Origin of the sequence: Paraburkholderia sp. J8-2 (genome assembly GCF_905220195.1) — a bacterium.
Lineage (GTDB): Bacteria > Pseudomonadota > Gammaproteobacteria > Burkholderiales > Burkholderiaceae > Paraburkholderia.
On sequence record NZ_CAJMZA010000040.1, the window covers coordinates 1 to 54,032 of the forward strand.

Genomic DNA, 54,032 nt, shown 5'->3' on the forward strand with positions numbered 1-54,032 from the left:
CGGTCGACTGCGGAGAAGACTGGGTCATGAGTGCTTTACTCTTTGCTCGTCAGAAAGTGGGGCCGGGCAGCAAGGCCGCCGCGGCGCATCTTACGAAATGCTTATATGGGCGCAACAGGCTGCGCTGCAAGCGCTCTCGCAACGCGCGCCGGAGTCGTGCGCGCTGCGGCGCCTTAGCTGCGCGCGAGCACGAACACGCCGATCAGGATGATGCCGATGCCGACGAGCCGCTGCACGCTCATCACCTCGCCGAACAGATACCACGCCGCGAACGCGTTGACCACGTAGCCGAGCGAGAGCATCGGGTAGGCAATCGAGACATCCACGCGCGAGAGCCCGACGATCCACACGACCACGCTGAACACGTAGCACGTGAGGCCGCCGAGAATCGGCACTTGCGTCGCGAGCTTCAGGCCAATGGGCAAGATGTTCGCACGGCTGAATTCGAAGTGTCCAACGGCATTGACACCCGCTTTCAGCAACAGTTGCGCACAGGCGTTCAGGCCGACGCCGGCGAGGATGCAGATCAGGGAAATCGGATTCATCGAGAAGGGTGATTCAACGGGTTATCGGGTTGCGACGGGAAGGCCGGCGTGAGCTGGCCGCCGCCGCGCGGCCAGCCCGATTATCGCGCATGCGTCAATCGGGGCCAGCAAGGTGCCAGGGAGGTGCCAGAAAGCGCTCAGGATTGCGGCTTCTCGACGATCACGCGCCGCGCGTCGCGGGCGATCACCTGCATCGGCAGGCCCTGCGCAGCCAGTTCCTCGTAGCGCTTCACCGGAATCAGCGCGAGCGCGTAGCGGTCGGCTTTCCAGCGCGCTTCCCAGTCGGCGATGGTCGGCACCCATTTTTGCGGTTCCTCGGAGATGCCGAAGGCAAGCTCGTCGGTGACTTCGACCATCGTCATCGTGTGGCGCACGTAGAAGGGCATGGTGTGGTCGAGTACGCCCACGGAGTAAAAGGGCGTATCGGGCGGCAGCTTCGCAATGGCAGCGCGCACCGCGGGTGCGAGCGGCGCGCCGGAACTCAGCGTGCCGAACACATCGTGGCCCGTGCCCGCGATGGTCGCGAGCAGCAGCCAGGCCGTGCCGAGCGCGAGCGCCGGCGCGCGCGCGCCGGTTTCGGGCGTCCGCTTCGCGCGGTTCAGGCGCAGGCCGACCATCGTGACGACGAAGGCCACCGCCGCAGCGGCGAACACCCACACCTGGAACTCGCGGTAGAGCGCGTTGGGGTTGCGCGCGTCGCCAAGATGCGTGAGCACGAACGAGCCCCCCATCAGCACGACGGCGAGAAGCGCGTAGCCCGCAAGGTGCTTGTTCCACTGCGCGCGCGTCATGACCGGCAGATACATGCCGATGATGAGCGCAACCGGCGGCGCGATCGGCAGGACGTAGGAAACGAGCTTCGAGTGCGAAGCGCTGAAGAACAGAAAAATGAACACCGTCCACACGAGCATTAGCACGACGGGCGAGAAACCGTTGGGCTGGCGCGGCGCGCGCAGCGCATGGCGCACACTCTGCACGCTCACCGAAAGCCACGGCAGGAAGCCCACCAGCATGACCGGCACAAAGTAGTAAAACGGGCCGGGACGGTTCTGCGCGGGCGTGAGGTAGCGCTGGAACTGCTGGACGATGAAGAAGAAGTTGAAGAACTCGGGATTGCGCTGCTGCACGAGGATGAACCACGGCGCAACGATCGCGAAGAACACGATCAGGCCGCTCACGAGATACAGACGCTTCCAGAGCGCCCAGTCGCGCGAAATCGCGGTATAGAGCACGAGCACCGCGCCCGGGAGGATCAGGCCGACCAGGCCCTTGGAGAGCACCGCCATCGCCATGGCCGCCCAGCACACCCACATCCACAGGCGTGCGTGGTTTTTGGGCAGGGTCGGGCGCTGGGCGAGCAGCAGCGCGCACAACGTGAGCTGCATCCAGAACGACAGGCCCATGTCGAGCGTGTTGAAGTGGCCCATCAGGTTCCAGTACGGCGCGCAGGCGAGCACGACCGCGGCGAAGAAACCTGTGGCGGCATTGAACACGCGCGCGCCGGTGAAGCCGATCAGCAGCACGCCGGCGAAGCCGGTGAGCGCCGTGTAGAGGCGCGCCTGCCATTCGCCGATGCCGAACCACGCGAACGTGAGCGCGTTCATCCAGGTTTGCAGCGGCGGCTTCTCGAAGTACTTGTAGTCGTTGTAGCGCGGCGTGATCCAGTCGCCGGTCGCGAGCATTTCGCGCGCCATTTCGGCGTAACGGCCTTCGTCGCTCGGCAGCAGGTGGCGCCAGCCGAGCGGCAGGAACCAGATCACGGCGAAGGCGAGGATCAGGAGCAGGATCGCGCTGCGGTTGAGCGGTAGCCTCGATGGCGTATCGTTCATGGGTTTCAGCCTGTTCTTGTTGCAGTCGTTGCGGTCGGGATGCGGGCGTGTGCGCCAGGCACGCGCGGCGCCTGTGCCACGCCCGGCGCGCGCGCTTCGCACGCGGCGCGCAAGTGTACTACGCCGCCGTTCGGCGACCTGAAGGCAAGCTTAAGGCGCGTCAGCTTTCGATCAGAAGCGCGGCCGCCACGCGGCGGCCTTCGGCCATGAGGATGTTGTAGGTGCGGCAAGCTGCCTTGAAATCCATCGCCTCGACGCCAATGCGTTTCGCGGCGAGCGCCGCGGTCAGGCGCGGGTGCGGAAAACGCAGCCGCTCGCCGCTGCCGAACACCACCACCTCGGGGTTCAGCGGCAGAAGCATCTCGAAGAGTTCGGGCGTGAGGGCGTCGAACGCGTGCACCGGCCAGGGCGTGACCGGCGATTCGGGCATCACGATGATGCTGCCCGCGTGGCGTTCGAGGTTCACTTCGACGTAGTCGGCGCCGTAACCGGTCACGGTGTTCAGCGCGGCACTGGAGTCCTGGTGTAGTTTCAAAACGGGGTTCCGGGATAAGGGCAGGCCGGGTGCGCGAGCGAGGGGGCGCCTATCCTGTGCCGGCGCCGGTCTCGGCGCGAACCGCCTTGTCGCCCGCGCCGTATAGCCCGCCGTCACCCGTTTCGCGACCCGCCTCCTGGCCGATTGCGCATTGCGGAAGTTGGTCAAAATCCGCTAAATTATAACTTTTTAGCCGCCGCTGCGGCGGTGAGCGGGGGAGCCCGCGCCGGCAACCGCTACGCGCGCCATCCGCGCATCGGGCAAGGGCAGCCACAAGCTGCCGGGGCGGTCTGAGGTGATCTCAACGGACGCTTGGCGTGGCGTTGTGAGTGCGCCTGGCGCTTCCTCGCAATCGTGCACGGCTTTTGTCTCGCCGGGGGCGCGCCTCCGGCTCCCTTGTATGTCTTGTCCGCCAGGGCGCCATCCGCCGGCCGGTCGACGGCATTTCAGCCTGTTCCAGCCCTTTTACCGCGTCTGACTCGTCTCCGACGCCCTGACTGATTCTTTGACCGATTTTCTGACCGACAGCCCGCCGTGAAACCGATTCTCAAATCCAACAAGCTGCAGAACGTTTGCTACGACATCCGCGGGCCGGTGCTCGAGCACGCGAAGCGCCTCGAAGAAGAAGGCCATCGCATCATCAAGCTGAACATCGGCAACCTCGCGCCGTTCGGTTTCGACGCGCCCGACGAGGTCATTCAGGACATGATCCTGAACCTGCCGGGCTCCTCGGGGTATTCGGATTCGAAGGGCGTCTTCGCCGCGCGCAAGGCGATCATGCATTACGCGCAGCAAAAGGGCATCAAGGGCGTCGAGCTCGACGACATCTACATCGGCAATGGCGCGTCCGAACTGATCGTGATGGCCATGCAGGCGCTGCTGAACGACGGCGACGAAGTGCTGCTGCCCGCGCCCGACTATCCGCTCTGGACGGCGGCGGTGAGCCTGTCGGGCGGCACGCCCGTGCACTATATCTGCGACGAGTCGAACGCGTGGATGCCCGACCTCGACGACATTCGCGCGAAGATCACGCCGAACACGCGCGCGCTCGTCGTGATCAACCCGAACAACCCTACCGGCGCGCTCTATTCGGACGACCTGCTGCGCGGGCTTGTGACGATTGCGCGCGAGTACGGCCTGATCCTGTTCGCCGACGAGGTCTACGACAAGATCATCTACGACGGCAAGACGCACACGGCGCTCGGGTCGCTCTCGGAAGACGTGATCACGGTCACGCTCAACAGCCTCTCCAAAAGCTATCGCGCGTGCGGCTACCGCGCGGGCTGGATGTTCCTCTCGGGCATGACGGGCGAAAACCGCCGCCGCTCGAAGGACTACACGGAAGGCCTCGGCATTCTCGCTTCGATGCGCCTGTGCGCGAACGTGCCGGGCCAATACGCGATCCAGACGGCGCTGGGCGGCTATCAGAGCATCAACGAGCTGATCCAGCCGGGCGGGCGCCTCTATCGTCAGCGCGAGCTGGCGTACAACATGCTCACGGCCATTCCGGGCGTGACCTGCGTGAAACCCGAGGCGGCGCTCTACATGTTCCCGCGCCTCGACCCGAAGCTCTATCCGATCGAGAACGACCAGCAGTTCATCCTCGATCTGCTGTTGCAGGAGCGCGTGCTGCTCGTGCAGGGCACGGGTTTCAACTGGAAGCAGCCGGACCACTTCCGCGTGGTGTTCCTGCCGAACGTCGACGACCTGACCGATTCGATCAACCGCATTGCGCGCTTCCTCGACGGTTATCGTCAGCGGCACGGCACCTGAGTCGCACCTGACTCGCGCCAAACGTATTCCCTTTACAAACACTTAGACGAACACACGCTGCATGGAACCGATCAAAGTAGGTCTCTTGGGCTTCGGCACGGTGGGCAGCGGCACCTTCACGGTACTGCGCCGCAACCAGGAAGAAATCAAACGCCGCGCGGGCCGCGGCATCGAGGTGGCGCGCATTGCCGTGCGCAACCCGGCCAAGGCCACGGCGGCGCTCGGCACTGAGGCCGGCAGCGTCGACCTGACGACCGACTTCAACGCCGTGGTCGACGACCCCTCGATTTCGATCATCGCCGAAATGATCGGCGGCACGACGCTCGCCAAGGATCTCGTGCTGCGCGCGATCGCCAGCGGCAAGCACGTGGTCACGGCGAACAAGGCGCTGCTGGCGGTGCATGGCACCGAAATCTTCGAAGCGGCGCGCGCCAAGGGCGTGATGGTCGCATTCGAGGCGGCGGTGGCGGGCGGCATCCCCATCATCAAGGCGCTGCGCGAAGGCCTCACGGCCAACCGCATCCAGTACATCGCCGGCATCATCAACGGCACGACGAACTACATCCTCTCGGAAATGCGCGAGCGCGGGCTCGACTTCGCGACCGCACTGAAGGCCGCGCAGGAACTGGGCTACGCCGAAGCCGATCCGACCTTCGACATCGAAGGCGTGGACGCCGCGCACAAGGCCACCATCATGAGCGCGATCGCGTTCGGCGTGCCGGTGCAGTTCGACAAGGCTTACGTGGAAGGCATCAGCAAGCTCGACGCCATCGACATCAAGTACGCGGAAGAACTGGGCTATCGCATCAAGCTGCTCGGCATTGCGCGCCGCACCGAGCGCGGCATCGAGCTGCGCACGCATCCCACGCTGATTCCGGCCAAGCGCCTGCTCGCGAACGTGGAAGGCGCAATGAACGCCGTGGTCGTGCATGGCGACGCCGTGGGTACGACGCTCTACTACGGCAAGGGTGCGGGCGCTGAGCCGACGGCCTCGGCCGTGGTCGCCGACCTCGTGGACGTCACGCGTCTGCACACGGCCGACCCCGAGCACCGCGTGCCGCATCTGGCATTCCAGCCGGACAGCCTTTCGAACACGCCGATCCTGCCGATCGACGAAGTCACGAGCGGCTATTACCTGCGCCTGCGCGTGGCCGACCAGACCGGCGTGATGGCCGCCATCACGCGTATCCTGGCCGACAGCGGCATCTCGATCGACGCGCTGCTGCAGAAGGAAGCGGAGCAGGTCGACGCGCAGGGCAAGGCGGAAACCGACATCATCCTGATCACGCACGAGACGGTCGAGAAGAACGTCAACGCGGCGATCGCGCAGATCGAAACGCTTGCGACGGTGAAGTCGCCGGTCACGAAGCTGCGTATGGAAGGACTGAACTAAGGCAAGGGCTATGAATTACGTATCCACGCGCGGCGCGGGCGCCGGCGAGCATCACTCGTTTTCCGACATCCTGCTGGGCGGTCTCGCGCGCGACGGCGGCCTGTACCTGCCGGCCGAGTATCCGCAAATCGGCAAGGAAGAACTCGCGCGCTGGCGCGGCCTCTCGTACGCGGATCTCGCGTTCGAGATCCTCTCGAAGTTCGCCGGCGACATTCCTGCCGACGACCTGCGCGACATCACGCGCCGCACCTACACGGGCGAGACGTACCGCAACGTGCGCCACGGCGAAGACGCGAGCAAGATCACGCCGCTCACCACGCTCGGCGAGGAGAACGGCGCGAAACTGTCGCTGCTCGAACTCTCGAACGGTCCGACGCTTGCGTTCAAGGACATGGCGATGCAGCTGCTCGGCAACCTGTTCGAGTACGCGCTCGCGAAGGCCGGCCAGGAGCTGAACATTCTCGGCGCGACGTCGGGCGACACCGGCAGCGCCGCTGAATACGCCATGCGCGGCAAGAAGGGCGTGCGCGTGTTCATGCTCTCGCCGCACAAGAAGATGAGCGCGTTCCAGACCGCGCAGATGTTCAGCCTGCAAGACCCGAACATCTTCAACCTCGCCGTGGAAGGCGTGTTCGACGACTGCCAGGACATCGTCAAGGCCGTTTCGAACGATCACGCGTTCAAGGCGCAGCAGAAGATCGGCACGGTCAACTCGATCAACTGGGCGCGCGTCGTGGCCCAGGTCGTGTACTACTTCGCCGGTTACTTCGCGGCGACGCAGTCGAATGACGAACGTGTTTCGTTCACGGTGCCTTCGGGCAACTTCGGCAATGTGTGCGCGGGTCATATCGCGCGCATGATGGGTCTGCCGATCGAAAAGCTCGTGGTCGCGACCAACGAGAACGACGTGCTCGACGAGTTCTTCCGCACTGGCATCTACCGCGTGCGCGGCTCGGCGGAGACGTATCACACGACGAGCCCGAGCATGGATATCTCGAAGGCGTCGAACTTCGAGCGCTTCGTGTACGACCTGCTGGGCCGCGATCCGGCGCGCGTGACGCAACTGTTCCGCGACGTGGAGGAGAAGGGCGGTTTCGATCTCGTGGCGAGCGGCGACTTCGTGCGCGTGCAGCAGTTCGGTTTCGTGTCGGGCCGCAGCACCCACGACGACCGCATCGCGACGATCCGCGACGTCTACTCGCGCTACAAGACGATGATCGACACCCATACCGCCGACGGCGTGAAGGTCGCCCGCGAGCATCTGCAGCCGGGTGTGCCGATGATCGTGCTCGAAACCGCACAGCCGGTGAAGTTCGGCGAGACGATTCGCGAGGCGCTCGACCGCGAGCCGGAGCGTCCGGCCGCATTCGACGGGCTGGAGGCGCTGCCGCAGCGCTTCGAAGTCGTGCCCGCCGATGCAAAGCGCGTGAAGGACTATATCGCCGCTCATACGGCAGACTGATCGGCGCGGCCGGGGCCGGATCCGCCTCCGGTCCTGGCGCGTCGACATCGCATCAGCATCTATGCGGCGGCGGGTTGCTCGAACCCGCCCGCTGCAACACGCCAGCCGACCTGCGCATTCGCCTGCATGGCGCGCCAGGGATATCCACGGCATAAGGCGCAGCGCGCCCATCGCGCCGCTACAATAAGGGCAGACCAACCGCTGCTGGCGGCCCGCCCGCCAAGTCCGAGACGACCTCGATGTCCACGCCTACGTCCCCGTCTTCCGCTGCGCCGGCGCCCGCGCCGCGCGCGCCGATGCTCTCCACCGCCGACGCCCTTGCCACGCTGCTCGCGGCGGCGACGTCGCTTGCCGGCACCGAAACGATTTCGACGTTCGACGCGCTGAACCGCGTGCTTGCCGCGGACGTCGTCTCGCCGCTCGACGTGCCGCCGATGAATACGAGCGCAATGGACGGCTATGCGGTGCGCGTGGCCGATCTCGCGCAAGGCAGCCGCCATCTGCCGGTTTCGCAGCGCATTCCCGCGGGCCACGCGCCACAGCCGCTCGCGGCGGGCACGGCGGCGCGCATTTTCACGGGCGCGACGGTGCCGCCGGGCGCCGACGCCGTGGTCATGCAGGAGCAGACCGAGGCGGCGGAAGGCGCCGTCACCTTCCTGCACGCGCCGAAGGCGGGCGAATGGATCACGGCGCAGGGCGCGGACATCCGCAAGGACACGGTCATCCTGCCGGCGGGCACGCGCCTCACGCCTGCGGCGCTCGGGCTCGCGGCATCGGTGGGCTGTGCGGCGCTGACCGTCGTGCGCCGCGTGAAGGTCGCCGTGTTCTTCACCGGCGACGAGCTGACGATGCCTGGCGAGCCGCTCAAGCCCGGTGCCATTTACAACTCGAACCGCTTCACGCTCACGGGCCTCTTGCGCAACCTCGGCTGCGAGGTCACCGACTACGGCATCGTGCCGGACCAACTCGACGTCACGCGCGCGACGCTGCGCGAGGCGGCCGCCGCTCACGATCTCATCCTCACGTCGGGCGGCGTGTCGGTGGGCGAGGAGGATCACGTGCGGCCCGCCGTGGAGGCCGAAGGCCGCATCAACCTGTGGCAGATCGCCATGAAGCCGGGCAAACCGCTTGCGTTCGGTGCGGTGCGTCGTGCGCAAGGGGCAACGAATGCGCAAGCGGGCGAGGCGTTCTTCATCGGGCTGCCGGGCAACCCGGTTTCGAGTTTCGTCACCTTCCTGCTGTTCGTGCGTCCGTTCCTGCTGCGTCTCGCGGGTGCGACGCACGTCAGCCCCCGCGCGCTCTCGCTGCGCGCCGACTTCACCCAGACGAAGGGCGACCGCCGCAACGAATTCCTGCGCGCGCGCGTGAACCCGGCTGGCGGTCTCGACCTGTTCTCGAACCAGAGTTCGGCCGTGCTGACCTCCACGGTCTGGGGCGACGGCCTCATCGACAATCCGCCCAACCATGCGATCAGCGCGGGCGAGACCGTGCGCTTCATTCCGTTCACCGAATTGCTGTACTGAAAGCCTTAACCGATGAAGATCCAGCTGAAGTTTTTTGCGAGTGTGCGCGAGGCGTTGGGCGTCGCGGACGAAACGGTCACGCTGCCTGAAGGCATCGTCACGGTCGGCGACGTGCGCGGCTGGCTGCGCGCGCGCGGCGGCGTGTGGGCCGAGACGCTGGCGGAAGGCCGCGCGCTGCGCATGGCGTGCAATCACGTGATGACCGACCCGCGCACGCGCATTACCGAGGGCTGCGAAGTCGCGTTTTTCCCGCCGGTGACGGGCGGCTGAGCGCGGCAGGAGATTTACGATGCCCGTACGCGTACAAACGGAAGATTTCGACCTCAGCACCGAGGTTGCGCAACTGCGCGCGCGCAATCCGGCGATCGGCGCGGTGGCGTGCTTCGTTGGCACCGTGCGCGACCTGAACGACGGCAGCACGATCGCCTCGCTCGAACTCGAGCACTATCCAGGCATGACCGAGAAGGCGCTGGAGGCGATCGTCGAGGCGGCGCAGCGGCGCTGGGCGGGCATCGAGGTGCTGATCGTGCACCGGGTGGGCAAGCTCGCGCCGCTCGACCAGATCGTGCTGGTCGCGACGACCTCGAAGCATCGCGGCGACGCCTTCGCGTCCTGCGAGTTCGTGATGGACTACCTCAAGACCGAGGCGCCGTTCTGGAAGAAGGAAGAAACAGAGCAGGGCGCGCGCTGGGTCGACGCACGCGAGAGTGACGATGCGGCGCTGGCGCGCTGGGGCGTGGCGTCGGGGAATGTTTCGCGGGAATCCAGCTAGGCGGTTGTTCGCCGGGCGCAGGCGGGCCGATCTTATCCGGCCACCTTGCCCGCCTAACGCAACTAACTGCCTAACTCACCCTCTCGCTAGAAGCAGACAGGCTTACTCCGCCGCCGTGTTCTCGTCGACATCCATCTGGCGGCCAACGAAACGGGCTGGAAACGGCTCGCCGCTTGGGCGCGTAGGCAAGTCATGGCCGTGCCCGGCGGGCCGCCTGCGCGGCGCTACGCGATCGAGGATCGCCTGTTGCTCGGGCGGAATCGTGTAGTCCCAGCCGAAGCGGCTCAGTTGCAGGCTTTGCGCAATGCGCAGTGCGGGCTCCATGAACTGCACCGCCGCAGCGGGCTCGTAGCGTGCCTGTACGGTATCGAGGAAGAGATAGAGCCAGCGGCTGAAATGCTGCGGCTCGACGCCCGGCACAGGATCGTGTGCCTGCTGCACATTGCCGCGGTAGGTCTTGGTGCCGAGCACGAGGCTCGACCAGAAGCGGCACATCTTCGGCAAATGTTCGTCCCAACGCCCGGCCAGCACGCCGTCGAACACCGGGCCGAGCATGGCGTCGTCGCGTACGCGGTCGTAGAACGCGTAGACCAGTTCGCGGATGTTTTCTTCGGTTGGCTCGGCGTGCGGAGTGCCGGGAGTGCGGATTTCGGGGTGAGTCATTTGGGGCCTGGGCGATACCTGGAGTGCATGGAGTGTAGCGGGCGGCGGTGCGCCGGTACGTCAGCACACTGCGGCCGTGAGCCGCAGGTACGCTGCCAGGCACTGCGAAGTGACCATTGAAGTGCCCATGATACCCAGTCCGGGCAAAACCTGCATGCTAACTGCATGTTATTGTATGGGTTCTGTCACCCGCATCAGCGCCGTCATTGCCCCCGCCATGAGACTGACCGACTACACCGACTACTCGTTACGCGTGATGTTGTATCTCGCGCTGCGTCGCGACAGCCTGGCCACGATCCAGGAGATTTCGGACGCCTACGGCGTGTCGAAGAATCATCTGATGAAAGTGGTGCAACGCCTTGGAGAACTCGGCTGGGTCGATACCATTCGCGGGCGCAACGGCGGCTTGCGGCTCGCGCCGGCCTCGCTCGATCTGACCGTCGGCGCGGTCGTTCGTCAGACCGAGAGCGACTTCTCGCTGGTCGGCTGCTTTCCGGACGAACACGGCGAGCGGCGTAGCTGCATCATCGAGCCGCAGTGCAGGCTCAAGCACGCGTTGGCGGCGGCGCGCGATGCGTTCCTCGCGGAACTCGACCGTCACACGATCGGCGAACTCGCGCAGCCGGCAGACGCATTGACCGGCCTGCTCGGCCTCGCACCGATCCAGTTCATGCCGCGCGTGCAGACGGCTCGGCCCGCGTCTTCGCGCGAGCATTGAGGGGCGCGTTGGCGCCTCGTTCTCACACACCTGTTCTTCGCCTCGCAGCGGCGCTTTGCCTCGCACGGCCCCGGCCGCCTCTCAGTCATCCCCCGTTTTCTCACGCCTCGGCAACGTTGCTGGCGGCCGCTGCGCGCGCTCGAATGCCGAAAATCGGAAAAAATGACGCCAGAGCGCTTGAAACCGGCGTGTCCCCCCTCAAATTTGGTGACAGTCTAGAAATCTGGAGGTCTCGCATCAAATGAGAATCGACAAACTCACCACCAAGTTCCAGGAAGCCATCGCCGACGCGCAAAGCTTGGCGGTTGGCCACGATAACCAGTACATCGAACCCGTCCACCTGCTGGCTGCGCTCGTCGCGCAGCAGGACGGCTCCGCGCGCTCGCTCATGTCGCGCGCCGGCGTGCAGGTACAGGCGCTGCAGAACGCACTGAACGACGCGATCAACCGTTTGCCGCAGGTGCAGGGCACCGACGGCAACGTGCAGATCGGCCGTGAACTCACGGGTCTGCTCAATCAGGCCGACAAGGAAGCGCAAAAGCTCAACGACACGTATATCGCGAGCGAGATGTTCCTGCTCGCCGTTTCCGAGGACAAGGGCGAAGCCGGTCGTCTAGCGCGCCAGCATGGGTTGACGCGCAAGTCGCTCGAAGCCGCGATCGTCGCGGTGCGCGGCGGCGCGCAGGTGCACAGCCAGGACGCCGAGAGCCAGCGTGAGGCGCTCAAGAAGTACACCGTCGACCTGACCGAGCGCGCGCGTTCGGGCAAGCTCGACCCCGTGATCGGCCGCGACGACGAAATCCGCCGCTCGATCCAGATCCTGCAACGCCGCACCAAGAACAACCCGGTGCTGATCGGCGAGCCGGGCGTGGGCAAGACGGCCATCGTCGAAGGCCTCGCGCAGCGCATCGTCAACGGCGAAGTGCCCGAGACGCTCAAGGGCAAGCGCGTGCTCTCGCTTGACATGGCCGCGCTGCTCGCGGGCGCGAAGTATCGCGGCGAGTTCGAGGAGCGCCTGAAGGCCGTGCTCAACGACATCGCGAAGGACGAAGGTCAAACCATCGTCTTCATCGACGAAATCCACACGATGGTGGGCGCGGGCAAGGCCGAAGGCGCCATGGACGCGGGCAACATGCTCAAGCCGGCGCTGTCGCGCGGCGAGCTGCATTGCATTGGCGCGACCACGCTCGACGAATATCGCAAGTACATCGAAAAGGATGCCGCGCTCGAGCGCCGCTTCCAGAAGGTGCTCGTGGATGAACCGTCGGTCGAGGCGACCATTGCGATCCTGCGTGGCCTGAAGGAGAAGTACGAGCTGCACCACGGCGTGGAAATCACCGACCCGGCGATCGTCGCGGCGGCGGAGCTGTCGCATCGCTACATTACCGACCGCTTCCTGCCGGACAAGGCCATCGACCTGATCGACGAAGCCGCTTCGAAGATCAAGATGGAAATCGATTCGAAGCCCGAAGCGATGGACAAGCTCGATCGTCGCCTGATTCAGCTGAAGATCGAGCGCGAGGCCGTCAAGAAGGAAAAGGACGAAGCGTCGCAAAAGCGTTTGCAGCTGATCGAGGAAGAGATCGACCGGCTGAGCCTCGAATATAAGGACCTCGAAGAGATCTGGACTACCGAGAAAGCCGCAGTGCAGGGCGGCGCCCAGATCAAGGAAGAGATCGACCGCGTGCGCGCGGAAATCAATCGCTTCCAGCGCGAAGGCAAGCTCGAGAAGGTCGCGGAACTGCAGTACGGCAAGCTGCCGGAACTCGAAGCGCAGCTCAAGCAGGTCACGCTCGCCGAGGCGAACGAGCAGAACAACCCCACGCGTTTGCGGCTGTTGCGCACGCTGGTGGGCGCCGAGGAAATCGCAGAAGTCGTGTCGCGTTCGACCGGCATTCCCGTGTCGCGCATGATGCAGGGCGAACGCGAAAAGCTGTTGCAGATCGAGGAAAAGCTGCACGAGCGCGTGGTGGGCCAGGACGAGGCCATTACCGCCGTTGCCGATGCGATCCGCCGCTCGCGCGCCGGTCTTTCGGACCCGAACCGGCCGTATGGCTCGTTCCTGTTCCTCGGGCCGACGGGTGTGGGCAAGACCGAGTTGTGCAAGGCGCTGGCGGGCTTCCTGTTCGATTCGGAGGATCACCTCATCCGCATCGACATGAGCGAGTTCATGGAGAAGCACAGCGTGGCACGTCTGATCGGCGCGCCGCCGGGATACGTGGGCTACGAAGAGGGCGGTTATCTGACCGAGGCCGTGCGTCGCAAGCCGTATAGCGTGATCCTGCTCGACGAAGTCGAGAAGGCGCACCCGGACGTGTTCAACGTGCTGCTGCAGGTGCTCGACGACGGCCGCATGACCGACGGCCAGGGCCGCACCGTGGACTTCAAGAACACGGTGATCGTGATGACGTCGAACCTCGGTTCGCACCTCATCCAGGCGATGGCCGGCGAGCCGCAGGAGGCGGTGAAGGACGCCGTGTGGAATGAAGTGAAGCAGCAGTTCCGCCCCGAGTTCCTGAACCGGATCGACGAGGTCGTGGTGTTCCATGCACTCGATCGCACGAATATCGAGTCGATTGCGAAGATCCAGTTGCAGCGTCTGCGCGAGCGTCTGGAGAAGCTCGACATGGAACTCATGGTGTCGGACGACGCGCTCGGTCAGATCGCCAAGGTCGGTTACGACCCGCTGTTTGGGGCACGGCCGCTCAAGCGGGCGATTCAGCAGGAGATCGAGAACCCGGTCGCCAAGCTGATACTCGCGGGCAAGTTTGGACCGAAGGATGTGATTCCGGTCGGCGTGCACGACGGGAAGTTCGTGTTCGAGCGCGTGGTGCACTGAGACGCGTAGCGAAACCCGGGCCAGGCGTGTGCCGTGAGGCGCGCGCCGAGCCGAAACAAGAAGGGCAGCGGAGTGATCCGCTGCCCTTTTTTATGCCTGCAATTTATGGCGCTTAAGCGTCGCTCAGGCCTGCTTGTTGCCGCCGCCAAACAGCGACGCAAGCCCGCCCAGCGTGCCGAGCACGCTTTCGGTGTTGATCTGGCCGCCTTGGGGCACTTCGCCGTTCGGCGTGCCCGCGTTGACCACGTGCGGCAGCACCTGGGCGAGGAGCCCGCTCACCTGGTCGGGCTGCATGCCGACCTTCTGTGCAAGGCCGGAGACGACGTCCGAGCCGAGCACGTTGTGAAGTTGGTCGGCCGAAACAGGCTGGTTCTCGCCGTTGCCGACCCACGACTGCACGACGTCGCCGAGGCCGCCTTGCTGGAACTTCTCGATGAGGCCGTTCAGGCCGCCGGGCTGGTTGTTGACGAACTCCATCGCCGTGGCGATGAGCTGGGCCTGGCCGCCGCCTTGCTGTTGCGATTGCGAACCGAGCAGGGAACCGAGGGTATCTAGCAGACTCATGACGATCTCTCTGAGTGATGGCCGCGACGGGGGACGCGGCCGGTAAGTCGGACGGCGCGCGCGTTGGCGGCGCCGCGATTCGAAGTCCGGCACATGGTGTGCGTGCACCGGTTGATGGCAGCGATCACGCGCCGGAAGCGGCCGCTGCGGACGCGGCCTTGTCCTTCTTCGACTTCTTGGTCTTTTTCGCCTTCGTATCGGATGCCGAGGCAGGTGCTGCCGCAGCGGAGCCCGCTTCCGGCGCACTCGCAGCCGCGGCTGCCGTGTCCTTCTTGCTCTTGTGCTTCGACTTGCCCGCCGCGTCCGAGGCGGCTTGCGCGGTGGTCGCGGCCGCCGGCGTCTGCGCCGTCATCGGATTGGCCGTGGTGGCAGCGGGTGCGGCGGTCGTTGCAGCGGCGCTCTTGCCGCTCTTCGTGCTAGCCGTCTTGCCCGCCGGCGGCGCGGACGAGCCGTTGATCGTGAGCCCTGCCGCCTCGAGGTTCTGCACCGACTTCGGGCCAATGCCCTTGACGCGGTTCGCGAGGTCGTCGGCGTCCTTGAACGGGCCGTTCTTCGTGCGTTCGTCGATGATCGCCTTGGCGTGCACAGGGCCGATGCCCTTGACCGATTCGAGCGCGGTTTCGTCGGCGGTGTTCACTTCCACGGCTGCGGCGAGCGCGGCGGACAGCGACAGGCCGATGGCGAGGAACAGCATCAGCAGCTTCTTGAGCATGGCAATCACTCCATTGAGGGCATTTCAGTTAGCCGGGAACGGACGACGCATCCAGCGGAGGGGCTGCGGTACAAGAATAGGCCAGATGGCCTATTCGTGGATCGCGAGCGCTCGATTTATACCGGTCGAGGTGTGGCAAGTAAATCGCACCGCACAATATTTAATACTTCTGTGCATTTTGGCGACGCCAAATGCCAGGCTGTCAGTGCAATCCGGTTCAAGCGCGGTGCGGCCCGACGATGCCGAGCTTCGCAATGCGCCGATACAGCGTCGCGCGCGAGATGCCTAGCGCCTGCGCGGCGGCGTTCGGACGCCAACGGTGCGCCGTGAGCGCTACGACGATGCGTGCGCGCTCATCTTCGTCGGAGAGCGGCGAGGCTGGCGGCATGCCGGCTGCGGAGCCGGGCGCGGCGGCCGGTGCAAGCTGAGGCAGGCTCGCCGCGAGGTCGGCGCTCAGGTGCTGCGCTTCGACCAGCACGGTGTCGCATACGGCGCATGCGTAGCGCATCGCATTGCGCAGCTGCCGCAGGTTCCCTGGCCACGCGAAGGCCGCGAGCCGCGCGGCGAGCGTGGCGTCGAGCGCGAGCGGACGGCCGGCGGCCTGCGCTTCTTCCGCGAATACCGTGTCGATGAGCATGGCGATGTCGCGCCGCTCACGCAGCGGCGGCAGCGTGAGCACCGCACCGCTCAGCCGGTAGTAGAGATCGTCGCGGAACGTCCCGGCGCTGGCCATTTGCGCGAGGTCCCGGTGCGTGGCGCACACCACGTCGATATCGACGCGCACCGCTGTTTCGCTACCGAGCGGCAAGACTTCGCCCTCGGCGAGCACGCGCAAAAGGCGCGTTTGCAGCGCGAGCGGCATGTCGCCGATTTCGTCGAGAAAGAGCGTGCCGCCGTCGGCCATCGCGATCTTGCCGCGCGCCCCATGGCGGCGCGCGCCCGTGAATGCGCCCGGCGCATAGCCGAACAGCTCGCTCTCGATCAGCGATTCGGGCAGCGCGCCGCAGTTCACGGCGATGAAGGGCCGATTGCGTCGCGCGCTGGCGTCGTGAATCGCGCGTGCGAACACTTCCTTGCCCGCGCCCGTTTCGCCGAGCAGCAGGATCGGCAGGCGCTTGCCCGCCACGCGTTGCGCGATGCGCGCGTTTTCGGCCACGCGTGCATCTGCGCTGCGCAGGAAGGGGCCGAGCGCGCTGCGATCGTATTCGTGCGCGTCGGCGGCGTCGCGCCGCAGCGGCATCGCGCCATGCGCCGCGCTGGCGCCGCCGCTGTGGCCGCTACGTGCGCTGTGTCCGCCGTAACCGCTAGCCCCGAGCGGCGCGCGAATGCGCGCATACAGCATCGAGCCGTTCGCGCGCAGGCGCAGCGCCGCGATGGTTTCGATGCGCCCGATATCGCGCAACTGCACGTGCGACGAATCGAAAATCTCGTCGATATGACGCGGGCCGTCGAGGCACGGCATGCACTCGCGTGCGCGCCGGTTCGCGGCGACCACGTTGCCGTTTTCGTCGAAAGCGATCAGCAGTTCGGGCTGCGCCTCGACGTAGTTGCGATTCTGGTGACCGAAGAGGATCCAGCACGACGCGAGGCGATGCAGGAAATAGCCGTCTTCGATGAGCGTGGCGCTCTGGCGCACGAGCTGGTTGACGATGCGCTGGCTCTCGCGATTGTCGGGCGACTGCACGGCCGAAGCGTCGAGCACGCCAATCAGCTCGCCGCCCGGCGCGAAGATCGGCGCGGCGCTGCACGTGAGCGTGGTGAACGCGGCGCGGAAATGATCGGTCTTGTGCACCGTGATGGGTGCGAGATCGGTGAGCACGTTCGCGATGCCGCAGGTGCCTTCCTCGCTCTCCGACCAGCACGAGCCGATATAGAGCCCGGCGTGCTTGAAGTCGTTGCGGCGCTCGCGGTCGAGTCGATAGTCGATGGTCACGCCATGGGCGTCGGTCAGCATCACGCAGTAATCGGCTTCGCGCACCATATCGTGCAGGCGCGTGAGGCATTGGCCCGAGGCGCGCAGGAAGGACTCCTCGCGATCGCGGATCTCGCGCAGCTCGGCGGCGCTCAGCACGCGCGGACCGATCACGGAGCCGGGGTCCAGCTGATAGCGCTCGAACGAGCGCTGCCACGACGAGACGAGACGCGGCGAATCGGACGGCGCAGGCAGGCGGCCTTCTACGGCGCCGCGCACGCGCTCGGCGTGCCGGGTAGACGCAAGGGCGTAGGGCATGAGCGGTTCCAGACGGTGGCTCGCAATGAGCGTCGGGGTACGTCGGCAAAACGTCGGATTACGTCGGACCGGAAAGCGTTCGGCGGGAGTCTTTTGTAGCACATCCTTTGCGCGCGATCACACCGCAGCGCAGCATGCGAGACGGTTGAGACGATTGTCTCAGCGGCTGCTGTGCCGCATTCCGGCGCGTGACGCCGGGTGTCTCAGCCGCGGCACAGGCAGACCGCGCGGGCGTGTGCGCGTTTTCGTCCGCGCGGGTGGCCGGTTGTGCGCGTGGACGCATTGCGCGTGCGAGACGGCGGCTGAGACGCCACACGCGACGCAAACGGCGCTCGCCCCACGCCATGCCATTGCCGCCGAGCCCCGTCGCGCGGCCTTCTACGCGGATGCAGCGTGTCCTCGCCGTCATTGGCATGACGCTTGCAGAGTTTGCGGGCAAAAGCGGCGCGCAGCAGCTCACAGTGCGACGCCAACAGGAGACAAGACCCGTGACGACGCCCGTGACCGTAGGCGTGATCGCGAACCCCGCATCGGGCCGCGACATCCGCCGTCTCACTTCGCATGCATCTGTCTTTCCCACGGCCGAGAAGGCGAATATGGTCGTGCGCCTGCTCGCGGGCCTGGGCGCGCTCGGCGTCGCTCGGGTGCTCACGCTGCGCGATAACACCGGCGTAGCCGCGCTGTTGCTGCGGGCGATCGGGACGCACGCGGCCATTGCCGCGCACGAGCCCTGGCCCGAGGTTGTATTCGTCGATCTGCCGGTGAGCGAAAGCGTCGCCGATACGCACGCGGGCGTCGATCACATGGTGCGTGAAGAAGTCGCGCTGATCGCGGTGCTGGGTGGCGACGGCACCCATCGCGCCGTCGCCGCGCATTGCGGCGCCACGCCGCTGCTCGCGCTCTCGACCGGCACCAACAACGCCTTTCCCGAACTACGCGAGGCCACCGTCGCGGGCCTCGCGGGCGCGCTCGTCGCGACCGGCGCGGTGCCCGCGGAAGCGGCGCTCTCGCGCAACAAGCGGCTCGTCGCGCGCTGCGTGGAAGGGCCGTCGCGCGGGCGCGACGAAATTGCGCTCGTCGATATTTGCGTGGCGCGTCAGCCTTTCATCGGCGCGCGCGCGATTTCAGAAAGTTCGGATATCGAATCACTTTTCTTGACCTTTGCGCCGCCCGACGGCATCGGCCTTTCGTCGATCGGTGGAGCATGGGCGCCGGTCGGGCGCGATGCCGCGCACGGTCTGCATATGACTTTCGCTGAGCCAGGCGCGCCCGAGGGCGGCGCAGCAGGGGTGCCATTGCTCGCACCGATCGCGCCGGGGCGCGTCGAGCGCCTGACGATGCGCACGTGCCAGCGCCTCGAAGTGGGCGTGGCGCTGCCGCTCGAAGCGGGCCACGGCACGCTCGCGTTCGACGGCGAGCGCGAAATCGAACCGGCGCGCGGCGACCGCTATGAAGTGACGCTCGACTGGCACGGCCCGCTGACCGTCGATGTTGCTCGCACGCTGCGTTACGCGGCGTCGCATCAGTTGTTGCGCGAGGCCGCCGCGCGCGTATAGCGGCCTGGCTTGCTTGCTCCACTCATAACCGAAACAAGGAGACATCGGCATGGACACACCCTTGAAAGGCCAGGTCGCGATCGTGACCGGCGGTGCACGCGGCATCGGCCGCGGCATTGCGCTCACGCTCGCGCAGGCCGGTGCGGACGTATTGCTCGCGGATCTGCTTGAAGAGCCGCTGGCTGCGACGGTCGAAGAGATACGCGCGCTCGGCAGGCGCGCGGCATTCGCCAAGGTCGACGTCACCCAGGCGGCCCAGCTCGAAGGGATGGTCTCGCAGGCGATCTCCGAACTCGGTGGCCTCGATATTCTCGTGAACTGCGCCGGCGTGATTTCGATTAATCCGGTATCCGAATTAACGGAGCGGGACTGGGACTTCGTCATGAACGTCAATGCAAAGGGGGTGTTTCTCGGCTGCAAGGCTGCGTTGACGCATTTCCTCACGCAAAAGCGTGGGCGGATCATCAACGTCGCTTCGATCGCCGGCAAGGAAGGATTTCCGAATCTCGCGCACTACAGCGCCTCGAAATTCGCCGTGGTCGGCTTCACCAACGCGCTCGCCAAGGAGGTTGCGCGCGAAGGCATCACCGTGAATGCGATTTGTCCCGGCATCGTGCGCACATATATGTGGGACCGGCTCTCCGACGAATGGAAGACGCAGGGCGAGAGCGTCGAAGAATCCTGGCAGCGCCATCAGCTCACGCTGATCCCGCAAGGCCGCGCGCAAACACCGGAGGACATGGGGCGGCTCGCGCTGTTCTTCGCAACCATGGACAACATCACGGGCCAGTCGGTGAACATCGACGGCGGTTTCACTTTTCACTAGGAGCAGTGGCATTTCCCGCAGCAGGCGAATCCAGAGCGATACAGCGTAGTCCACCCAGGAGACAACCATGTCACTTCAGTTGAACAAGGAGCAGTTGCTCACCGCGTACCGGTCGATGCGCACGATCCGTGAGTTCGAGGAACGGCTGCACGTCGAATTCGCGACCGGCGAGATTCCAGGCTTCGTGCACCTGTACGCAGGCGAGGAGGCGTCCGCGGTCGGTACGATGAGCCACTTGAACGACACCGATTACGTCGCCACCACGCACCGCGGCCACGGCCACTGCATCGCCAAGGGCGTGGACGTGCACGAAATGATGGCCGAGATCTATGGCCGGACCACGGGCTCGTGCCGCGGCAAGGGCGGCTCGATGCATATCGCCGACTTGTCGAAGGGCATGCTGGGCGCGAACGGCATCGTGGGCGCGGGCGGTCCGCTCACGTGCGGCGCGGCGCTCGCCGCGAAGCAGAAGAAGACGGGCGGCGTGGGCGTGTGCTTCTTTGGCGATGGCGCGTCGAATCAGGGGGTGATCTTCGAGTCGATGAATCTCGCCTCCGTGTGGCGCCTGCCGGTGATCTTCGTCGCGGAAAACAACGGCTACGCCGAGGCGACGTCGTCCACGTGGTCGGTCGCGGCCGACAATATCGCCGACCGCGCGAACGGCTTCGGCATGCCGGGCGTGATCGTCGACGGTTTCGACTTTTTCGCCGTGTACGAGGCTTTGGGCGAAGCCATTGCGCGAGCGCGCAACGGCGGCGGCCCGACGCTCGTGGAAATGAAACTCTCGCGCTATTTCGGCCACTTCGAGGGCGACGCGCAAACCTATCGCGCGCCTGGCGAAGTGCAAAAGCTGCGCGAGGAAAAGGACTGTCTGAAGCGCTTCGAGGAGCGTGTGGTGCGTGCCGAACTCGCAAGCAGCGACGATCTGCGCAAGGTGGACGCCGAAGTGAAGCAACTGATCGACGACGCGGTCACGCAGGCCAAGGCCGCGCCGTTGCCGCCGGCCGAAGCGCTGCTCACCGACGTGTACGTGTCGTATCCCTGAGCGCTGTGCGCTCGGGTCATCAGGATTCCAGATCAAGGAGACGAAAATGGCACGGAAAATTACCTATTCGCAGGCCATCAACGAAGCGCTGGCCCAGGAGATGGGGCGCGACGAGAGCGTGATCGTCATGGGCGAGGACAATGCGGGCGGCGCGGGCGCGCCCGGCGAGCAGGACGCGTGGGGCGGCGTGCTCGGCGTGACGAAGGGCCTTTACGGCAAGTTCCCGGGGCGCGTGCTCGATACGCCGCTCTCGGAAGGCGGCTTCATTGGTACGGCCGTGGGCGCGGCGGCGTGCGGCATGCGGCCGGTGGCGGAGTTGATGTTCATCGACTTCATGGGCGTGTGCTTCGACCAGATATTCAACCAGGCCGCGAAGTTTCGCTACATGTTCGGCGGCAAGGCGGTCACGCCGGTCGTGATCCGCACCATGTATGGCGCAGGCTTGCGCGCGGCGGCGCAGCACTCGCAGATGCTCACCTCGCTCTTCACGCATATTCCGGGGCTGAAAGTCGTATGCCCGGCGACACCTTATGACGCCAAGGGCCTCATGATCGAAGCGATTCGCGACAACGACCCCGTGATCTTCTGCGAGCACAAACTGCTCTACACGATGGAAGGCGATGTTCCGGAGGAATCCTATTCGATTCCGTTCGGCGAGGCCAATATCGCGCGCGACGGCGACGACGTCACGATCGTCACGTATGGGCGCATGGTGCACTACGCGCTCGACGCCGCGCAGAAGCTCGCGAAAGACGGCATCGAAGCAGATGTGATCGACCTGCGCACCACGTCGCCGCTCGACGAGGAAACGATCCTCGAAAGCGCGCGCCGCACGGGCCGCGTCGTGGTCGTGGACGAAGCGAACCCGCGCTGCTCGATCGCAACCGACATTGCCGCGCTCGTCGGTCAGAAAGCGTTCAAGGAGCTGAAGGCCCCGGTCGGCATGGTGACCGCGCCGCATACGCCGGTGCCGTTCGCGGCGTCGCTGGAAGACCTCTACATCCCCTCGGCGGACAAGATTGCCGAAGCCGCGCGCGCAGCAAGGAGCTGAAGTCATGCCGATTCACATGATCACGATGCCCAAATGGGGCCTGTCGATGGAGCAGGGCCAGGTGAACGGCTGGCTCAAATCGCTCGGCGACAAGGTCACCAAGGGAGATGAATTGCTCGATGTCGAATCCGACAAGATCGCGTCGGGGGTGGAGTGCGCGTTCGAGGGCGTGTTGCGGCGGCAGATCGCTCAGGAGGGCGACACGCTGCCCGTGGGCGCGCTGCTAGGCGTAGTAGCCGATGCCGAAGCCGCAGACGCGGATATCGACGCCGCCGTAGCCGAATTCCAGCGCGACTTCGTGCCTGCGCAAGCGGGCGAAGCTGACGCAGGGCCGCAGCCGGAAAAGGCGCAAATCGGCGGCAGGACCATGCGCTACCTGAAGCAGGGTGAAGGCGAGGGCGTGCCGGTCGTGCTGATCCACGGCTTTGGCGGCGATCTCAACAACTGGCTCTTCAACCACACGGATCTGGCGGCGGAGCGTACCGTCTGGGCGCTCGATCTGCCGGGGCACGGCGAGTCGGGTAAGGCGCTCGAGAGCGGCAGCCTCGACGAGCTTGCGCAGAGCGTGATCGCATTCCTCGACGCGCAGAACATCGGCCGGGCGCATCTCGTCGGGCACTCGCTGGGCGGTGCGGTGGCGATGGCGGTGGCCGAGCAGGCGACCGGGCGCGTGGCTTCCCTTGCGCTGATTTCGAGTGCGGGCCTGGGGAGCGAGATCGACAGCGCGTATATCGAGGGCTTCGTCGCGGCGGCGAACCGCAACGCGCTCAAGCCGCACGTGACGAAGCTATTCGCCGATCCCGCATTGGTCACGCGTCAACTCGTCGAAGACCTCGTGAAGTACAAGCGGCTCGAAGGCGTGCAGGCCGCGCTCGGCAAGATCGCCGGGCAGGCGTTCGAGGGCGGCGCGCAGCGGCGCGTGTTCCGCGAGCGCGTTGCCTCGCTCGCGCCGCGCGCGCTCGTGATCTGGGGCGAGGCCGACCAGATCATTCCGGCGCGCCATGCGCAGGGGTTGCCCTCGCAGGTGCGCGTGGAAGTGATCGCGGGCAAGGGGCATATGGTGCAGATGGAGGCCGCGCAGGAAGTCAATCGCCTGCTCAACGCCTTTCTCGACGAAGGAGCCTGAGCATGGAGGCCGCTACGTCCCGTACGTCTCATGCGCCTCACGTGTCGAGCACGGCGCTCGGTCAGGAGGGGCTGCGCAGCCGCGAGAAGCTTGCGCGGATTCCGGTGAAGATCGTACCTCCCACCGGTAGCGACTCGGTCTTGCCGAAGCCGTCGTGGCTGCGCGCACGGCCGCTCATGAGCGAGACCGTCGCGGGCGTGGCGGCCGTATTGCGCGAACACCGGCTTCATTCGGTGTGCGAAGAGGCGATGTGCCCGAACATCGGCGAGTGCTTCGCGCAGCGCACCGCGACTTTCATGATCATGGGCGGCCTTTGCACGCGGCGCTGCCCGTTCTGCGACGTCGCTCACGGGCGGCCCGCGCCGCTCGACGAGGATGAACCCGCGCATCTGGCGGCGGCGGTCGCGGCGCTGGGCTTGCGTCACGTCGTCATCACGTCGGTCGATCGCGACGACTTGCGCGACGGCGGGGCGGCGCACTTCGCGCGCTGCATTGCACAAGTGCGCGAGCGTGTGCCGGGGATCGGCGTCGAAGTGCTGACGCCGGATTTTCGCGGCCGGATCGCCCGCGCGCTAGACGCGTTTTCGCTCGCGTGGCCCGACGTGTTCAATCACAACATCGAGACCGTGCCCTCGCTTTATCGCGCGGCGCGGCCAGGTGCGGACTATCGCGGCTCGCTCGATCTGCTGGCGCGCGCCAAAGCGGCAAACGGTGCGCTCGTCACGAAATCAGGGCTGATGGTGGGGCTGGGCGAAACCGACGCGGAGCTGCTCGCGACCCTGCGCGATCTACGCGAGCATCGCGTAGAAGTGCTGACGATCGGGCAGTATCTCGCGCCGTCGAAGTTTCATTTACCGGTGAAGCGCTATGTGCATCCTGATGAATTTGCCGGGTTACGCGCGGCAGGCCTCGCGATGGGGTTTAGCGAGGTCGTGGCCGGCCCGCTTGTCCGTTCCTCGTATCACGCGGCGCAGACGGTGGAGTCGGCGCGACGAGCCGAGGCGGGGTGAGCTGTCTTTGCAACTAACCGCCAAACGCATTTTGCGACAGCAGGCTACGCGCCTGCTCGCAAAAATCGCGTACTCACCCGAGAGAGATAGAACAGAAGTCCAGCACCGGCAATCAACAGGCTCGCCATGTTGGCGAGCCAGAAGCCGCGCGCGCCCGTTGCCCAGGCGGGCATCGTGCCGGTCACGTCAAAGCCCAGCGCGTAGCCGCCGCCAAGCCCCACGCCCCAGAGCGCGATCGCATAGATGATGGTCGGCACGACCGCGACCTTGTAGGCGCGCAAAGCGAAGGCCGTCGTGATCTGCAGCGCGTCGAACACGTGATAGCAGGTGACGATGGCGACGAGCGGCATGGCCGCGACCGCCACGGCGGGGTCCGGCGTGTAGCCGCCGATGATGAGCGGGCGCAGCACGAACACGATCGCGCCGTAGCAGCAGGCAATCGCCACGGCAGTGACCACGCCGTGCCGCGCGAGCGTGCGCGCCTCGGCCGGGCGATTGCCGCCCAGCGCCTGCGCAACGAGCGTCGAGGTTGCCACGCCGATCGACAGCGGCGTCATGTAGAGCACTGCGCCGATGTTGCCGGCGATCTGATGACCGGCGAGCGTGGTCGTGCCCATGCGCGCGATGAAGATCGCCATGAACGTGTACGACGTCACTTCGATGAGGTAGGAAAGCCCCATCGGAATGCCGAGCTTAAGCAGTTCGGCCTGGCGCTTCCACTCGGGCCAGCAGAAGTGCTTGAAGATTTCGAACGGCGCGAATACGTCGACACGCGTGAACGCGACGGCCGCGCACAACGCAAGCGCCCAGTTGATCGACGTGCTCGCGAGCGCGCAACCCGGGCCGCCGAGCGCCGGCACCCCAAGACCGCCGAAGATGAGCCACGTGTTGAGCGGCACCTTTAGCACGAGCGCGCCGACTTGCAGGAACATCACGAGGCGCGGCCGCCCCACGGCATTGGCGAGCGAGCTGTAGATGCGAAAGGCCAGCGCCGCGGGCAGCCCGAACGAGAGCAGCCGCAGATAGCCGACGGTGCGCTCGCGCAGCGCTTCGGGCGCCCGCGCGAGGTCGAGCAGCGGACCGGGAAAGTAGAGGATCGTGAAGCCGATCGCCATCAACACGAGCGCGAGCCAGAACGCCTGGCGCACTTCGAGACCGATTTCGGTGTCCTTGCGCGCGCCGTAGAGCTGCGCCGCAACCGGCTGCAGCGCGCTGAGAATGCCTGTGAGGGCAATGTAGACCGAGACGTAAATCGACGATCCGAGGCCGAGCGCTGCGAGGTCGAGCGCCGAGTAGCGGCCGACCATCGCGGTGTCGATCACGCCGAACGCGATGATCGCGAGCTGGCCGACCAGCACCGGCCACGCCAGCGCGGCAATGCGCCGGACGTCACCGACGAGCGTCGTCGTCACCGCAGCCTCAGTCCGGACGCTTGCGCCAGACATGCTTCTTGAGCGGCGGCGTCGGGCGGTCGGTGCGCACGTACAGGCGGAAGCGTTCGTCGCGGTCGGCCGCGCGGCGGCCTTCCCACACGAGCTTCCACACGTAGTCCGGCATCGGGCTCGGCTCGCTGTAGTCCTGCGTGTCCTGGCGCAGGATCACGTCGCAGTCCTCGTTGAACGAGAAGTGCATCTTGCCGAAGTACGCGAAGGTGGCGATCTGCGCGTCGCCGAGGCGCACGGGCGAAATGCACTGATAGTCGGCGGGCAGGTGCGCGGCGATCTGCTCGGCCACATCCTTGTAGGTCCGGCTGTAGTTGACGACCGGCAGCCAGAGCGTCATGAGCAGCACCCACATGAGCGTGGTGCCGCCGCTCGAGAGCACGACGCTGCGCCACAGCACCTTCGGATGACGCGCCACGCGCCACTGCACGAGCGCCATCCAGCACACGGTGACAGCCACCGCGCACACGAACGAGAGAATCTTGAACTGCGGCACGAAGCCCGGCGCGAGGCGCGCGAGATTTCGTGCGAGCGGCGCAGGGAAGCCGGTCATGCCCGCGAGCCACACGAGCCACACGAAGGTGCCGAGAATCGTGAAGCTCAGCACCGCGAACCAGTCGATCGCGTTGATCGCGCCGCGCTTGAGCGTGGGCAGCGCGAAGGTCGCGAGCACCGAAAGCGCGGGCAGCACGAGCATGAAGAGCCGGTTCGATTCGTGGCTCTGCACGACCACGAGGATGAGCAGCGGCACGATCACCGACAGCGGAATCGCGATGTGCGGCTTGCGGCGCAGTCCCGCCCAGCTCACGAAGGCCCAGATCGCCAGCGGCCACGCGGGCCAGGTGAAGAGCGGCAGGTTCTTGGCGGCGTAGCGCAGCACGTAGCCCGGCGGTCCCGCAAAGGCATTGACGTTGGTGTGCGCCCACTGGTTGAGAAACCAGACGGCGTCGTCGGGGTAGAAGTGCAGCGCCAGCAGCGGCCATGATGCGGAGATCACGAGTGCGACGGGCAGGCCCGCCACGAGGAGCCAGCGCGAGCGCGTTTCGGGCGCGATGGCGAGCATGGCGAGCGTGCCGATCAGGAGTGCGCCCACCAGCACGGGGCCGCTCGAAAGCATCACGATGCCGAGCGCGAGGCCCCACCAGAGGGCGCCCTGAACCGGCTTGTCGATGGCGCGCACGATGCCGTACACGACCATGGCGATGCCGACGAACTGCATGAGTTGCGGCGTGGTTTCGTGACCGCGCTCGGCGAGACCGAAGCAGGCGAGCAGAATGAGCAGGGCGCCGTCACCGAGGGTGCGGCCGTAGTCGCGCGGCTCGGGCTCGCCGCCGAATGCGTACTTGAACGGCTGGACTTCGGGGCGTCGGCCCAGCAGATACGCGCTGTACCAGACGAACGCGCACGCGAGACAGAACAGCACGCCCGTGGCGATACGCGAGGCGTTGCTGGCGTCGACCCACGGTGCGAACAGGCGAATACAGGCGGCGCCCAGCCAGTAACCGAGCGGACCGTTCTCGGTCACGTACTTGCCGACGAGGTTCGGCAGCAGCCAGTCGTGCGAGGTGCCGCCCGCCATCGTCCACATTACGCCGAAGCCCGCCGCATCCTCGTTCTTCCACGGGTCGCGGCCAAAGAGGCCGAACGCCGCGAAGACGATACAAATGGTCAGCAGCAGCCAGCGCGGCAGGGCGCTGGTGGCGGAGGCGGTCAGTCGAATGGCTGGCTTCATGCAGTACGAAGGGAGACGGATAAACCGGGCGTGCTCGAGCGGGCGGCTCACACGCGAGGATCAAGCAGGCATGCGCGGCAGACGGTACACCCGGCCGTGCGCCGCGGAGCAATCCGGCATTCTAGCCGGGCCGGTGACCGCGCGTCACGGCGTTAGCCGCGTATTAATCCAACGAAATATCTGAAAAGGGACGGTAAGTCGCATCCGCCTGGCCCGCTGGACTGCACAACGGTGGCGCAGACAACAAAAAAGGGCAGCGTATGCTGCCCTTTTTGTGCACGTTCAATGCGGGACCGGCGAGAAGCCGGTGCGGCGAAGTGCTTACTTGCCGGCCTTGCCCGAGGCGCGTGCGCCGAACTTCTTGTTGAACTTCTCGACACGGCCTGCCGTATCCATGATCTTTTGCGTGCCCGTGTAGAACGGATGCGATTCCGACGACACTTCGATCTTGGCGAGCGGGTAGGTCTTGCCGTTGAATTCGGCGGTTTCGCGCGTCTGGATCGTCGAGCGGGTCACGAACTTGAAGTCGTTCGAAACGTCGATGAACAGGACTTCGCGGTAATCCGGGTGAATGCCTTCTTTCATGATTATTCCTTAAATCTGGCGGTAGCCAACCCGCGTGCCTGCAACACCATGCTGCCGACTTTGCTCGCGCGAGCCACTTACCCAAGGGTCGAAAAACGGCGATTATGCCAGATAATCAGCCGGTTGGCGAATTTTTGAGGGCTCCGCGCGACAGGTTTCAGGCGGGCCGGCCGTCCAATGCGCCCACGCGCGCCGGGTCCTGGCGGTAATACCGCGCAAGCAGCCGGTAAAGCTCGGGATATTCCGCTTCGAAGGCCTTCGGCTTGACGAAAAGCGCCTCGCTGCACACTGCAAAGAACTCCGACGGATGGTCGGCGGCATAGGGGTCGATCAGCGAATCGCGCTCGAAGCGCGCCCAGCGGCGCTCCGGCACCGCGTCCACCTTGTCGCAGAACTGATCAAAGGCGTTGTCGAACACGTCGGCCCACGCCTGCGCGTCGAGCGGCGCGTGCCAGCGTCGAAAAAGGGGCGGATGACCGTCGGCCTCTCCGTTGAGCATGTCGATCTTGTGCGCGAACTCGTGGATCACGACGTTGTACGCGTCGCTGCCATCGGTCATCTGCGCGTCTTCCCACGAGAGGATCACGGGGCCGCCTTCCCAGGCTTCGCCGCTCGCATCGTGCTCGACCTCGTGGACCACGCCATCCTCGTCCTCGACGGTTTTGCGGATCACGAATTCGCCCGGATAGACGACGACGCCCACCCAGCCCTTGTAGAGATCGAGCGAAAGATTGAGCACGGGCAGCGACGCTTGCGCGGCGATTGCCACAGTCATCGGGTCGGTCAGTTCGAGATCGTGCGCCGTCGAGAATTCCTTTTGCGCGATGAAGAGGCTTGTCAGCTCGCGCAGGCGCACGAGGTCGGCGGCGTCGAGGTGCTTGAGGAACGGCAGCCCATTGACCGTAGCCCGCCAGAGCGCGTCGTCGATCGCGTAGGCGCGCAGCGCTTTTTCGCGGCGGCGCGCGTCGAACCAGTGAGAGAGTTTCGAAAGCATCGCTGGGTGTGTTTTCCCGTGCGTCTGAGTGTCGTTCAGTCAATCTGCTTTTGCCACGCGGCGAAGATCCCGCCGCACACCGCCACGCCAATCAGGAAGTAGAACCCGTCGAGCGAACTCAGAAAGCTCGCCTGCTGCGCGACCATGCGGCTCACCTGCGCGAGCGCGAGTCCATGCGCTTCGCTTGCGGACCGGCCCATGAGCTCGAACGAATGCGTGAGCGCGGCGTACGTGCTCTGAAACGCCGGGTTGAACGGATTCACGAATTCGGCGAGCCGCGTCTGGTGCAGCGCGAGCCGGTGCTGCTCGACGATGATAACCGTGGCGGTGGCGAACGATATCGTCAACTGCCGGACGACGTTTTTCAAGCGGTAACCGTGCGTGAATTCTTCGATTGCGAAGATGCGAAACGTGAGATTCGCGACGGGCAGCACGATGAAGAGCAGCAGCAGGCCGCGCAGCAGCAGCGGCGGGATGAGCCAGGCTTCGCTCGCCTCTGGCGTGAGCTGCGTCATCCAGAACGAGATGAACGCCGAGAGCACGAAGCCTGGCACGATGATCCATTTCTTGTGCGTGATGAACTTCGCGTAGCGGAAATAGAAAAAGAGCGCGCCGGCCGAGATGAGCGATGTGACGCCGGTGAGGCGGCCGGCATTTTCGACAGGGTAGTTGAATCCGCCTTCGAGCAGCCGCGAGACCAGATAGCTGAGTGCCGTGCTCAGGTAGTAATAGGCCATGTAGAGCAACAGGCCCACCTGGAACGGTTTCTCGCGTAGCGCGTGCAAGCGCATGAGCGGCTTCGGATGATGCCACTGGTGCCAGCCGAACCAGGCGAGCGCGGTGACGCCGACGAGCGTGAGCAGGATGATTTCCGGCGACGCGCTGAAGAGTTCGAAGCGCACCTGCTGCATGGCGATTTGCAGCGCGCCCTGCGCAAACGCGAAGAGGATGTACGGCCAAAAGTGCGCTTCGCCGCGCTCCTCGGGCAGCAAGTGACCCGTATCGGGCAATGCGAACAGGGCTAGCACGGCATAGAGCACGCCTGCGGGCGCGCAAAAGGCAAACAGCGCGCGCCAGTCGAAATGCGCGACGAGCTGACCACCCACGAGTGGCGCGAGCGCGCTGGAGAGCACGATGAGAATGAGGAACGCGCGCGTTGCGACCGGGCGTTGCTGCGGCGTGAAGCTGATCTGGATGAGGATGCGGCAGGTGCCCATCATCGGGCCGATGAAATAGCCCTGAAATCCGCGCGCGAAGGCGAGTTCGATCGACGATTCGCACAGAGCGGCCGCGATTGCGCCGGCGGAATAGAGCAGCAGGCAGCTAGCCACGTAACGCCGGTAGCCCATGCGCTCCACCCACCATTGCTGCTGCAGGATGCCCAGAACGGCGCATACGGCGTAGGCGCTCGACGACCAGACGAGCTCGTCGGGCGAAGCGTTGATGCCGCCCGCGATATAGCTCGTGAAGAACGAAAAGATCGCGTTGTCGTAGTAGTCGAGACCGGTCGCGAGGGCGAGTACCCATGGGAAAAAGTCGCCGCGCAGGCGCGCCGCGCTGAGGATCGGCTCGCGGGGCTGGGTCGTGCTCATGCCGAATCGTTGTCGTCGCGTGCTTGGCCTGAAGGCTCTGTGGCCTTGCCGCTCGCGGCCGCCTTGCGGCGCCGCGTGGCGGCGAGGCGTTGCTCGATCAATTGATCGGAAGGCTCGCCGGCCAGCCGCCGCTGCAGGTAATCGAGATCGTCGGCAAGCTCCGCGCGCACCGTCTGCGCTTCCTTCAACTCACGGCGCACGTCCGCAATGCGCGTGTCCAGCGTTGCGATCTGCTGCGCAAGCGCGTTAGCGATTTGCTGCAGCGACTCCTGCGAATAGCGCCGGCGGCCTTCGCCCGCCTGCTCGAGCGGCCGCTTGAGCATTTCGGTGATGCCGTGCAGCGAAAAGCCGAGTGCGCGCAGCCGCAGGATGCGCGAGAACTGCTCGAGGTCGTGCTCGTCGTAGAGCCGGTAGCGGCCTTCGCTGCGCGAGGGGCTGACGAGCCCACGCTCTTCGTAATATTTGAGCGTGCGCGGCGTGACATTGAGCCGCTCGGCGGCGTCGCGCACCGTGAGTAGCGCAGGGGAATCCTTGGGCATGGGGCACTCTTTTTTCGCCGTGGGGCGATCGAGACATGCCGCGCATTATAGTTCAACGTGAACGTTCACGTACAGGTTGTGAGATCGCACGATGTGCTGCCGGAAAAGAAAAACGCCCGCGAATTCGCGGGCGTTTTGCGCTGACTCGAGCGGGCGAGGGCGTTAGCCGCCGCGGCGCATCATGTCGAAGAACTCGGAGTTGTTCTTCGTTTGACGGATTTTGTCGAGCAGGAATTCCATGGCCTCGACTTCGTCCATGTCGTGGATAAACTTGCGCAGCACCCAGATCTTCTGGAGGATGTCCGGCTTGATCAGCAACTCTTCGCGGCGCGTGCCCGACTTGTTCAGGTTGATCGACGGGTAGACGCGCTTTTCCGCGAGGCGGCGCTCGAGGTGCACTTCCATGTTGCCGGTGCCCTTGAACTCTTCGTAGATCACGTCGTCCATGCGGCTGCCGGTTTCGATCAGCGCCGTACCGATGATGGTGAGCGAGCCGCCTTCTTCGATGTTACGTGCCGCGCCGAAGAAGCGCTTCGGACGTTGCAGTGCGTTGGCGTCCACACCACCCGTCAGCACCTTGCCTGATGCGGGCACAACGGTGTTGTAGGCGCGGGCGAGACGCGTGATCGAGTCGAGCAGAATCACGACGTCGTGCTTCATTTCGACGAGGCGCTTGGCCTTTTCGATCACCATTTCGGCGACCTGCACGTGACGCGCAGCCGGTTCGTCGAAGGTCGAGGCGATCACTTCGCCTGCCACCGAACGCTGCATTTCGGTCACTTCTTCCGGACGCTCGTCGATCAGCAGCACGAACAGGACCACGTCGGGGTGGTTCTGCTTGATGGCGTGCGCGATGTGCTGGAGCATCACGGTTTTACCGGACTTCGGCGACGCGACCAGCAGGCCGCGCTGACCCTTGCCGATAGGCGCGATCATGTCGATGATGCGGCCCGTCACGTTCTCCTCACCGCGCATTTCGCGCTCGAGCAGCAGCACCTTGTTTGGGTGCAGCGGCGTGAGATTCTCGAACATGATCTTGTGCTTCGAGGCCTCGGGCGGCTGGCCGTTGACCTTGTCCACCTTCACGAGCGCGAAGTAGCGTTCGCCGTCCTTCGGCGTGCGCACTTCACCTTCGATCGTGTCGCCGGTGTGCAGGTTGAAGCGGCGGATCTGCGACGGGCTGATATAGATATCGTCCGTGCTGGCGAGATACGAGGTTTCCGGCGAGCGCAGGAAGCCGAAGCCGTCGGGGAGCACTTCGAGCGTGCCGTCACCGAAGATCGTTTCGCCCGTCTTGGCGCGCTTTTTGAGAATCGCGAACATGAGTTCCTGCTTGCGCAGGCGGTTCGCATTTTCGATCTCGAGGCCATTGGCCATCTCGATCAATTCGGACACGTGCAGAGACTTGAGCTCGGAAAGATGCATACGGAGAACCCGTCGGGGAGGATGCGACGAAAAGAAGTCAGGGGGAACAGAAGCGAGCGGAACCGCTCAAGGACTTTTGCTTGAAACTTTGCTTGAAACTTTTATAAGGGCGCCGGATAGACGCTTTATGAATTCTAGCATAGCACACGCCAGAAACCGTCAGTGAAGACCGACAGCAAGTTTTGACGTGTTTTTATGGTGCGTGTTGTCGCATGACAACACGCACCATTGCGTGGCTCGTTCCCTTGCTGGCCGGACAATGCGCCCGGCAGGGCGGGGCGGCCGACGAAGAAGTTACAGGTGGCTGTCCAGGAACGCGGTGAGCTGCGACTTCGACAGCGCGCCGACCTTCTGCGCCGCCACGGCGCCGTTCTTGAAGAGGATCAGCGTGGGGATGCCGCGCACGCCGAACTTCACCGGCGTCGACTGGTGCTCGTCGACGTTGATCTTTGCGACCTGAAGGCGATCGCCATAATCCTTCGCGACTTCATCGAGAATCGGCGCGATCATCTTGCACGGACCACACCACTCGGCCCAGAAGTCCAGCAGCACGGGCTTGTCCGATTTCACGACGTCCTGTTCGAACGATGCGTCGCTGATATGCTTGATTTGTTCGCTCATTGTATGAATACCTCTTTCGATTCGAGGCTGAGTAAATTGCTCGCCACGATACACCAAAACTGAAAATTCATCCGGGGCCGCCGGGGCGGCCAGACCGAACCCGAGTCACACGTCCGAATCACACGCCATTCGCACGAAAACCACGTGGCCCAGCCAATTGCCGACGCCAGTGTAGCCTAAATCCCTATGCGTTGCCGACGGTGATAGTACTCATGCCGCAAACAGGGTTTCCGTCCTGCAGACCACATTCGGCGGGATATTCCGGCAGCGGCGTGAGTATTTTCGCGGGGCGTTTTCGTGCGACACCTTGTGTTCCTGAACGCTATCTGGAGGCGGCGCGGGCCGTTGCAAGAGGGGGCGCTTCATGGTGCGCAAGGACGTCCGGAGCGGCTTGGCACGTTTTTTCGCACTGCAGCAGTCGCATTGCTGCGCGAGCGATGTTAGAATGCGCCGTGACGGGCCTCCTCGCATGGAGGGGCGGTCAACCTGGTCAGGTCGGGAACGAAGCAGCCACAGCCGTTTTCCGCCAGTGCCGAGGGTCAGGCTCGTCACCTTCCTCTTTTTTCTTCCGGTTTTTCCCCCCGATACGACATTCACGCCGCGCAATTGACTGCGCGACGCAGTGCTTCGTTCGTCGTGTTTTTCAAGCCTTCATCGCCGCTGTTTCGGCGCTCCGCAATCGCCCGCTGGTGCCGCCGCGCGGCCGCGGGGCAGTAAGCATTGGCCGCCTTTCGATTCATCTGGACGCGCGGGCGTTGCTGATACAATTTCCGGATGACCTATCAAGTTCTCGCACGCAAATGGCGACCGAAGGATTTCGCTTCGCTCGTCGGACAGGAGCACGTGGTGCGCGCGCTCACGCATGCACTCGACGGCGGCCGCCTGCACCACGCGTATCTCTTCACAGGCACGCGCGGCGTGGGCAAGACGACGCTGTCGCGGATCTTCGCCAAGGCGCTCAACTGTGAGACCGGCGTGACGTCGAAGCCGTGCGGCGTGTGCCGTGCGTGCCGGGAAATCGACGAGGGGCGCTTTGTCGATTACGTCGAGATGGATGCGGCGAGCAATCGCGGCGTGGACGAAATGGCTGCGCTGCTCGAGCGTGCGGTCTATGCGCCGGTCGATGCGCGCTTCAAGGTCTACATGATCGACGAAGTGCACATGCTCACGAACCACGCCTTCAATGCGATGTTGAAGACGCTGGAAGAGCCGCCACCCCATGTGAAGTTCATCCTTGCGACGACCGATCCGCAGAAGATTCCGGTCACGGTGCTGTCGCGCTGTCTGCAGTTCAATTTGAAGCAGATGCCCGCGGGCAACATCGTCGAGCATCTCACGCACATTCTCGGTGAGGAGAAGGTCGAGTTCGAGCAGCAGGCGCTGCGCCTGCTCGCACGCGCGGCCGACGGCTCGATGCGCGACGCGCTTTCGCTCACCGACCAGGCCATCGCGTATTCGGCCAACCAGGTCACCGAAGAAGCGGTGCGCGGCATGCTCGGCGCGCTCGATCAAAGCTATCTCATCCGCCTGATCGACGCGCTCGTGGCCGGCGACGGCGCGAACGTGCTCGCCATCGCCGACGAAATGGCGCTGCGCAGCCTGTCGTTCTCCACGGCGCTGCAGGATCTCGCGAGTTTGTTCCACCGCGTTGGCTGGGCGCAATTCGCGCCTTCGTCGGTGCTCGACGAGTGGCCCGAAGCCGACGACATCCGCCGTTTTGCGCAGTCGTTGAGCCCGGAGCAGGTCCAACTTTTCTATCAGATCGCGACCCTCGGCCGCAGCGAGCTAGGCCTCGCGCCCGACGAATACGCGGGCTTCACGATGACGCTGCTGCGCATGCTCGCGTTCGAGCCTTCCGTGGGCGCGGGCAGCGTGGGCAGTGCGCCGGCTTCGAAGCCCGCTGTGGCGGGTCCGGGCGCGCGTGCGGCGGCTCCGGTTGCGGCGTCGGCGCGCGGCGCGGAGCCTGCCGTTGCGCAGCCGTTCGCGCCGAAGCCGGCAGCACCCGTGCCGCCGCAAGCCGAAATCCTGGCGAGTGTGCCGCCGGCGGTGGAAGCCGCTCCGGCGAATACGCCCGTTGTCGAGCCGCAAGCGAGTGCGCCTGCACCGCTCGCCAAGCCAGCGGCCGAAGCGCGCGTCGTGCCGCCCTGGGAGGACGAGGGCGCGTCTGCACCGAACGTGAGCACGGTGCCGGATGCTGCTGCCGCCGAGGTCGAACCGGCCACAGCTGCACCCGCTCCAGCCGAAGGGACGCAAACCGTTCAAAGCGCCGCAGCCGTTGCGCCCGCACCGCAAGTCGAGACGCGTGAAGAGCCTGCAACTGCGGCGTCCACGCGCGGTGGCGCAAGCGCTGCGCTCGACGTGCTGCGCAGCAAGGGCATGCGCGTTGCCACGGGCCGCGCTCCCGCAGCCGCTGCCAGCGGGGCCGCCCCGGCGCCCGCGCCGAAGGCTGCGCCGCGCATGGAAGTGAAGGTGCCGACGCCCGATCCGGCCCGCCGCGCCGCCGCCGCGCAGGAAGCGCAGGCGCGCCAGCCGGCGCGCAACGCCAACGCGCAGCAAGATGCCTCGGGCGCGCCGCCGTGGGACGATATCCCGCCCGACGACTATGTGCCGCTCGGCGCCGACGACGCGTATTTCGCGCCGCCCGACGATGGTTTCGTGTCGGCCTACGACAGCGAGCCGTCCGCGCCGCGCGCCGGCGCTTCGGCGCCGACGCCGTCGCCGGCCGTGGTCGATGTGAGCAAGCTGCCGCCGGGCATCCCGCTCGATCCGATCGGCTTCACCGGCGACTGGCCCGCGCTTGCCGCCACGCTAACGCTGAAGGGCATCTCGTACCAGCTCGCCTTCAACAGCGAACTGATGGCGCTCGAAGGCACGCTGCTCAAACTGAGCGTGCCGGTGCCGCAGTACGCCGAAGCCTCGCAGGTGGCGAAGCTGAAGACGGCGCTCGCCGAGCGTCTTGGCAAGGCCGTTGAAGTGAGCGTGGAAGTCGGGCCTGCACGCCGTACGGCGGCCGCGCTCGACGCCGCAGACCGCGCCCAGCGTCAACGCGAAGCCGAGCGCGAGATCGGCGCCGATCCCTTCGTGCAGCAACTGATTCGCGACTTCGGCGCGAGCATCGTGCCGGGCTCGATCCGGCCGGTCGCGCCGGACGCCGCATCGGGCGGCAGCCAGGCCGCCCACTGATTTGCGCCGCGCGGCGCGGCAAGCGTCGCGCGCTTTTGAGCGCATCGATTCGAACGACTACGATCCAGAAGGAGCAGTGACTATGTTGAAAGGCCAACTCGCAGGGCTCATGAAGCAAGCCCAGCAGATGCAGGAAAACATGAAGAAGATGCAGGAGCAGCTTGCCCAGATCGAAGTCGAGGGTCAGGCGGGCGCCGGTCTCGTCAAGGTCACGATGACCTGCCGCAACGACGTGCGCCGCGTGTCGATCGATCCGAGCCTGCTCGCAGACGACAAGGACATGCTCGAAGACCTCGTGGCCGCGGCGTTCAACGACGCGGTGCGCAAGGCCGAAGCCACGTCGCAGGAAAAGATGGGCGGCATGACCGCCGGTCTGCCGCTGCCGCCGGGCTTCAAGATGCCGTTCTAAGGAACGTTGCGAGCGCCGCGTCTGCTTTCGGCAGGCCGGCGCCCGCGCGTCTCGCGTGCCTTCTCGTGGCCGGTACGGCTGCGCAGGCGCTGGCATCGAGGCGCCAAAGCTACCAGGCAGCAGCCAGTCGTCGCAAGAAGCTACATCCGCTTCAACCCCCGTCGCGCATCTCGCGCTGAATCCGCATGAAACAACCTTCCGCTCTCGCCGCTCTCGTCGAGGCGCTGCGCGTGTTGCCCGGCGTCGGGCCGAAGTCGGCGCAACGCATGGCGTATCACCTGATGCAACACGACCGCGACGGTGCCGAAAAGCTCGGCAAGGCGCTCCTGTTCGCGACCGAGAATCTGAAGCATTGCGAGAAGTGCAACACCTTCACCGAAGCTCAGGTCTGCGAAACGTGCCTCGACGAGGAGCGTGACCCGACGCTCCTGTGCGTGGTCGAAACGCCGGCCGACCAGATCATGCTCGAACAGACCATGACGTACCGCGGTTTGTATTTTGTGCTGATGGGGCATCTGAGTCCGCTCGATGGCATCGGTCCGAAAGAGATCCATTTCGACCGCCTCGTGAAGCGCGCCTCGGACGGCGTTGTCAAGGAAGTGGTGCTCGCAACCAATTTCACGAACGAGGGCGAGGCAACGGCCCACTACCTCGGCCAGACGCTCAAGGCGCGCGGGCTCGCCGTCACGCGCCTCGCACGCGGCGTGCCGGTGGGCGGCGAGCTCGAATACGTCGACGCGGGCACCATTGCGCGAGCCATGCTCGACCGGCGCTCGATGTAGCGTTTCGCCATGCCTTGGCGCCGTTAGCCGAACAGAACGACAGGAGACACCATGAGCGCAGCCGCTGCTTCCCCCAATTCCGCCGATTCACAATCGAACGCATCCGCAGCCAAAGGTACGGGACCGCTTGCGGGCGTGAAAGTCCTCGAACTCGGCACGCTGATCGCCGGCCCCTTCGCCGCGCGCTTTCTCGGCGAGTTCGGCGCCGAAGTGATCAAGATCGAAGACCCCAAGGGCGGCGACCCGCTGCGCAAATGGCGCAAGCTCTATCCGGAAGCGGGGGGCACGTCGCTCTGGTGGGCCGTGCAGGCGCGCAACAAGAAGTCGGTTACGGTCAATCTCAAAGCCGAAGAGGGCAAGGAGATCGTGCGGCGCCTCGCGAAGGAAGCCGATATCGTCATCGAGAACTTCCGGCCTGGCCTGCTCGAAAAGCTCGGGCTCGGCTACGACGTGCTCTCGAAGGAGAATCCCGGTCTCGTGATGGTGCGGCTCTCTGGCTACGGCCAGACGGGCCCGTACCGCGACCGCCCGGGCTTCGGCGCGATCGCCGAATCGATGGGCGGTCTGCGTCACATCACCGGCTATCCCGAGCTGCCGCCGCCGCGCATCGGCATTTCGATCGGCGACTCGATCGCGGCTTTGCACGGCGTGATCGGCGCGATGATGGCGCTGCATCACCGCAACATGAACGGCGGCAGCGGCCAGATCGTCGATGTCGCGCTCTATGAGGCCGTGTTCAACATGATGGAGAGCGTCGTACCCGAGTACGGTGTGTACGGCATGGTGCGCGAGCGCACCGGCGCGTCGCTGCCGGGTATCGTGCCGTCGAATACGTATCCGTGCCGGGACGGCAGCATCGTGATCGGCGGCAACAGCGATCCGATCTTCAAGCGCTTGATGATGGCAATCGAGCGTGCGGACCTCGCCAATGATCCGCAACTCGCGCACAACGACGGCCGCGTGCCGCGCACGGCGGAGATCGATGGCGCCATCGCGGCGTGGCTTTCCACGCGCACCATCAACGAAGCACTCGACGTGCTCAACGCCGCCGACGTGCCCGTGGGCCGCATCTACAGTGTGGCTGACATGTTCGCCGATCCGCAGTTCGCGGCACGCCAGATGATTCAGCAGTTCCGCTGGCAGGCGCCGGGTGCGAAGGAAGGCGAGGGCGTGGATATCGCGCTGCCTTCGGTCACGCCCAAGCTCTCGGCAACGCCTGGCGACACGCGCTGGCTTGGACCCGCGCTCGGCGAGCATACCGATGAAGTCCTGCAAGCCTTGGGCTATGACGCGGACCACATCGCCCGGTTGCGCGAGCAACAAATCGTCTAGGTCGGCTGGCATCATGCAAAACGGCTCGCACATCGCGGGCCGTTTTCGTTTTACTTGCCGCGTTGCAGGCAACGCTCAGGGCTCGATCACGATCTTGCCTGTCACCTTGCGCGAAGCCATGTCCTTGAGTGCTTGCGCTGTATCGGCGAGCTTATAGCGCTTCGAGACGTACGGCTTGAGCTTGCCTTCGCCGATCCAACCGACCATTTGCGCGAACGCTGCCGCGTTGTGCTGCGGCTCGCGGCGCGCGAAATCGCCCCAGAACACGCCGACGAGGCTCGCGCCCTTGAGCAGCGCGAGATTGAGCGGCAGCCTTGGAATCTCGCCATTCGCGAAACCCACGACGAGATAGCGCCCGCGCCAGCCGATGCTGCGAAACGCCGGCTCGGCATACTCGCCGCCCACCGGGTCATAGATCACGTCGGGGCCCTTGCCGTCGGTGAGCGCCTTGACGCGCTCGCGCAAGTCCTCGGTGCTGTAGTTGATGGTGGCGTCCGCACCGAAGCGGCGGCAGACTTCGAGCTTCTCCTCGCTCGAGGCCGCCGCGATCACGCGCGCGCCGAGCACCTTGCCGATCTCCACCGCAGCAAGTCCCACGCCGCCCGCGGCGCCGAGCACGAGCATCGTTTCGCCTGCGCGCAGCGCGGCGCGATCGACCACGGCGTGGTGCGACGTGCCATACGCAAGCGTGAAGGCGGCGGCCGTCGCGAAGTCGGCGCCCTCCGGCAACGCCACGCACGCCGATGCATCCGCAAGCGCCTGTTCGGCGAACGCACCCGTGCCCACGTACGCCACCACGCGCGTGCCCGGCGCGAGCTTCACGCCTTCGCCCGCGGCGCGCACCACGCCTGCGAGTTCGGCGCCCGGCGTGAAGGGCAGCGGCGGCTTCATCTGATACTTGTTTTCGATGATGAGCACGTCGGGGAAGTTGACGGCCGCGGCCTTCACGTCGATCACCACCTGGCCCGGGCCCGGCACCAGGTCGGGCGAGTCTTCGAGCGTGAGCGAGTCGGGCGGGCCGTACTGGTTGCAGCGGATTGCGCGCATCGTGTCTCCTGTCTTGATCCGGTTCGGTTGCTTTCAGTTGCATCGGTCATGGATTCGCTACAGCAGGACAGTGTACGGCAATCCGTCTTGATGCGAACGATCGTGCGATTTATTTCGTATCGTTGACACGTGTCTTTCCAGGCGTAGCGCGAATGCGAATGCGTCCCGGATCGGCAAGCGATTCGACGTTCGACTCAAGGCCCAACGCGTGCTGCCGCAAGGGCCGGGCTGTCGTTCGCGTGCCTTCTTTCCTCGGTTACAATCGCTCGATGCGAATACTACTCAGCAACGACGACGGTTATCTCGCCCCCGGCCTGGCCGCGCTCTATGAAGCGCTCAAGCCGATCGGCGAAGTCACGGTCATGGCGCCCGAGCAGAACTGCAGCGCCGCATCGAACTCGCTTACGCTGTGGCGCCCGCTGTCGGTGTTGCGATCGGCGAGCACCGGCTTCTACTACGTGAACGGCACGCCCACCGACTCGGTGCACATCGCGCTCACGGGCATGCTCGACCAGCAGCCCGACCTCGTGGTCTCCGGCATCAACAACGGCCAGAACATGGGCGAGGACACGCTGTACTCGGGCACCGTGGCTGCGGCGACCGAAGGCATCATGTTCGGCATACCCGCCATCGCGTTTTCGCTCGTCGACAAGGACTGGGTGCACCTCGATTCCGCTGCGCGTGTCGCGGCCGAAATCGTTGCGCATTACCTCGCGAACCCGTTGCCGGGTCATCCGCTGCTGAACGTCAACATCCCGAACCGGCCGTACGACGAACTGGGCGATTGGCGCGTCACGCGCCTCGGCAAGCGTCATCCTTCGCAGCCCGTGATCCGCGAGACCAACCCGCGCGGCGAGCCGATCTACTGGATCGGGCCGTCGGGCAGCGCGCGCGACGCGAGCGAGGGCACGGACTTCCACGCGGTGTCGAACGGCCACGTGTCGATCACGCCGTTGCAACTCGATCTCACCCATACGCAGATGCTGTCCGCGACGCACGACTGGGCGCGCAAGGGCGGCAGCGTTTCATGACGGGCGAGCGCACGAAGCGTTTTCCGCTCGGGCTTGCGGATCTCGTGCGCGAGCCGCGCCGGCGCGACACGCGCCCGGGCGACGCACGCACGCCGCTCGCGGGCGCGGGCAACAGCAGCGCCTCGAAACCGGGCGTCGGCGCGCTCGCGAAGCCGGGCACGAAGGTCGGCACGCCGGCCGTTGCGAAGTCCAACGCAAACGCACCGTTCAAGGCGCCGCCTGCGAAGGCGGTCAATGCGAAGCCAATGGTCGCGAAGCCGGCAAGTTCGATCAAGCCAGCGCATCCTGCTGGCAGCGCGGCCGCGCCACGCGCCGCAATGCCGGGTGGTGCGAGTGCGCCGCGTCCGGCCGTCACCGTCACGGGCGCGCCTGGCGTTGCGCTCAACGGCGCGCATGCACTGACTTCGGAACGCGTACGCGAACGCATGGTCGAACGCCTGCGTGCAAACGGCATTGCCGATGCGCGCGTGCTCCAGGCGCTCGCGGCCGTGCCGCGCCACATGTTCATCGACCCGGGTCTGGCTACCCAGGCCTACGAAGATGCGGCGTTGCCGATCGGTCATCACCAGACCATCTCGAAGCCTTCCGTGGTCGCGCGCATGCTCGAACTCGCGGGCGCAGGCCGTGTGCTGGAGCGCGTGCTGGAAATCGGCACCGGCTGCGGCTATCAGGCCGCCGTGCTGAGCCAGATTGCGCGCGACGTGTATTCCATTGAACGCATCAAGCCGTTATACGAGCGCGCGAAGACGAATCTTCGTCCGCTGCGTATCCCGAATATCCGCTTGCACTACGGCGACGGACGGCTCGGTTTGCCGTCGGCGGCGCCGTTCGACGCGATCGTGATCGCCGCCGCCGGCTTCGACGTGCCGCAGGCGCTGCTTGAGCAACTCGCCATCGGCGGGAAGCTCGTGGCGCCCGTGGCGGTGTCCGGCACGCAGAGTGCCGCCGGCGAAGCGACGCAGGTCCTCACGCTCGTGGAGCGCACGGGGCCGGCGCAGTGGCGGGAGTCACGCCTGGATCGCGTTTTCTTTGTCCCCTTAAAATCTGGAGTGATCTGAATCCGATGAGTATGTTGCGCGCGATCAAAAGAAACCGCCCGAATGTCGACCTGCCCGCAGCCACGCTGATCGCAGCCCAGCGCGGCACCGCGGTCGTCGCGCTCTGCCTTCTGGCCGCATGCGCCACGCGACTCGATCAGGCACCTGTGGTGGACCGCACCGCGCCGCTCGGCACGGCGGCCGCGCAGCCTCCGGTGCCGCTCGGGCCGCCGCCTCCGGGATACTACCGGGTGAAGCCGGGCGATACTCTCTATAGGATTGCGCTCGAAAACGGCCAGAATTATCGCGACATCGCGACGTGGAACAATCTCACCAATCCGAATCAGATCGAGGTGGATCAGTTGTTGCGCGTCGTGCCGCCGGGTGCGAATCCGTCGGCGTACACGCCGGGCGTTGTGACCGCGCCGGTTCCGGGTGTGGGTGCTGCACCGGGCGCAGCGGCAGCAGGCTCGCCTGCGCAGCCGCCGCTCTACGGTCCGGGTGCGAATGCATCGGCGCCTACGGCGGCCGTGCCGCCGCAGCCGGGTGCAAGCGGCGGTGATATGGCCGCGGCGCCAAGTGGCAACATCGCGCTTGCGTGGCCGGTGCGTGGTCCGGTGCTCAACGGCTTCGACGATACGAAGAACAAGGGCATCAATATCGGCGGTGCGCCGGGCGATCCTGTCAAGGCTGCTGGCGATGGGCGCGTGGTTTATGCCGGAAATGGGCTGCGCGGTTACGGCAATCTCATTATCATCAAGCATGACGCGACGTTCTTGACCGCGTATGCACACAACCGGACTTTGATGGTAAAAGAAGGGGATGCGGTCACCAAAGGTCAGAAGATCGCCGAAATGGGCAATACCGACTCGGACCGGGTGATGCTGCATTTCGAAGTACGCCGTCAGGGTAAGCCCGTCGACCCACTGAAGTACTTGCCGCCGCAATAAAAGCGAGCCGACCATGCCGAAATCGAAGCGCCGTCTGCAGCAATCCGAGTCTGACAGCCAAGCCGCCCAGGTTTCGGTGGAGGACGGCGCGCAGGCGGGCGACGACGACACGTCGCCCGACCTCGACGGCGGCCGCGATTTCGAGGAGCGCGACGAGCGCGAGGAACGTGAAGAGCGCGATTCCCCGGCCGACGAAGGCGGCTCGGGCGAGGGCGCCGAAACGGCCGAAGCCGCACCCGACGCCGACGATTTCCGTGCCATGCTGCAGGCCGAACTCACGGCCGACACCATCCAGCATTATCTGAACCGGATCAGCGTGAAGCCGCTCCTCACTGTCGAGGAGGAGCAGCGCTACTCGCGTCTCGCCAAGGCCGGCGAGTTCGAGGCGCGTCAGGTCATGATCGAGCGCAATCTGCGCCTCGTCGTCAGCATTGCCAAGGGTTATCTCAATCGCGGTGTGCCGCTGCTCGACTTGATCGAGGAGGGCAACCTCGGCCTCATGCACGCGATCGAGAAGTTCGATCCCACGCGCGGCTTCCGTTTCTCGACGTATGCGACCTGGTGGATCCGCCAGAGCATCGAGCGCGCCATCATGAACCAGGCGCGCACCGTGCGCTTGCCGGTGCACGTGATTCGCGAGCTCAACCAGGTACTGCGCGCGAAGCGGCATCTGGAGAAGAATTCGCTCAACGCCGACTCGGCCTCGGAGCGGCGTGACGCGAGCATCGACGACATCGCCTATCTCACCGGCAAGACCACCGATGAGGTCACCGACATTCTCGCGCTCAACGAACACACGGCTTCGCTCGACGCGCCGCTCGACCTCGACCCGGCCAGCAGCCTGCTCGACCTGCTTTCGGACGACCAGAGCCAGTCGCCCGATGCCGAAGTGCAGCACCGCGAGCTGGAAACGCTTACACGCGCGTGGCTCGGGCGTTTATCCGATAAGCATCGCCACGTCATCGAACGGCGCTTCGGGCTGAATCATATCGAGCCCGCCACGCTCGAAGAGCTGGCCGACGAGATGGGCCTTACTCGCGAGCGCGTGCGGCAGATCCAGCAGGAAGCGCTGGTGCGTCTCAAGCGCTTTTTCGCATCGAACGGCGTGCGCAAGGACGCCGTTCTCTAAACCCTCGCAGTCCATCTGAATGACAGTTCCTGTACTCGTATTCGACATCGAGACGATTCCCGATGTCGACGGCATTCGCCGTCTCGAAGATCTGCCCGCCACGCTCACCGACACCGAAGTGGCCGAACACGCCTTCGCTGCGCGCCGCGAGAAAACCGGCAGCGATTTTCTGCCGCATCATCTGCAGCGCGTCGCCGCGATCTCGTGTGTGTTCCGCGACGGGCAGGGCTTTCGCGTGCGCTCGCTCGGCACGCCCGAAGACGGCGAAGCGCGCCTGATCGATTCGTTCTACCGCACAATCGAGAAGTACTCGCCGCAGCTCGTTTCGTGGAACGGCGGCGGCTTCGACTTGCCGGTGCTGCACTATCGCGCGCTCGTGCACGGCATTCGCGCGGTGCGCTACTGGGAAATGGGCGACGCGGACCGAGAGTTCAAGTGGAACAACTACATCAGCCGCTACCACACGCGCCACACTGACCTGATGGACCTGCTCGCGATGTACCAGCCGCGGGCGAATGCGCCGCTCGACGCGCTCGCGAAGCTCTGTGGTTTTCCGGGCAAGCTCGGGATGGACGGCGGGCAGGTGTGGACCGCATTTCAGGAAGGCCGCATCGAGGAGATCCGCAACTACTGCGAGACCGACGTGGTCAACACGTATCTGCTCTATTGCCGGTTTCAGATGATGCGCGGCGGTTTCACAGAGCGCGAATATGCGGATGAGATTGAGTTTGTGAAGCAGTCGCTCGCCGCCGAAACCGCACCGCATTGGGGCGAGTACCTCGAAGCGTTTGTCGGCTGAGCGCGCAGCCGGCCGATTATCCCTTAGCCTAGTTCGAGCACGATCGGCTGATGATCCGAAGCCTGGGTCGCGCCGTCGATTTCGCAGCTTCGCAGGCGTGGGCGCAAATCCGCCGTGACAAAGACGAAGTCGCACGCAAGCGGGCCGTCCGACCATTGCTTCGTGTCATAGACGCCGGCCGTGGGCGGCGGCGTCGCGCCGGCGTGCAGCGCGGTCCACGCGTCGATAAAGGCGGGGCTGCCCGCGAGCGGCTCGAGCATGCGTGTGTACGCCTCGCTGCCCCATGCGCTGTTGAAGTCGCCGCACACGATCGCCGAGACGGGGCGCGCGGTGCGGGCGAACGGCCCCGCATCGTTTTCGGCGGGCGCGGGATGCGCCGCGTGATCGGCGGCTTCCTGCTGCAGGCGCCGCAACTCGTCCACTTGCGCGAGCCGTTGGCGCAGCGAGTAGAACTCCAGATGCGTGGTCAGTACGCGCAGCGCGCCGCCCGGCGCGTCGAGCACAGCTTCGAGCACGACACGCTGCATTGAGGGCGCGGCGGAGTCGGCGGGCCACGGCAGGGCGTGGCGAAACACCTGCGCGACGGGCAAGCGCGTGGCGAGCGCGTTGCCGAACTGGCGGCGCGGCATCGGCGCCGCGTCTTGACGGGAGCCTGGTGGGTCAAGGTGCGCAGGCAAGTCGGCGCCGATTGCCTCGATGACCGCAAAGCCTGGCAGCAGCGCCCGGAGTTCGGCGAACTGATCGTCGCCTGGACCGCCCGGCAGCGCCCGGAACCCGCGTGTGATTTCCTGCAGGCATAGCACGTCGAAGTCGGCAAGACGCCGCGCCTCGCGCACCGTGCGCGCGAGATCGACGGCGCCAGAAGCGTCGCGGCCCCACTGCACATTCCAGCTGACCAGTTTCATCGGCACGCTCCTCGCATGGCGCGGCGGCGGTTCCCGCACGTGTAACCCTAGCCTGGTTTCTCCTGCCGTGTTGTATGAAGAATATCGGGTGCGAAACGCTGTTCGCCCGCCCGCTGGCACGGGTAGGCGTGTGCACGCAGTGGCGTCGCTCGCTCGAGCGTATTGACGTTAGATCCGGCGACCCTGACACGCGGCGCGCGTCGTGCCGGCAACATGGTTGCTGCGGTCGAAATACACGGAGAACGGCACGTTGCGGGCGCTGCCGAGATCGTATTTGCCGAGGTCGTACTGGAAACAGTCGAGGCCGTTGGCCTGGTAGCCGCGATCGGGCGGCCCCATACGCTTGTAGACATCGCTTTGCGTCATGCCCGGCTGGATGGAGGCGACGAGTTGATCGGGCTGGATGGTCGGGCCGCACGCCGCGAGGCCCACGAGCGTCGTTGCGACGAGCGCACAAAGAGGTAGCTTGCTCACTTCGGTTCCGTTGGTGAAGGGGTGGATATCCTTGCCGCCGCAACCGGCGTCAATCTATGGGACGATTCTGAAAGCGTCTGATCGAGCTGCATCAGTCGAACAGAATGCGCAGGCCGAACAGCAGCAACGCGAACAGCGCGATGGGGATCGCGAGGTTGGCAACGCCGAGCAGCAGCCGGCGGTGCGTGCTTGCGCGTCTGGAAGCCAGCGGTTCGGCGACGGTGGCGGCGCCGAGTGCGACAAGCAAAAGCGCGAACGATTGCAGGAAGACGAGGGCAGACATGTTGACGATTCCTTCGCGTGAGTGGGGCTTATCACGCCTCAGGAATCATCGTAGTGACGGGGGGCAGCGAGCACGATCGGACAAGTTCGAAAACAGCAGCGCCGGAGCGCGGGCGCAGACTTCGACTACAATCTCGCCTTCGCCCACAATTGACTCATCGTCAGTCAGGAATCCGCTGGTGTCTCAAGCTGCCCCCGACCCTCAAGCCGAGCCTGCTCAGGCCGAGCCCATGCCGCCCACGCCCACGAAAAAGCGCAGCAAGCGCGAGCGCCGCGCCGAAAAACGCGCCGCCATCGAAGCCTCGGTCGCTCATGCCCCCATTCTCGAGATCGAGTCGCTCGACATGGAGGCGCGCGGCGTTGGCCGCACCGTCACCGAGACAGGCGAGCCCGGCAAGGTGATCTTCGTCGAGGGCGCGCTGCCGGGCGAGCGCGTGACCTACTCGAGCTACCGCAAGAAGCCCACGTTCGAACAGGCGCAAGTGGTGAGCGTGCTGCGTGAGAGCGCGATTCGCACGAAGCCGCAGTGCGCGTTCTTCGGCACCTGCGGCGGCTGCTCGATGCAGCACCTCGACGTGCGCGCCCAGATCGCCGTCAAGCAGCGCGTGCTCGAGGACAACCTCATGCACCTTTCGAAGGTGCGTTCGGAGACGATGTTCCGGCCGATTCACGGGCCGTCGTGGGGCTACCGCTATCGCGCGCGCCTCACGGTGCGCAACGTGCCGAAGAAGGGTGGCGTGCTGGTCGGTTTCCACGAAAAGAAGAGCAGCTATGTGGCCGACATGACGAGCTGCGAAGTGCTGCCGCCGAACGTCTCGGCGATGCTCGTGCCCCTGCGCCATCTCGTCGCCCAGCTGTCGATCAGCGATCGCATGCCGCAGATCGAACTCGCCGTGGGTTCGAGTGTGACGGCGCTCGTGCTGCGCATTCTCGAGCCGCTCACGGCCGCCGACGAAGACCTGCTGCGCGCATTCGCCGACGAGCACAACGTCCAGTTCTGGCTGCAGCCGAAGGGCCCGGACACCGTGTTCCCGTTCTATCCGCTCGACAAGGAACTGGACTACACGCTGCCCGAGTTCGGCATTCGCATGCCGTTCAAGCCCACGGACTTCACGCAGGTCAATCACCAGATCAACCGCGTGCTGGTGGGCCGCGCGCTGCGTCTGCTCGCGCCGGAGCCGGGCGACCGCGTGCTCGACCTGTTCTGCGGCATCGGCAACTTCACGCTGCCGCTCGCGCGTCTCGCGCGCGAAGTGGTGGGGATCGAAGGCAGCGACACGCTGACGGCCCGTGCACTGGAAAATGCGCGCGCCAACGGCGTGGACGGGCATACGTCGTTTGCATGCCGCAACCTGTTCGAAGTCACCGCGGACGACATGCGCGCACTCGGCCACTTCGACAAGTTCCTCGTCGACCCGCCGCGCGAAGGCGCGTTCGCCGTTTCCCAGGCGCTCGCGGAAATCGCGCAGAGCGGCAATGGCCCGCTGCCCAAACGCATCGTCTACGTGTCGTGCAGCCCCGCGACGCTCGCGCGCGATGCGGGCGTGCTCGTCAACGAGGCCGGCTACCGGCTCAAGGGCGCGGGCGTGGTCAACATGTTCCCGCACACGTCGCACGTGGAGTCGATCGCGCTGTTCGAGCGCGATTGAGGATGTCAGCGCGGCGCAGGCGCGAAGCCTGCGCCGCCGCAGAAATAAAAAAACGCCACGGAAAACCGTGGCGTTTTGCTTTCCTGCGCGCCTCAATGCAGAGGCACGGCGATCACCAGATCTGCCACCAGGACTTGTCTTCCTTACCAGGGCGCGCGTGACCGGTGATGTACGGGCTGTCCGGGAAGGTGCCGGCGAGCACGCGGCGCGTGTCTTCGGCGAGCTGCGGCTGATCGAGCTTCTGATACGACAGGATCATGATATGCAGCGCGTCTTCAATCGCCGGCGCGCTCTTGTAGTCCTGGATCGCGAGCTGCGCGCGGTTGATGGCCGCCACATAGGCGCCACGGCGGTAGTAGTAGTCGGCCGCATGCACTTCGTGCGAAGCGAGCGCGTTCACGATGTAACGCATGCGCTGGGCGGCGTCCGGGGCGTACTTGCTCTGCGGATACTTGTCGACCACGACCTTGAATGCGTCATACGACTCGCGCAGCGACTTCGGGTCGCGCTCGCTCATGTCCTGGCCCGAGAAGCGGCCGAACAGACCCAGGTCGTCGTTAAAGTGGATCATGCCCTTGAGGTAGTACGCGTAGGCGACGTCCGGGTGATCCGGGTGCAGCTGGATGAAGCGGTTGATCGCCTGGTCGGCGGCGTCGTTCTCGTTGTCCTTCCAGTTGCAGTAGGCTACGTTGATCTGCGCCTGCTGGGCGAAGTGGCCGAACGGGTCGCGGCCCTGAAGTGCTTCAAAATATTTCGCGCACTTGCCCCAGTCGCCGCCGGAGAGCGCATCCTGGGCCTCCGTATATAATTTGTTGTTGTTCCACGCTGCCGTTTCGTCGGTCTTTTCCGGCAGGCCGTGGCAGGCCGCGACGACGGCGATAGCCGCGCCGCAGACAGCCAGGCGAACGACGTTGCCAATCTTGCCGAGCAGGTTTGCTCGCGCCGCGCGCATTGCGTTTCGGTCCACCGCGTGTTGGGCCAGTTTCGTAATCGTGTTCAAGGCTCGCATTTATCCAGTCCAGCTTCAGGTCCACAGGTGACCCAGACTCAATGACCCGTACAGTTATTCCGGGGGCCGGCGCTCCCGGCGCCCAAAACAGCATCAGCGATTATAGCCTGGGCGATGCACCCGATGACGCAGCCGCCCGTGAGGCGTACGACGACGAGCTCGCAGGCGAGGGCGCCGGTCGCGCCCCGCGTGCGCGCGCCGACGAGGCCCCGCGCTCGATTCAGGTGCCTGATGAGCTCGCGGGCGAGCGCCTCGACAAGGTGCTCGCCAAAGTATTTCCGGAATTTTCACGCAGCCGTTTGCAGGGCTGGATCGAGGAGCAGCGCGTGCGCGTGGACGGCAAGCCGGCCAAGGTGCGCCAGCCGGTGCCGCTCGGCGCGACCATCGAACTCGTGCCGGACCTCCTGCCCGAGCAGCTAGCGTTCACGCCCGAGCCGGTGCCGCTCGACATCGTTTATGAAGACGACGCCATCGTGGTCATCAACAAGCCCGCCGGGCTCGTCGTGCATCCGGCGGCGGGCAACTGGAGCGGCACGCTCCTCAACGGCCTCCTGCATCGCTATGGCGAAGCGGCGGCGGGGCTGCCGCGCGCCGGCATCGTCCATCGGCTCGACAAGGAAACGTCCGGGCTGATGGTCGTCGCGCGCACGCTGCAGGCGCAAACCGACCTCGTGCGCCAGTTGCAGGCGCGCACGGTCAAGCGCCGCTACCTCGCGCTCGTGTGGGGCAACATGGCCGACGAAGGCACCATCGACGCGCCCATCGGCCGCGACCCGCGCGAGCGCACGCGTATGGCGGTGATGAAGGGGGCTTCGGGCAAGCCCGCGCGCACGCATTTCCGGCGTATCGACAAGACGCTCTGGCACAACCAGCCCATTAGCGCCATTCATTGCGATCTGGAAACGGGGCGCACGCACCAGATTCGCGTGCACTGCGCGCATGTCGGCCATCCTTTGCTGGGCGATCCCGTGTATGGCCACGCGCGCGGCAAGCGCTCGGTCGCGGCGTTGCCCGACGGCTTTGCGCGCCAGGCGCTGCATGCGTGGCGCCTCGGCCTCGTTCATCCGGTCACGGGCCGCGCGATGCAATGGCGCGCCGAGGTGCCCGACGACCTGGACGCGCTGATCGAGGCGCTTGGCTTCGGCGGCAAAGAAGACGAGGACGAAGTCGGCTTCGATGAAGACATGTTCGACAGCGCCTACACCGACGAAGGCTACGTGATCGGCAGCGACGAAGACGATTACGAAGACGACGAAGACGATTCGCAAGACGAGGACAAGCACGCATGACGACCCGCCCGGAACTGACGTCCGACGATGTGTTGCATCCCGACTGGCAGGTTTCGCCGCGTGTGCGCGCGCTGGTCACGACGCGTAACGGCGGCGTGAGCGAGCCGCCATTCGGTCGTTGGCAGGCGGCGCAGGGCGGTGAAAGCGGTGAGGGCATCGATCTTCCCGGCGGCTTGAATCTGGGCCGCGGCTCCGGCGACGATCTCGCGCACGTCGAGGCGAACCGCGAACGGCTGCTCGCGCATGCGGGCGCGCCTGCCGCGTGGCTCAAGCAGATCCACGGTCCCGTCGTGGTCGACGCCGCAGCCGCGCTTGCCGCCGCGCGCAAGGGCGCGCCGCTCGAAGCCGACGCGAGCGTCACCGCCGAGCCCGGCATCGCCTGCACGGTGATGGTGGCCGACTGCATGCCCGTCTTGCTGTGCGATGGCGAGGGCCGCGCCGTAGGCGCCGCGCACGCGGGTTGGCGCGGGCTGGCTGCGGGCGTCATCGAGCGCACCGCCGAGCGCGTCGCCGCGCTCGCAGGCTGTGCGACTGCAGACCTCCACGCCTATCTCGGCCCCGCCATCGGGCCCATGGCCTTCGAGGTCGGTGCAGACGTGCGTGACGCGTTCATGACCCATGTGGAGCATGTCGATGCGGCACAACGCGATGCGTACCGCGCGGCCACCGCGGCGGCTTTCGTCGCGCGCCCCGAGGCGAGCGGAAAATACCTCGCCGATCTTCCCGCACTCGCGCGGCTGCGCCTCGATACGCTCGGCGTGCGCCACGTCAGCGGCGGCGACATGTGCACGGTTACGCTGCGCGAGCGTTTCTACTCGTACCGGCGCGATCGTGTCACCGGCCGCATGGCCGCGTTGATCTGGCTTCACCCCTGACTTTGCCGCACCGCGCCGCCGTGACGCAACGCGGCGGCGCGTCGTGAACCGGACGATGATTTGTTGCGATGCAGCGATTCCCGCAAAGCGCCATGTGCCACCCAGCGCGCATCGAATCCCTATCTGCCGCATTGCACTGCAAGCGCTTGCCGCCACGGCGGATTTTTGTGCGCCAGACCGCACAACGATATGTCGCGACAGTTAAACAATTGATTACATCGGGAAAACGATAATTAAAAAAATATCGCAGCGCGGCAAAATCGGGCACAAGCATTGACACGCTTTGCAATGGGGAGCAAGAATGTCCCTCACCCACGGGACAGGTCGTGACGAGCGCCGCAACGGCGCCCGTATGCGTACCACCTGCCTCTCAACCAGTCCTTCGGGACACATCGGTCAAAAGCAGGCATGACGGCATCTCAACGTTCCAAGACTGCCCCGGGCTCGGGCGCTTCAACTGATGGTGCAACGCGCGGCAATCCGCCTTTCGCCCCCGACGCAGCAGGCATGCAGCACTATCTCGACGCGTGGACGAACGCCTGGAAGAGCGCCCTGAATGCTGCGCAGCAAACGGGCGGCGCGGCGCAGCAAGCACCTTTTGCGGGACTGGCTGCCAACTGGTGGCCGTCGGCGGGCAACGGTGCGTCGAGCAACCCCTTCGCTGCGGGTAACCCCTTCGCCGCGGGCAATCCCTTTGCCGCAGGCAATCCCTTTGCCGCAGGCAATCCCTTCGGCGGCGCGAACCCGTTCGAAGGTTTCAAGCTTCCTACGGCGTCGATCGAACCTACACGGCTGCAGCATCTGCAGGCGGAATATTCGCGCGACGCGCTCGACTTGCTGCGCCAGGCCACCGACACCACGCCCAAAGCGCCCGAACTCAAGGACCGGCGCTTTAGCTCCGACGCCTGGAAGGCAACGCCCGCGTACGCGTTCACGGCGGCGTGGTATCTGCTCAACGCGCGCTACCTGCATGAACTCGTCGACGCGATCGATACCGATCCGAAAACGCGCGAGCGCATTCGCTTCGCCGTGCAGCAGTGGACCGCGGCAGCCTCGCCCAGCAATTTCCTCGCGCTCAATCCCGACGCGCAAAGCGCCTTGCTCGAGACGCACGGCGAGAGCCTGCGCCAGGGTGTCATGAACCTGCTCGGCGACATGTCGCGCGGCAAGATCTCGCAAACCGACGAATCGCGCTTCGTGGTGGGCCGCAACCTCGCGACCACCGAAGGCTCGGTCGTGTTCGAGAACGCGCTCTTCCAGCTGATCCAGTACAAGCCGCGCACGGCCACCGTGCGCGAGCGGCCGCTCTTGATCGTGCCGCCGTGCATCAACAAGTACTACATCCTCGACCTGCAGCCCGAGAATTCGCTCGTTGCATATGCGCTCGAGCAGGGGCAGCAGGTGTTTCTCGTCTCCTGGCACAACGGTGACGCGTCGATCGCGGACCGCTCCTGGGACGACTACATCGAAGAGGGTGTGCTCACAGCGATCGAGACGACGCGCAGCATCAGCGAGCGCGAGCAGATCAACACGCTCGGCTTCTGCGTGGGCGGCACGCTGCTCGCTACGGCGCTGGCCGTGGCTGCGGCGCGCGGCGAACATCCCGCTTCGTCCATGACGCTGCTCACCGCGATGCTCGACTTCGGCGACACGGGCGTGCTCGACGTGTTCGTCGACGAAGCCCACGTGCAGATGCGCGAGCAGACCATCGGCGGCAAGAATGGCGGCACGCCGGGCCTCATGCGCGGCGTCGAGTTCGCCAACACGTTCTCGTTCCTGCGGCCCAACGATCTGGTCTGGAACTACGTCGTCGACAATTACCTGAAGGGACGTACGCCCGCGCCGTTCGACCTGCTGTTCTGGAACAGCGACTCGACGAGCCTGCCGGGGCCCATGTACGCGTGGTACCTGCGCAATACGTACCTGGAAAACAAGCTGCGCGAGCCCGGTGCGCTCACGGTGTGCGGCGAGGAAGTGGATCTTTCGCGCGTCGACGTGCCGACGTTCATCTACGGCTCGCGCGAGGACCACATCGTGCCCTGGCGCACGGCTTACGCTTCGGTGCCGCTGCTGTCCGGGCCGTTGAAATTCGTGCTTGGCGCGTCGGGGCATATTGCGGGCGTGATCAACCCGGCGTCGAAGAACAAGCGCAGCTTCTGGAGCATCGAGGCCGACGCGAAGCATTTGCCGGAAGAGGCCGACGACTGGTTTGCCGCCGCTGAGGAGAAACCCGGCAGCTGGTGGCCAACCTGGGCCGAATGGCTCGAGCAGTACGGCGGCAAGAAGGTGAAGCCGCGTGCGCAAGCCGGCTCGGCGGAATTCCCCGAGATCGAGCCGGCGCCGGGGCGTTATGTGCAGCAACGCGATTGAAACGATCGAAGCGATTCGAGCGCTTGACACGCTTGCTGCGGAATTCGGATTAACAACTTGACGGGCGGGGCGCATGGCGCGCCTTCAAGCCGCCCGGAGGATCTGGAAATGACTGACATTGTGATCGTTTCGGCCGCACGTACGGCAGTTGGCAAATTCGGCGGTTCGCTCGCGAAGGTGGCGGCGCCCGACCTGGGTGCGATCGTCATCAAGGCCGCGCTCGAGCGCGCAGGCGTGAAGCCGGAGCAAGTGAGCGACGTGATCATGGGTCAGGTGCTGACCGCCGGTTCGGGCCAGAACGTGGCGCGCCAGGCCTCGATCAAGGCGGGCCTGCCCACGGCCGTTCCCGCCATGACGATCAACAAGGTGTGCGGCTCG

At 65.5% G+C, this 54,032-nt stretch carries 47 protein-coding genes, 1 other RNA gene and 1 pseudogene; 29 read left to right on the plus strand and 20 right to left on the minus strand.

Going from position 1 to position 54,032, the window contains the following annotated elements; translation table 11 throughout:
* Window positions 1-173 precede the first annotated feature (173 nt).
* From U5A52_RS38715 to U5A52_RS38725, 3 genes are all read right to left on the minus strand, one after another.
* Window positions 174-545 (minus strand): SMR family transporter, encoded by a 372-nt coding sequence (locus U5A52_RS38715; protein WP_158757904.1) that lies wholly within the window; start codon window positions 543-545, stop codon window positions 174-176.
* A gap of 137 nt (window positions 546-682) precedes the next feature.
* Window positions 683-2,374, minus strand: a complete 1,692-nt coding sequence (locus tag U5A52_RS38720; RefSeq protein WP_321939437.1) for a glycosyltransferase family 39 protein — start codon at window positions 2,372-2,374, stop codon at window positions 683-685.
* A 160-nt stretch (window positions 2,375-2,534) separates the two neighbouring features.
* Window positions 2,535-2,909: an Mth938-like domain-containing protein gene (locus U5A52_RS38725; protein ID WP_321917233.1), complete on the minus strand. Its 375-nt coding sequence runs from the start codon at window positions 2,907-2,909 to the stop codon at window positions 2,535-2,537.
* Window positions 2,910-3,443: 534 nt separating this feature from the next.
* Here U5A52_RS38725 and U5A52_RS38730 point away from each other — a divergent pair.
* From U5A52_RS38730 to U5A52_RS38755, 6 genes are all read left to right on the plus strand, one after another.
* The gene (locus U5A52_RS38730; RefSeq protein WP_321917231.1) at window positions 3,444-4,682 is read left to right on the plus strand and encodes a pyridoxal phosphate-dependent aminotransferase; all 1,239 of its coding nucleotides are present in this window, start codon (window positions 3,444-3,446) and stop codon (window positions 4,680-4,682) included.
* A 61-nt stretch (window positions 4,683-4,743) separates the two neighbouring features.
* Window positions 4,744-6,075, plus strand: a complete 1,332-nt coding sequence (locus U5A52_RS38735; protein WP_321939439.1) for a homoserine dehydrogenase — start codon at window positions 4,744-4,746, stop codon at window positions 6,073-6,075.
* A 10-nt stretch (window positions 6,076-6,085) separates the two neighbouring features.
* Window positions 6,086-7,537, plus strand: a complete 1,452-nt coding sequence (gene thrC, locus U5A52_RS38740; RefSeq protein WP_321939441.1) for a threonine synthase — start codon at window positions 6,086-6,088, stop codon at window positions 7,535-7,537.
* Window positions 7,538-7,833: 296 nt separating this feature from the next.
* On the plus strand, window positions 7,834-9,060 hold the full coding sequence (gene glp, locus U5A52_RS38745) for a gephyrin-like molybdotransferase Glp (protein WP_321939483.1): 1,227 nt from the start codon (window positions 7,834-7,836) through the stop codon (window positions 9,058-9,060).
* Window positions 9,061-9,072: 12 nt separating this feature from the next.
* Window positions 9,073-9,330 (plus strand): molybdopterin converting factor subunit 1, encoded by a 258-nt coding sequence (moaD, locus tag U5A52_RS38750; protein WP_233881646.1) that lies wholly within the window; start codon window positions 9,073-9,075, stop codon window positions 9,328-9,330.
* A gap of 19 nt (window positions 9,331-9,349) precedes the next feature.
* A complete protein-coding gene (locus U5A52_RS38755) occupies window positions 9,350-9,832 on the plus strand; it encodes a molybdenum cofactor biosynthesis protein MoaE (RefSeq protein ID WP_321917225.1) in 483 nt (160 codons plus the stop codon).
* Window positions 9,833-9,934: 102 nt separating this feature from the next.
* On the opposite strand, the gene U5A52_RS38760 is transcribed toward U5A52_RS38755, so the two are convergent.
* Window positions 9,935-10,495 carry a group III truncated hemoglobin gene (locus U5A52_RS38760; RefSeq protein WP_321939443.1) on the minus strand — a complete coding sequence of 187 codons (561 nt, stop codon included), beginning with the start codon at window positions 10,493-10,495 and terminating at the stop codon, window positions 9,935-9,937.
* 217 nt (window positions 10,496-10,712) lie between these two features.
* Here U5A52_RS38760 and U5A52_RS38765 point away from each other — a divergent pair, with 217 nt between their 5' ends.
* Together U5A52_RS38765 and clpB are read left to right on the plus strand one after the other, a co-directional pair.
* Window positions 10,713-11,213 carry an Rrf2 family transcriptional regulator gene (locus U5A52_RS38765; protein ID WP_321917239.1) on the plus strand — a complete coding sequence of 167 codons (501 nt, stop codon included), beginning with the start codon at window positions 10,713-10,715 and terminating at the stop codon, window positions 11,211-11,213.
* A gap of 241 nt (window positions 11,214-11,454) precedes the next feature.
* Window positions 11,455-14,052 carry an ATP-dependent chaperone ClpB gene (clpB, locus tag U5A52_RS38770; protein WP_321939446.1) on the plus strand — a complete coding sequence of 866 codons (2,598 nt, stop codon included), beginning with the start codon at window positions 11,455-11,457 and terminating at the stop codon, window positions 14,050-14,052.
* 123 nt (window positions 14,053-14,175) lie between these two features.
* Here the strand turns inward: clpB and U5A52_RS38775 are convergent, their stop codons facing one another.
* The 3 genes from U5A52_RS38775 to U5A52_RS38785 form a co-directional block, all read right to left on the minus strand.
* Window positions 14,176-14,724 carry a YidB family protein gene (locus tag U5A52_RS38775; RefSeq protein ID WP_415774123.1) on the minus strand — a complete coding sequence of 183 codons (549 nt, stop codon included), beginning with the start codon at window positions 14,722-14,724 and terminating at the stop codon, window positions 14,176-14,178.
* A gap of 16 nt (window positions 14,725-14,740) precedes the next feature.
* A complete protein-coding gene (locus U5A52_RS38780; RefSeq protein ID WP_321917218.1) occupies window positions 14,741-15,328 on the minus strand; it encodes a helix-hairpin-helix domain-containing protein in 588 nt (195 codons plus the stop codon).
* Window positions 15,329-15,545: 217 nt separating this feature from the next.
* Window positions 15,546-17,558, minus strand: a complete 2,013-nt coding sequence (locus U5A52_RS38785; protein WP_321917217.1) for a sigma-54-dependent Fis family transcriptional regulator — start codon at window positions 17,556-17,558, stop codon at window positions 15,546-15,548.
* A 488-nt stretch (window positions 17,559-18,046) separates the two neighbouring features.
* On the opposite strand from U5A52_RS38785, the gene U5A52_RS38790 reads away from it, so the two are divergent.
* From U5A52_RS38790 to lipA, 6 genes are all read left to right on the plus strand, one after another.
* Window positions 18,047-19,114, plus strand: coding sequence for an ATP-NAD kinase family protein (locus U5A52_RS38790; protein WP_321939448.1), 1,068 nt, complete (start codon window positions 18,047-18,049; stop codon window positions 19,112-19,114).
* A gap of 49 nt (window positions 19,115-19,163) precedes the next feature.
* Window positions 19,164-19,940 (plus strand): SDR family NAD(P)-dependent oxidoreductase, encoded by a 777-nt coding sequence (locus U5A52_RS38795; protein ID WP_321939450.1) that lies wholly within the window; start codon window positions 19,164-19,166, stop codon window positions 19,938-19,940.
* A 67-nt stretch (window positions 19,941-20,007) separates the two neighbouring features.
* Entirely contained in the window at window positions 20,008-20,985 is a 978-nt protein-coding gene (locus U5A52_RS38800) for a thiamine pyrophosphate-dependent dehydrogenase E1 component subunit alpha (RefSeq protein ID WP_321917211.1), read from the plus strand.
* Window positions 20,986-21,031: 46 nt separating this feature from the next.
* Window positions 21,032-22,036 carry an alpha-ketoacid dehydrogenase subunit beta gene (locus U5A52_RS38805; protein WP_321917209.1) on the plus strand — a complete coding sequence of 335 codons (1,005 nt, stop codon included), beginning with the start codon at window positions 21,032-21,034 and terminating at the stop codon, window positions 22,034-22,036.
* A gap of 4 nt (window positions 22,037-22,040) precedes the next feature.
* On the plus strand, window positions 22,041-23,162 hold the full coding sequence (locus tag U5A52_RS38810) for an acetoin dehydrogenase dihydrolipoyllysine-residue acetyltransferase subunit (RefSeq protein WP_321939451.1): 1,122 nt from the start codon (window positions 22,041-22,043) through the stop codon (window positions 23,160-23,162).
* Between the two features lie 2 nt (window positions 23,163-23,164).
* Window positions 23,165-24,172 carry a lipoyl synthase gene (lipA, locus tag U5A52_RS38815; protein WP_321939454.1) on the plus strand — a complete coding sequence of 336 codons (1,008 nt, stop codon included), beginning with the start codon at window positions 23,165-23,167 and terminating at the stop codon, window positions 24,170-24,172.
* A gap of 44 nt (window positions 24,173-24,216) precedes the next feature.
* On the opposite strand, the gene U5A52_RS38820 is transcribed toward lipA, so the two are convergent.
* From U5A52_RS38820 to trxA, 8 genes are all read right to left on the minus strand, one after another.
* Window positions 24,217-25,584 carry an MATE family efflux transporter gene (locus U5A52_RS38820; RefSeq protein WP_321939457.1) on the minus strand — a complete coding sequence of 456 codons (1,368 nt, stop codon included), beginning with the start codon at window positions 25,582-25,584 and terminating at the stop codon, window positions 24,217-24,219.
* Between the two features lie 7 nt (window positions 25,585-25,591).
* Window positions 25,592-27,346 (minus strand): glycosyltransferase family 39 protein, encoded by a 1,755-nt coding sequence (locus U5A52_RS38825; protein WP_321939459.1) that lies wholly within the window; start codon window positions 27,344-27,346, stop codon window positions 25,592-25,594.
* Between the two features lie 321 nt (window positions 27,347-27,667).
* Complete coding sequence (locus U5A52_RS38830; protein ID WP_069267507.1) at window positions 27,668-27,931, minus strand: type B 50S ribosomal protein L31; 264 nt, start codon at window positions 27,929-27,931, stop codon at window positions 27,668-27,670.
* 157 nt (window positions 27,932-28,088) lie between these two features.
* Window positions 28,089-28,925 carry a M90 family metallopeptidase gene (locus U5A52_RS38835; RefSeq protein ID WP_321939461.1) on the minus strand — a complete coding sequence of 279 codons (837 nt, stop codon included), beginning with the start codon at window positions 28,923-28,925 and terminating at the stop codon, window positions 28,089-28,091.
* Window positions 28,926-28,960: 35 nt separating this feature from the next.
* The gene (locus U5A52_RS38840) at window positions 28,961-30,517 is read right to left on the minus strand and encodes an MFS transporter (protein WP_321939463.1); all 1,557 of its coding nucleotides are present in this window, start codon (window positions 30,515-30,517) and stop codon (window positions 28,961-28,963) included.
* Window positions 30,514-31,056 carry a MerR family transcriptional regulator gene (locus U5A52_RS38845; RefSeq protein WP_321939465.1) on the minus strand — a complete coding sequence of 181 codons (543 nt, stop codon included), beginning with the start codon at window positions 31,054-31,056 and terminating at the stop codon, window positions 30,514-30,516. Before U5A52_RS38845 ends, U5A52_RS38840 begins: the two co-directional genes overlap by 4 nt.
* Before the next feature lie 162 nt (window positions 31,057-31,218).
* Window positions 31,219-32,481, minus strand: coding sequence for a transcription termination factor Rho (gene rho / locus U5A52_RS38850; RefSeq protein ID WP_027818379.1), 1,263 nt, complete (start codon window positions 32,479-32,481; stop codon window positions 31,219-31,221).
* 294 nt (window positions 32,482-32,775) lie between these two features.
* Entirely contained in the window at window positions 32,776-33,102 is a 327-nt protein-coding gene (gene trxA / locus U5A52_RS38855; RefSeq protein ID WP_027818380.1) for a thioredoxin TrxA, read from the minus strand.
* Between the two features lie 454 nt (window positions 33,103-33,556).
* Between trxA and ffs the strand changes: the two genes are divergently transcribed.
* The 5 genes from ffs to U5A52_RS38880 all read left to right on the plus strand — a co-directional run bounded on the left by ffs (window position 33,557) and on the right by U5A52_RS38880 (window position 38,808).
* An RNA gene (ffs, locus tag U5A52_RS38860) (signal recognition particle sRNA small type) lies at window positions 33,557-33,655 on the plus strand.
* A 221-nt stretch (window positions 33,656-33,876) separates the two neighbouring features.
* The gene (locus U5A52_RS38865; protein ID WP_321939467.1) at window positions 33,877-36,285 is read left to right on the plus strand and encodes a DNA polymerase III subunit gamma/tau; all 2,409 of its coding nucleotides are present in this window, start codon (window positions 33,877-33,879) and stop codon (window positions 36,283-36,285) included.
* 82 nt (window positions 36,286-36,367) lie between these two features.
* Window positions 36,368-36,694, plus strand: a complete 327-nt coding sequence (locus U5A52_RS38870; protein ID WP_028204938.1) for a YbaB/EbfC family nucleoid-associated protein — start codon at window positions 36,368-36,370, stop codon at window positions 36,692-36,694.
* Window positions 36,695-36,879: 185 nt separating this feature from the next.
* Window positions 36,880-37,476, plus strand: a complete 597-nt coding sequence (gene recR / locus U5A52_RS38875; protein WP_321917192.1) for a recombination mediator RecR — start codon at window positions 36,880-36,882, stop codon at window positions 37,474-37,476.
* 51 nt (window positions 37,477-37,527) lie between these two features.
* A complete protein-coding gene (locus tag U5A52_RS38880; protein WP_321939468.1) occupies window positions 37,528-38,808 on the plus strand; it encodes a CaiB/BaiF CoA-transferase family protein in 1,281 nt (426 codons plus the stop codon).
* A 75-nt stretch (window positions 38,809-38,883) separates the two neighbouring features.
* Here U5A52_RS38880 and U5A52_RS38885 read toward each other — a convergent pair whose 3' ends face one another.
* Entirely contained in the window at window positions 38,884-39,855 is a 972-nt protein-coding gene (locus U5A52_RS38885) for an NADPH:quinone oxidoreductase family protein (protein WP_233881626.1), read from the minus strand.
* Window positions 39,856-40,124: 269 nt separating this feature from the next.
* Between U5A52_RS38885 and surE the strand changes: the two genes are divergently transcribed.
* Genes surE through U5A52_RS38910 form a run of 5 tightly spaced genes read left to right on the plus strand, consistent with a single transcriptional unit; the run spans window position 40,125 to window position 44,801 of the window.
* The gene (gene surE, locus U5A52_RS38890) at window positions 40,125-40,886 is read left to right on the plus strand and encodes a 5'/3'-nucleotidase SurE (protein ID WP_321939471.1); all 762 of its coding nucleotides are present in this window, start codon (window positions 40,125-40,127) and stop codon (window positions 40,884-40,886) included.
* Entirely contained in the window at window positions 40,883-41,944 is a 1,062-nt protein-coding gene (locus U5A52_RS38895) for a protein-L-isoaspartate(D-aspartate) O-methyltransferase (protein WP_321939473.1), read from the plus strand. Before surE ends, U5A52_RS38895 begins: the two co-directional genes overlap by 4 nt.
* Before the next feature lie 5 nt (window positions 41,945-41,949).
* Window positions 41,950-42,873 (plus strand): peptidoglycan DD-metalloendopeptidase family protein, encoded by a 924-nt coding sequence (locus U5A52_RS38900; protein WP_321917185.1) that lies wholly within the window; start codon window positions 41,950-41,952, stop codon window positions 42,871-42,873.
* A 13-nt stretch (window positions 42,874-42,886) separates the two neighbouring features.
* Window positions 42,887-44,002: an RNA polymerase sigma factor RpoS gene (rpoS, locus tag U5A52_RS38905; protein ID WP_321917182.1), complete on the plus strand. Its 1,116-nt coding sequence runs from the start codon at window positions 42,887-42,889 to the stop codon at window positions 44,000-44,002.
* Window positions 44,003-44,021: 19 nt separating this feature from the next.
* Complete coding sequence (locus U5A52_RS38910; RefSeq protein WP_321917181.1) at window positions 44,022-44,801, plus strand: 3'-5' exonuclease; 780 nt, start codon at window positions 44,022-44,024, stop codon at window positions 44,799-44,801.
* A 23-nt stretch (window positions 44,802-44,824) separates the two neighbouring features.
* On the opposite strand, the gene U5A52_RS38915 is transcribed toward U5A52_RS38910, so the two are convergent.
* From U5A52_RS38915 to U5A52_RS38925, 3 genes are all read right to left on the minus strand, one after another.
* A complete protein-coding gene (locus U5A52_RS38915) occupies window positions 44,825-45,706 on the minus strand; it encodes an endonuclease/exonuclease/phosphatase family protein (RefSeq protein ID WP_321939474.1) in 882 nt (293 codons plus the stop codon).
* 168 nt (window positions 45,707-45,874) lie between these two features.
* A complete protein-coding gene (locus U5A52_RS38920; protein WP_321939475.1) occupies window positions 45,875-46,180 on the minus strand; it encodes a hypothetical protein in 306 nt (101 codons plus the stop codon).
* Window positions 46,181-46,271: 91 nt separating this feature from the next.
* Entirely contained in the window at window positions 46,272-46,463 is a 192-nt protein-coding gene (locus tag U5A52_RS38925) for a hypothetical protein (protein WP_321917175.1), read from the minus strand.
* 229 nt (window positions 46,464-46,692) lie between these two features.
* Between U5A52_RS38925 and rlmD the strand changes: the two genes are divergently transcribed.
* A complete protein-coding gene (rlmD, locus tag U5A52_RS38930; protein WP_321939485.1) occupies window positions 46,693-48,111 on the plus strand; it encodes a 23S rRNA (uracil(1939)-C(5))-methyltransferase RlmD in 1,419 nt (472 codons plus the stop codon).
* A 112-nt stretch (window positions 48,112-48,223) separates the two neighbouring features.
* Here rlmD and U5A52_RS38935 read toward each other — a convergent pair whose 3' ends face one another.
* The gene (locus U5A52_RS38935; protein WP_415765986.1) at window positions 48,224-49,063 is read right to left on the minus strand and encodes an outer membrane protein assembly factor BamD; all 840 of its coding nucleotides are present in this window, start codon (window positions 49,061-49,063) and stop codon (window positions 48,224-48,226) included.
* 98 nt (window positions 49,064-49,161) lie between these two features.
* Between U5A52_RS38935 and U5A52_RS38940 the strand changes: the two genes are divergently transcribed.
* The 4 genes and pseudogenes from U5A52_RS38940 to U5A52_RS38955 all read left to right on the plus strand — a co-directional run.
* A complete protein-coding gene (locus tag U5A52_RS38940) occupies window positions 49,162-50,409 on the plus strand; it encodes an RluA family pseudouridine synthase (protein ID WP_321939478.1) in 1,248 nt (415 codons plus the stop codon).
* Window positions 50,406-51,284, plus strand: a complete 879-nt coding sequence (gene pgeF / locus U5A52_RS38945; protein ID WP_321939480.1) for a peptidoglycan editing factor PgeF — start codon at window positions 50,406-50,408, stop codon at window positions 51,282-51,284. Before U5A52_RS38940 ends, pgeF begins: the two co-directional genes overlap by 4 nt.
* A 408-nt stretch (window positions 51,285-51,692) precedes the next feature.
* The gene (gene phaC / locus U5A52_RS38950) at window positions 51,693-53,654 is read left to right on the plus strand and encodes a class I poly(R)-hydroxyalkanoic acid synthase (protein WP_321939482.1); all 1,962 of its coding nucleotides are present in this window, start codon (window positions 51,693-51,695) and stop codon (window positions 53,652-53,654) included.
* Between the two features lie 108 nt (window positions 53,655-53,762).
* Window positions 53,763-54,032: pseudogene (locus tag U5A52_RS38955) on the plus strand (acetyl-CoA C-acetyltransferase); the annotation flags it as partial.

Coding starts and splice junctions, on each gene's coding strand:
- U5A52_RS38715 (WP_158757904.1), bottom strand. CDS start 545: ATGAATCCGATTTCCCTGATCTGCATCCTCGCCGGCGTCGGCCTGAAC.
- U5A52_RS38720 (WP_321939437.1), bottom strand. CDS start 2,374: ATGAACGATACGCCATCGAGGCTACCGCTCAACCGCAGCGCGATCCTG.
- U5A52_RS38735 (WP_321939439.1), top strand. CDS start 4,744: ATGGAACCGATCAAAGTAGGTCTCTTGGGCTTCGGCACGGTGGGCAGC.
- thrC (WP_321939441.1), top strand. CDS start 6,086: ATGAATTACGTATCCACGCGCGGCGCGGGCGCCGGCGAGCATCACTCG.
- glp (WP_321939483.1), top strand. CDS start 7,834: ATGCTCTCCACCGCCGACGCCCTTGCCACGCTGCTCGCGGCGGCGACG.
- moaD (WP_233881646.1), top strand. CDS start 9,073: ATGAAGATCCAGCTGAAGTTTTTTGCGAGTGTGCGCGAGGCGTTGGGC.
- U5A52_RS38755 (WP_321917225.1), top strand. CDS start 9,350: ATGCCCGTACGCGTACAAACGGAAGATTTCGACCTCAGCACCGAGGTT.
- U5A52_RS38760 (WP_321939443.1), bottom strand. CDS start 10,495: ATGACTCACCCCGAAATCCGCACTCCCGGCACTCCGCACGCCGAGCCA.
- U5A52_RS38765 (WP_321917239.1), top strand. CDS start 10,713: ATGAGACTGACCGACTACACCGACTACTCGTTACGCGTGATGTTGTAT.
- clpB (WP_321939446.1), top strand. CDS start 11,455: ATGAGAATCGACAAACTCACCACCAAGTTCCAGGAAGCCATCGCCGAC.
- U5A52_RS38780 (WP_321917218.1), bottom strand. CDS start 15,328: ATGCTCAAGAAGCTGCTGATGCTGTTCCTCGCCATCGGCCTGTCGCTG.
- U5A52_RS38785 (WP_321917217.1), bottom strand. CDS start 17,558: ATGCCCTACGCCCTTGCGTCTACCCGGCACGCCGAGCGCGTGCGCGGC.
- U5A52_RS38795 (WP_321939450.1), top strand. CDS start 19,164: ATGGACACACCCTTGAAAGGCCAGGTCGCGATCGTGACCGGCGGTGCA.
- U5A52_RS38800 (WP_321917211.1), top strand. CDS start 20,008: ATGTCACTTCAGTTGAACAAGGAGCAGTTGCTCACCGCGTACCGGTCG.
- U5A52_RS38805 (WP_321917209.1), top strand. CDS start 21,032: ATGGCACGGAAAATTACCTATTCGCAGGCCATCAACGAAGCGCTGGCC.
- U5A52_RS38810 (WP_321939451.1), top strand. CDS start 22,041: ATGCCGATTCACATGATCACGATGCCCAAATGGGGCCTGTCGATGGAG.
- lipA (WP_321939454.1), top strand. CDS start 23,165: ATGGAGGCCGCTACGTCCCGTACGTCTCATGCGCCTCACGTGTCGAGC.
- U5A52_RS38825 (WP_321939459.1), bottom strand. CDS start 27,346: ATGAAGCCAGCCATTCGACTGACCGCCTCCGCCACCAGCGCCCTGCCG.
- U5A52_RS38830 (WP_069267507.1), bottom strand. CDS start 27,931: ATGAAAGAAGGCATTCACCCGGATTACCGCGAAGTCCTGTTCATCGAC.
- U5A52_RS38835 (WP_321939461.1), bottom strand. CDS start 28,925: ATGCTTTCGAAACTCTCTCACTGGTTCGACGCGCGCCGCCGCGAAAAA.
- U5A52_RS38840 (WP_321939463.1), bottom strand. CDS start 30,517: ATGAGCACGACCCAGCCCCGCGAGCCGATCCTCAGCGCGGCGCGCCTG.
- U5A52_RS38845 (WP_321939465.1), bottom strand. CDS start 31,056: ATGCCCAAGGATTCCCCTGCGCTACTCACGGTGCGCGACGCCGCCGAG.
- rho (WP_027818379.1), bottom strand. CDS start 32,481: ATGCATCTTTCCGAGCTCAAGTCTCTGCACGTGTCCGAATTGATCGAG.
- trxA (WP_027818380.1), bottom strand. CDS start 33,102: ATGAGCGAACAAATCAAGCATATCAGCGACGCATCGTTCGAACAGGAC.
- U5A52_RS38865 (WP_321939467.1), top strand. CDS start 33,877: ATGACCTATCAAGTTCTCGCACGCAAATGGCGACCGAAGGATTTCGCT.
- U5A52_RS38870 (WP_028204938.1), top strand. CDS start 36,368: ATGTTGAAAGGCCAACTCGCAGGGCTCATGAAGCAAGCCCAGCAGATG.
- recR (WP_321917192.1), top strand. CDS start 36,880: ATGAAACAACCTTCCGCTCTCGCCGCTCTCGTCGAGGCGCTGCGCGTG.
- U5A52_RS38880 (WP_321939468.1), top strand. CDS start 37,528: ATGAGCGCAGCCGCTGCTTCCCCCAATTCCGCCGATTCACAATCGAAC.
- U5A52_RS38885 (WP_233881626.1), bottom strand. CDS start 39,855: ATGCGCGCAATCCGCTGCAACCAGTACGGCCCGCCCGACTCGCTCACG.
- surE (WP_321939471.1), top strand. CDS start 40,125: ATGCGAATACTACTCAGCAACGACGACGGTTATCTCGCCCCCGGCCTG.
- U5A52_RS38895 (WP_321939473.1), top strand. CDS start 40,883: ATGACGGGCGAGCGCACGAAGCGTTTTCCGCTCGGGCTTGCGGATCTC.
- U5A52_RS38900 (WP_321917185.1), top strand. CDS start 41,950: ATGAGTATGTTGCGCGCGATCAAAAGAAACCGCCCGAATGTCGACCTG.
- rpoS (WP_321917182.1), top strand. CDS start 42,887: ATGCCGAAATCGAAGCGCCGTCTGCAGCAATCCGAGTCTGACAGCCAA.
- U5A52_RS38910 (WP_321917181.1), top strand. CDS start 44,022: ATGACAGTTCCTGTACTCGTATTCGACATCGAGACGATTCCCGATGTC.
- U5A52_RS38915 (WP_321939474.1), bottom strand. CDS start 45,706: ATGAAACTGGTCAGCTGGAATGTGCAGTGGGGCCGCGACGCTTCTGGC.
- U5A52_RS38925 (WP_321917175.1), bottom strand. CDS start 46,463: ATGTCTGCCCTCGTCTTCCTGCAATCGTTCGCGCTTTTGCTTGTCGCA.
- rlmD (WP_321939485.1), top strand. CDS start 46,693: ATGCCGCCCACGCCCACGAAAAAGCGCAGCAAGCGCGAGCGCCGCGCC.
- U5A52_RS38935 (WP_415765986.1), bottom strand. CDS start 49,063: ATGCGCGCGGCGCGAGCAAACCTGCTCGGCAAGATTGGCAACGTCGTT.
- U5A52_RS38940 (WP_321939478.1), top strand. CDS start 49,162: ATGACCCGTACAGTTATTCCGGGGGCCGGCGCTCCCGGCGCCCAAAAC.
- pgeF (WP_321939480.1), top strand. CDS start 50,406: ATGACGACCCGCCCGGAACTGACGTCCGACGATGTGTTGCATCCCGAC.
- phaC (WP_321939482.1), top strand. CDS start 51,693: ATGACGGCATCTCAACGTTCCAAGACTGCCCCGGGCTCGGGCGCTTCA.